This is a genomic window from Leptospiraceae bacterium, from assembly GCA_015075105.1.
Lineage (GTDB): Bacteria > Spirochaetota > Leptospiria > Leptospirales > Leptospiraceae > JABWCC01.
This window is the reverse complement of the sequence record JABTUZ010000001.1, coordinates 791,028-848,698: the sequence shown is the minus strand read 5'-3', so window position 1 is coordinate 848,698 and position 57,671 is coordinate 791,028. Positions and strand designations below refer to the sequence as shown.

At 34.3% G+C, this 57,671-nt stretch carries 64 protein-coding genes (2 of these 64 cut by a window edge); 31 read left to right on the top strand and 33 right to left on the bottom strand.

Annotated features, from left to right (window positions below):
• The 5 genes in view from HS129_04165 to nadD are tightly spaced (at most 20 nt apart) and all read left to right on the top strand, a layout consistent with a single transcriptional unit that may run on beyond the window.
• Nucleotides 1–266, top strand: the final stretch of a protein-coding gene (locus HS129_04165; protein ID MBE7411248.1) for a bifunctional ADP-dependent NAD(P)H-hydrate dehydratase/NAD(P)H-hydrate epimerase. 1,219 nt of this gene lie to the left of the window's left edge; the window shows 266 of its 1,485 coding nt (coding positions 1,220–1,485); its start codon lies beyond the left edge, outside the window; it ends in the stop codon at nt 264–266.
• Nucleotides 259–870: a hypothetical protein gene (locus tag HS129_04160; GenBank protein ID MBE7411247.1), complete on the top strand. Its 612-nt coding sequence runs from the start codon at nt 259–261 to the stop codon at nt 868–870. The genes HS129_04165 and HS129_04160 overlap by 8 nt, the downstream gene beginning before the upstream one ends.
• A 20-nt stretch (nt 871–890) precedes the next feature.
• On the top strand, nt 891–1,757 hold the full coding sequence (proB, locus tag HS129_04155) for a glutamate 5-kinase (GenBank protein ID MBE7411246.1): 867 nt from the start codon (nt 891–893) through the stop codon (nt 1,755–1,757).
• Nucleotides 1,750–3,003 carry a glutamate-5-semialdehyde dehydrogenase gene (locus tag HS129_04150; protein ID MBE7411245.1) on the top strand — a complete coding sequence of 418 codons (1,254 nt, stop codon included), beginning with the start codon at nt 1,750–1,752 and terminating at the stop codon, nt 3,001–3,003. Before proB ends, HS129_04150 begins: the two co-directional genes overlap by 8 nt.
• A 1-nt stretch (nt 3,004) precedes the next feature.
• A complete protein-coding gene (gene nadD / locus HS129_04145) occupies nt 3,005–3,637 on the top strand; it encodes a nicotinate (nicotinamide) nucleotide adenylyltransferase (GenBank protein MBE7411244.1) in 633 nt (210 codons plus the stop codon).
• A 21-nt stretch (nt 3,638–3,658) separates the two neighbouring features.
• Here nadD and HS129_04140 read toward each other — a convergent pair whose 3' ends face one another.
• Together HS129_04140 and HS129_04135 are read right to left on the bottom strand one after the other, a co-directional pair.
• Nucleotides 3,659–4,906 (bottom strand): response regulator, encoded by a 1,248-nt coding sequence (locus HS129_04140; protein ID MBE7411243.1) that lies wholly within the window; start codon nt 4,904–4,906, stop codon nt 3,659–3,661.
• 28 nt (nt 4,907–4,934) lie between these two features.
• Nucleotides 4,935–5,282, bottom strand: a complete 348-nt coding sequence (locus HS129_04135) for an Hpt domain-containing protein (protein ID MBE7411242.1) — start codon at nt 5,280–5,282, stop codon at nt 4,935–4,937.
• Nucleotides 5,283–5,630: 348 nt separating this feature from the next.
• Here HS129_04135 and HS129_04130 point away from each other — a divergent pair, with 348 nt between their 5' ends.
• From HS129_04130 to HS129_04105, 6 genes are read left to right on the top strand one after another with little or no spacing between them, the layout of a single operon-like run.
• Nucleotides 5,631–6,224: an HD domain-containing protein gene (locus HS129_04130; GenBank protein MBE7411241.1), complete on the top strand. Its 594-nt coding sequence runs from the start codon at nt 5,631–5,633 to the stop codon at nt 6,222–6,224.
• A 41-nt stretch (nt 6,225–6,265) separates the two neighbouring features.
• The gene (locus tag HS129_04125; GenBank protein ID MBE7411240.1) at nt 6,266–7,399 is read left to right on the top strand and encodes an LCP family protein; all 1,134 of its coding nucleotides are present in this window, start codon (nt 6,266–6,268) and stop codon (nt 7,397–7,399) included.
• Nucleotides 7,400–7,409: 10 nt separating this feature from the next.
• Nucleotides 7,410–7,784 carry a ribosome silencing factor gene (gene rsfS / locus HS129_04120; GenBank protein ID MBE7411239.1) on the top strand — a complete coding sequence of 125 codons (375 nt, stop codon included), beginning with the start codon at nt 7,410–7,412 and terminating at the stop codon, nt 7,782–7,784.
• Between the two features lie 6 nt (nt 7,785–7,790).
• Nucleotides 7,791–8,897: a thiolase family protein gene (locus tag HS129_04115; protein ID MBE7411238.1), complete on the top strand. Its 1,107-nt coding sequence runs from the start codon at nt 7,791–7,793 to the stop codon at nt 8,895–8,897.
• A complete protein-coding gene (gene waaF, locus HS129_04110) occupies nt 8,894–9,922 on the top strand; it encodes a lipopolysaccharide heptosyltransferase II (GenBank protein ID MBE7411237.1) in 1,029 nt (342 codons plus the stop codon). The genes HS129_04115 and waaF overlap by 4 nt, the downstream gene beginning before the upstream one ends.
• A gap of 4 nt (nt 9,923–9,926) precedes the next feature.
• Nucleotides 9,927–11,219, top strand: coding sequence for an aminopeptidase P N-terminal domain-containing protein (locus tag HS129_04105; protein ID MBE7411236.1), 1,293 nt, complete (start codon nt 9,927–9,929; stop codon nt 11,217–11,219).
• On the opposite strand, the gene HS129_04100 is transcribed toward HS129_04105, so the two are convergent.
• Both HS129_04100 and HS129_04095 read right to left on the bottom strand, forming a co-directional pair.
• Entirely contained in the window at nt 11,205–12,407 is a 1,203-nt protein-coding gene (locus tag HS129_04100; protein ID MBE7411235.1) for an amidohydrolase, read from the bottom strand. The genes HS129_04105 and HS129_04100 overlap by 15 nt on opposite strands.
• A gap of 74 nt (nt 12,408–12,481) precedes the next feature.
• Nucleotides 12,482–13,738 carry a lipoprotein LipL46 gene (locus tag HS129_04095; GenBank protein MBE7411234.1) on the bottom strand — a complete coding sequence of 419 codons (1,257 nt, stop codon included), beginning with the start codon at nt 13,736–13,738 and terminating at the stop codon, nt 12,482–12,484.
• Between the two features lie 44 nt (nt 13,739–13,782).
• Between HS129_04095 and HS129_04090 the strand changes: the two genes are divergently transcribed.
• Nucleotides 13,783–15,042, top strand: coding sequence for a DUF1343 domain-containing protein (locus tag HS129_04090; protein MBE7411233.1), 1,260 nt, complete (start codon nt 13,783–13,785; stop codon nt 15,040–15,042).
• A 125-nt stretch (nt 15,043–15,167) separates the two neighbouring features.
• Here the strand turns inward: HS129_04090 and HS129_04085 are convergent, their stop codons facing one another.
• Complete coding sequence (locus HS129_04085; protein ID MBE7411232.1) at nt 15,168–16,418, bottom strand: 1-acyl-sn-glycerol-3-phosphate acyltransferase; 1,251 nt, start codon at nt 16,416–16,418, stop codon at nt 15,168–15,170.
• Nucleotides 16,419–16,479: 61 nt separating this feature from the next.
• On the opposite strand from HS129_04085, the gene lmtA reads away from it, so the two are divergent.
• From lmtA to HS129_04070, 3 genes are all read left to right on the top strand, one after another.
• Complete coding sequence (lmtA, locus tag HS129_04080; protein MBE7411231.1) at nt 16,480–17,241, top strand: lipid A Kdo2 1-phosphate O-methyltransferase; 762 nt, start codon at nt 16,480–16,482, stop codon at nt 17,239–17,241.
• A 275-nt stretch (nt 17,242–17,516) separates the two neighbouring features.
• Nucleotides 17,517–17,687: a hypothetical protein gene (locus HS129_04075; GenBank protein MBE7411230.1), complete on the top strand. Its 171-nt coding sequence runs from the start codon at nt 17,517–17,519 to the stop codon at nt 17,685–17,687.
• Nucleotides 17,688–17,732: 45 nt separating this feature from the next.
• Nucleotides 17,733–18,674, top strand: coding sequence for an NAD(+)/NADH kinase (locus HS129_04070; protein MBE7411229.1), 942 nt, complete (start codon nt 17,733–17,735; stop codon nt 18,672–18,674).
• 78 nt (nt 18,675–18,752) lie between these two features.
• On the opposite strand, the gene HS129_04065 is transcribed toward HS129_04070, so the two are convergent.
• The 11 genes from HS129_04065 to HS129_04015 all read right to left on the bottom strand — a co-directional run bounded on the left by HS129_04065 (nt 18,753) and on the right by HS129_04015 (nt 25,384).
• Nucleotides 18,753–18,917, bottom strand: coding sequence for a hypothetical protein (locus HS129_04065; protein ID MBE7411228.1), 165 nt, complete (start codon nt 18,915–18,917; stop codon nt 18,753–18,755).
• 1 nt (nt 18,918) lies between these two features.
• Nucleotides 18,919–19,500: a heme-copper oxidase subunit III gene (locus tag HS129_04060; GenBank protein ID MBE7411227.1), complete on the bottom strand. Its 582-nt coding sequence runs from the start codon at nt 19,498–19,500 to the stop codon at nt 18,919–18,921.
• A gap of 1 nt (nt 19,501) precedes the next feature.
• The gene (locus HS129_04055; protein MBE7411226.1) at nt 19,502–19,825 is read right to left on the bottom strand and encodes a cytochrome C oxidase subunit IV family protein; all 324 of its coding nucleotides are present in this window, start codon (nt 19,823–19,825) and stop codon (nt 19,502–19,504) included.
• An 11-nt stretch (nt 19,826–19,836) separates the two neighbouring features.
• Complete coding sequence (locus tag HS129_04050; protein ID MBE7411225.1) at nt 19,837–20,010, bottom strand: cytochrome c oxidase subunit 3; 174 nt, start codon at nt 20,008–20,010, stop codon at nt 19,837–19,839.
• A complete protein-coding gene (locus HS129_04045) occupies nt 20,007–20,438 on the bottom strand; it encodes a cytochrome c oxidase subunit 3 (GenBank protein MBE7411224.1) in 432 nt (143 codons plus the stop codon). The genes HS129_04050 and HS129_04045 overlap by 4 nt, the downstream gene beginning before the upstream one ends.
• A 9-nt stretch (nt 20,439–20,447) precedes the next feature.
• Nucleotides 20,448–22,118, bottom strand: coding sequence for a cbb3-type cytochrome c oxidase subunit I (locus HS129_04040; GenBank protein MBE7411223.1), 1,671 nt, complete (start codon nt 22,116–22,118; stop codon nt 20,448–20,450).
• Nucleotides 22,118–22,849, bottom strand: coding sequence for a cupredoxin domain-containing protein (locus HS129_04035; GenBank protein ID MBE7411222.1), 732 nt, complete (start codon nt 22,847–22,849; stop codon nt 22,118–22,120). Before HS129_04035 ends, HS129_04040 begins: the two co-directional genes overlap by 1 nt.
• A 132-nt stretch (nt 22,850–22,981) precedes the next feature.
• A complete protein-coding gene (locus HS129_04030; GenBank protein ID MBE7411221.1) occupies nt 22,982–23,407 on the bottom strand; it encodes a DUF420 domain-containing protein in 426 nt (141 codons plus the stop codon).
• A 4-nt stretch (nt 23,408–23,411) separates the two neighbouring features.
• Nucleotides 23,412–24,191 (bottom strand): SCO family protein, encoded by a 780-nt coding sequence (locus tag HS129_04025; GenBank protein ID MBE7411220.1) that lies wholly within the window; start codon nt 24,189–24,191, stop codon nt 23,412–23,414.
• Between the two features lie 66 nt (nt 24,192–24,257).
• Nucleotides 24,258–25,028, bottom strand: a complete 771-nt coding sequence (gene xth, locus HS129_04020; protein ID MBE7411219.1) for an exodeoxyribonuclease III — start codon at nt 25,026–25,028, stop codon at nt 24,258–24,260.
• Nucleotides 25,029–25,054: 26 nt separating this feature from the next.
• A complete protein-coding gene (locus HS129_04015) occupies nt 25,055–25,384 on the bottom strand; it encodes a hypothetical protein (GenBank protein MBE7411218.1) in 330 nt (109 codons plus the stop codon).
• 160 nt (nt 25,385–25,544) lie between these two features.
• Here HS129_04015 and HS129_04010 point away from each other — a divergent pair, with 160 nt between their 5' ends.
• Nucleotides 25,545–26,723 carry a hypothetical protein gene (locus HS129_04010; protein MBE7411217.1) on the top strand — a complete coding sequence of 393 codons (1,179 nt, stop codon included), beginning with the start codon at nt 25,545–25,547 and terminating at the stop codon, nt 26,721–26,723.
• 298 nt (nt 26,724–27,021) lie between these two features.
• Here the strand turns inward: HS129_04010 and HS129_04005 are convergent, their stop codons facing one another.
• A complete protein-coding gene (locus HS129_04005; GenBank protein ID MBE7411216.1) occupies nt 27,022–27,606 on the bottom strand; it encodes a peroxiredoxin in 585 nt (194 codons plus the stop codon).
• Between the two features lie 175 nt (nt 27,607–27,781).
• Between HS129_04005 and HS129_04000 the strand changes: the two genes are divergently transcribed.
• From HS129_04000 to HS129_03985, 4 genes are all read left to right on the top strand, one after another.
• Nucleotides 27,782–28,435, top strand: coding sequence for a lysoplasmalogenase (locus HS129_04000; GenBank protein ID MBE7411215.1), 654 nt, complete (start codon nt 27,782–27,784; stop codon nt 28,433–28,435).
• Nucleotides 28,436–28,522: 87 nt separating this feature from the next.
• Nucleotides 28,523–28,903 (top strand): hypothetical protein, encoded by a 381-nt coding sequence (locus HS129_03995; GenBank protein ID MBE7411214.1) that lies wholly within the window; start codon nt 28,523–28,525, stop codon nt 28,901–28,903.
• On the top strand, nt 28,900–30,606 hold the full coding sequence (locus HS129_03990; protein ID MBE7411213.1) for a VWA domain-containing protein: 1,707 nt from the start codon (nt 28,900–28,902) through the stop codon (nt 30,604–30,606). Before HS129_03995 ends, HS129_03990 begins: the two co-directional genes overlap by 4 nt.
• Nucleotides 30,606–31,904, top strand: coding sequence for an alkaline phosphatase family protein (locus tag HS129_03985; GenBank protein MBE7411212.1), 1,299 nt, complete (start codon nt 30,606–30,608; stop codon nt 31,902–31,904). Before HS129_03990 ends, HS129_03985 begins: the two co-directional genes overlap by 1 nt.
• A 33-nt stretch (nt 31,905–31,937) precedes the next feature.
• Here HS129_03985 and HS129_03980 read toward each other — a convergent pair whose 3' ends face one another.
• The 12 genes from HS129_03980 to HS129_03925 form a co-directional block, all read right to left on the bottom strand.
• Nucleotides 31,938–32,156, bottom strand: coding sequence for a ferredoxin (locus tag HS129_03980; GenBank protein MBE7411211.1), 219 nt, complete (start codon nt 32,154–32,156; stop codon nt 31,938–31,940).
• A 102-nt stretch (nt 32,157–32,258) separates the two neighbouring features.
• Nucleotides 32,259–32,981 (bottom strand): UDP-galactose-lipid carrier transferase, encoded by a 723-nt coding sequence (locus HS129_03975; protein ID MBE7411210.1) that lies wholly within the window; start codon nt 32,979–32,981, stop codon nt 32,259–32,261.
• Nucleotides 32,978–33,742 (bottom strand): hypothetical protein, encoded by a 765-nt coding sequence (locus HS129_03970; GenBank protein ID MBE7411209.1) that lies wholly within the window; start codon nt 33,740–33,742, stop codon nt 32,978–32,980. Before HS129_03970 ends, HS129_03975 begins: the two co-directional genes overlap by 4 nt.
• A 47-nt stretch (nt 33,743–33,789) precedes the next feature.
• Nucleotides 33,790–34,788 carry a GTPase ObgE gene (obgE, locus tag HS129_03965; GenBank protein MBE7411208.1) on the bottom strand — a complete coding sequence of 333 codons (999 nt, stop codon included), beginning with the start codon at nt 34,786–34,788 and terminating at the stop codon, nt 33,790–33,792.
• The gene (gene fliM, locus HS129_03960) at nt 34,789–35,814 is read right to left on the bottom strand and encodes a flagellar motor switch protein FliM (GenBank protein ID MBE7411207.1); all 1,026 of its coding nucleotides are present in this window, start codon (nt 35,812–35,814) and stop codon (nt 34,789–34,791) included.
• Entirely contained in the window at nt 35,811–36,779 is a 969-nt protein-coding gene (locus tag HS129_03955; GenBank protein ID MBE7411206.1) for a hypothetical protein, read from the bottom strand. The genes fliM and HS129_03955 overlap by 4 nt, the downstream gene beginning before the upstream one ends.
• A gap of 44 nt (nt 36,780–36,823) precedes the next feature.
• Nucleotides 36,824–37,453 carry a hypothetical protein gene (locus tag HS129_03950; GenBank protein ID MBE7411205.1) on the bottom strand — a complete coding sequence of 210 codons (630 nt, stop codon included), beginning with the start codon at nt 37,451–37,453 and terminating at the stop codon, nt 36,824–36,826.
• An 8-nt stretch (nt 37,454–37,461) separates the two neighbouring features.
• Complete coding sequence (locus HS129_03945) at nt 37,462–38,220, bottom strand: peptidylprolyl isomerase (protein MBE7411204.1); 759 nt, start codon at nt 38,218–38,220, stop codon at nt 37,462–37,464.
• A 101-nt stretch (nt 38,221–38,321) separates the two neighbouring features.
• Entirely contained in the window at nt 38,322–39,767 is a 1,446-nt protein-coding gene (argH, locus tag HS129_03940; GenBank protein ID MBE7411203.1) for an argininosuccinate lyase, read from the bottom strand.
• Nucleotides 39,767–40,216, bottom strand: a complete 450-nt coding sequence (locus HS129_03935) for a heme-binding domain-containing protein (GenBank protein MBE7411202.1) — start codon at nt 40,214–40,216, stop codon at nt 39,767–39,769. The genes argH and HS129_03935 overlap by 1 nt, the downstream gene beginning before the upstream one ends.
• Nucleotides 40,217–40,329: 113 nt before the next feature.
• Nucleotides 40,330–41,736 carry a CZB domain-containing protein gene (locus HS129_03930; GenBank protein MBE7411201.1) on the bottom strand — a complete coding sequence of 469 codons (1,407 nt, stop codon included), beginning with the start codon at nt 41,734–41,736 and terminating at the stop codon, nt 40,330–40,332.
• Between the two features lie 36 nt (nt 41,737–41,772).
• On the bottom strand, nt 41,773–42,636 hold the full coding sequence (locus HS129_03925) for a flagellar hook-basal body protein (GenBank protein MBE7411200.1): 864 nt from the start codon (nt 42,634–42,636) through the stop codon (nt 41,773–41,775).
• A gap of 150 nt (nt 42,637–42,786) precedes the next feature.
• On the opposite strand from HS129_03925, the gene HS129_03920 reads away from it, so the two are divergent.
• From HS129_03920 to HS129_03895, 6 genes are read left to right on the top strand one after another with little or no spacing between them, the layout of a single operon-like run.
• Nucleotides 42,787–44,001, top strand: coding sequence for an ATP-grasp domain-containing protein (locus HS129_03920; protein MBE7411199.1), 1,215 nt, complete (start codon nt 42,787–42,789; stop codon nt 43,999–44,001).
• Complete coding sequence (locus HS129_03915; GenBank protein ID MBE7411198.1) at nt 43,991–44,614, top strand: class I SAM-dependent methyltransferase; 624 nt, start codon at nt 43,991–43,993, stop codon at nt 44,612–44,614. Before HS129_03920 ends, HS129_03915 begins: the two co-directional genes overlap by 11 nt.
• The gene (locus HS129_03910; GenBank protein ID MBE7411197.1) at nt 44,584–45,471 is read left to right on the top strand and encodes a class I SAM-dependent methyltransferase; all 888 of its coding nucleotides are present in this window, start codon (nt 44,584–44,586) and stop codon (nt 45,469–45,471) included. Before HS129_03915 ends, HS129_03910 begins: the two co-directional genes overlap by 31 nt.
• Nucleotides 45,472–45,489: 18 nt before the next feature.
• Entirely contained in the window at nt 45,490–47,805 is a 2,316-nt protein-coding gene (locus HS129_03905) for a YihY/virulence factor BrkB family protein (protein ID MBE7411196.1), read from the top strand.
• 6 nt (nt 47,806–47,811) lie between these two features.
• On the top strand, nt 47,812–48,708 hold the full coding sequence (locus HS129_03900) for a 50S ribosomal protein L11 methyltransferase (protein ID MBE7411195.1): 897 nt from the start codon (nt 47,812–47,814) through the stop codon (nt 48,706–48,708).
• Nucleotides 48,696–49,199: a thermonuclease family protein gene (locus tag HS129_03895; GenBank protein MBE7411194.1), complete on the top strand. Its 504-nt coding sequence runs from the start codon at nt 48,696–48,698 to the stop codon at nt 49,197–49,199. The genes HS129_03900 and HS129_03895 overlap by 13 nt, the downstream gene beginning before the upstream one ends.
• Here HS129_03895 and HS129_03890 read toward each other — a convergent pair.
• Nucleotides 49,196–50,689, bottom strand: a complete 1,494-nt coding sequence (locus HS129_03890; GenBank protein MBE7411193.1) for a hypothetical protein — start codon at nt 50,687–50,689, stop codon at nt 49,196–49,198. The genes HS129_03895 and HS129_03890 overlap by 4 nt on opposite strands.
• A 463-nt stretch (nt 50,690–51,152) precedes the next feature.
• Here HS129_03890 and HS129_03885 point away from each other — a divergent pair, with 463 nt between their 5' ends.
• Genes HS129_03885 through HS129_03870 form a run of 4 tightly spaced genes read left to right on the top strand, consistent with a single transcriptional unit; the run spans nt 51,153 to nt 54,683 of the window.
• A complete protein-coding gene (locus HS129_03885; GenBank protein ID MBE7411192.1) occupies nt 51,153–53,006 on the top strand; it encodes a 2-oxoacid:acceptor oxidoreductase subunit alpha in 1,854 nt (617 codons plus the stop codon).
• Between the two features lie 2 nt (nt 53,007–53,008).
• The gene (locus tag HS129_03880; protein ID MBE7411191.1) at nt 53,009–54,022 is read left to right on the top strand and encodes a 2-oxoacid:ferredoxin oxidoreductase subunit beta; all 1,014 of its coding nucleotides are present in this window, start codon (nt 53,009–53,011) and stop codon (nt 54,020–54,022) included.
• 33 nt (nt 54,023–54,055) lie between these two features.
• Nucleotides 54,056–54,334 (top strand): pyrimidine/purine nucleoside phosphorylase, encoded by a 279-nt coding sequence (locus HS129_03875; GenBank protein ID MBE7411190.1) that lies wholly within the window; start codon nt 54,056–54,058, stop codon nt 54,332–54,334.
• Nucleotides 54,294–54,683 (top strand): hypothetical protein, encoded by a 390-nt coding sequence (locus tag HS129_03870; protein ID MBE7411189.1) that lies wholly within the window; start codon nt 54,294–54,296, stop codon nt 54,681–54,683. Before HS129_03875 ends, HS129_03870 begins: the two co-directional genes overlap by 41 nt.
• Before the next feature lie 6 nt (nt 54,684–54,689).
• Here HS129_03870 and HS129_03865 read toward each other — a convergent pair whose 3' ends face one another.
• Nucleotides 54,690–54,869 carry a hypothetical protein gene (locus HS129_03865; GenBank protein MBE7411188.1) on the bottom strand — a complete coding sequence of 60 codons (180 nt, stop codon included), beginning with the start codon at nt 54,867–54,869 and terminating at the stop codon, nt 54,690–54,692.
• A gap of 190 nt (nt 54,870–55,059) precedes the next feature.
• Between HS129_03865 and HS129_03860 the strand changes: the two genes are divergently transcribed.
• Entirely contained in the window at nt 55,060–55,992 is a 933-nt protein-coding gene (locus HS129_03860) for an ornithine carbamoyltransferase (protein ID MBE7411187.1), read from the top strand.
• 10 nt (nt 55,993–56,002) lie between these two features.
• On the opposite strand, the gene fliG is transcribed toward HS129_03860, so the two are convergent.
• Both fliG and HS129_03850 read right to left on the bottom strand, forming a co-directional pair.
• A complete protein-coding gene (fliG, locus tag HS129_03855; GenBank protein ID MBE7411186.1) occupies nt 56,003–57,025 on the bottom strand; it encodes a flagellar motor switch protein FliG in 1,023 nt (340 codons plus the stop codon).
• 65 nt (nt 57,026–57,090) lie between these two features.
• Nucleotides 57,091–57,671 carry the 3' portion of a DEAD/DEAH box helicase gene (locus HS129_03850; protein MBE7411185.1) on the bottom strand. Its footprint extends 1,408 nt past the window's final position, so 581 of the gene's 1,989 nt are visible here — the last part of the coding sequence; its start codon lies beyond the right edge, outside the window; the stop codon is at nt 57,091–57,093.

Genomic DNA, 57,671 nt, shown 5'->3' with positions numbered 1-57,671 from the left:
TTCTATTGAAAGACAGTCTCTCCATCTTCTCTGATTTTTTAGGAAATTTGTATTTTTGGAAATATCCGAATCCAAAACTCAGTGTCATGGGAAGTGGGGATTTATTGGCAGGGTTTTTATTGGGGGTTTTAGCGAGAGGATATAACTTGACAGACTCAGTTCAAATTGCACTATCTATTTTGCAAAATTCAGCTCCAATAAAAAAAGAATTTCCAACTGCGTCACAAATCAGAAAATATATTGAAAAGAGATTTTTTTATGGCTAAGGGTTATCATTCAAGAAGTCCTGAAGAGCTTAAAGATTTTCTGAAGAAAGTCAATCAACCTGTTAAAAAAAGAAGATGGGTTCAGATCATTCTATATATAGATATTTTTGTATTGATGATTGTTTTTTATTTTGTGGCAAAAAACATAAACCCATCCTTAGACTATTTAGGACAAAAAACAGAAAAAATCAAAGAAGGAGATTTTCAAATCTATTTAGAAAAATCAAAGGAAACCGAAAAAGAATCTGCCAACTACTTTTTGTTTGTAAAAAACACAGGCAATCAAATTGAAAACTTCCCACCAAAAGATTATATTTTTGATTATAGAATTAAATCTTCTAAGGGGATCACTTGTTTATCCATAAAACCAAAATTCGATATAAAAAAAATACGTCCAAACGAAACAGAGTTTTTTTCATTTTCGGTTTCCATAAAAAATTTCCACGAACTGCCTAAAGAATGTATCGATTCACTAACGTCCCAACAAAGGGGAATTAAAAAATTTTTTCATAGAGAAAAAGGCACAGGAATATTCTCTATTTCCAAAGAGAGTCACTCTACTGAAATTATTTTAAGAAATGATACTTTAAAAAAAGAAGAATAACAAACCAAAGAAGGAAGAACTTGGATAGAAAAGATTTTAATAGTTTTATTAAGGAAGCGAAAACCATCGTTGTGAAAATCGGTTCAGCGAGGGTATCTGGAAACACAAACGAAATTCATGATTTTTTATTTTCTCTTATCAGTGATGTCAGGACGTTAAGAGACAACGGGAAAAAAATCATACTTGTTTCCAGTGGAGCTATCGCTCAAGGAAGAAATAAAATTTCTGAAATGCATGACATTTCCAAAGAAAAATACGAATCTCTTCAGGAGAAACAAGCACTCGCAGCAATGGGTCAAAACAGGCTTATGAATCTTTATGAAAGTTTTTTTTCCAAAGCAAACATTACTATTGCTCAAATTCTTTTCGGTATAGGAGATATTCAAAAAAAAGAAGGACTGAAAAATCTAAAAAGTACATTTGAGCAACTTCTAAAATGGAATGTTCTTCCGATTGTAAACGAAAATGATTCTATTGCTACAGAAGAATTAAAATTAGGTGATAACGATTTTTTAAGCGCTATTGTTTCTGCACTCATCGGAGCTGACTTACTTGTAGTATTAACCGGGGTGGATGGGTTTATCAAAAACAATGAAACCGTGGGTTTATTAAAAAATGTAAGTCAAGAAGACTTGCGGTTTGCTAAAGGGCCGGAAGGGCCGGGGAGTGGTGGAATGAATACGAAACTCAGAGCCGCTGCTTTTTTAAGTGAGTATGGAATTCCTACAGCGATAATTAATGGAAAAATGAAAAACTCACTTTTTCATTTTGTAGATAAAAATGAATCCGGTACATTTATTTCCTCTTCTCATCTAAAAAAAGAATTTAACGAAATCAACTTTTCAGAAATTTTAAAATCAAATTTTCATGGAGTCCTCAATGGATAAAATAACAAAATACACCGAAAATATTTCTAATTTAGCTTTCAAAGAAAAAAAATCTGTACGAAAACTTTCTACAGAAATAAAAAATAAAATTCTTTTTGAATTGTCTGAAGAATTGATAATAGAAAAAGAAAGAATTATCGCTTCCAACAAAATAGATATAGAAGAAGGAAAAAAGAAAAACCTATCCCTTGCTTTAATTGACAGACTGATTCTTGACGAAAAAAGAATCCTTGCGCTTTCCAATTCAGTAAAAGAAATTGTATCATTACCCGATCCAATAGGAGAAGTCGTACGGGGAGCAACACTTCCAAATGGATTGAAGCTAATCACAAAACGAGTTCCCCTTGGCGTAATTCTAGTAATTTATGAGTCAAGACCAAACGTAACTATAGATGTGGGGGCTCTGTCTTTCAAATCAGGGAATGTATGTATATTGCGAGGTGGGAGCGAGGCAGTTCATACAAATTCAGTTCTTGTAAATATTTTTTCCAATGTATTAGAAAGAAATAATGCGCCTAAAAATTCGGTAGTTTTTATTGATAACACAGATCGAGAAATTTTAATTCCTTTACTTAAATTGAAAAATAAAATCGACATTGTAGTTCCAAGGGGTGGGGAAGGACTGATTCGTTTTGTAAGCGAAAATTCACAAATCCCGATTGTTATGCACGACAAAGGAGTCTGCAATCTTTATGTAGATAAATCCGCAGACCCAAAAAAATTACTTCCTATTGTTTTGAATTCGAAAACGCAAAGACCTGGTGTGTGCAATGCTTTGGAAAATTTAATCTTTCACAAGAGTTACCCTGAAATAAAAGAAGTTTTAGAAAAATTAAATGAATCTGGAGTGGAGCTTTACTTGGACAAGGAACTAACATCCCTCTTTCCAAATTCCAAAATTGCAACAGAGGAAGAATTTAAGACAGAATTCTTGGACATGAGATTGTCCGTAAAACTTGTGAACACTATGGATGAAGCGATTGAATTTATTGAAGCCTATTCATCCGGGCACACTGAGGCAATCGTATCCGAAGACTATTCAAACATCCAAAAATTTTTACAATTGGTTGATTCGGCGGCAGTTTTCGTAAATACATCCACTAGATTCCATGATGGTGGAGAGTTGGGGCTTGGAGCCGAGGTAGGAATTTCTACAGGGAAATTGCATGTACGAGGTCCAATGGGACTCCCACACCTGACAACCACAACTACGTATTTATTTGGAGAGGGTCAGGTCAGAAGATAAAATGATTGGGATGTTTGGCGGAAGTTTTGATCCTCCACACAAAGGACATAAAAAAATTATTCTGGAATTTTGGAAAAATTTTCCTAATGCGAAAAAACTTCTAATTGTACCAAACTATATTTCTCCTTTCAAAAACTCCAAAAATACGACAGGGGCAGAAATATCAGAAATGCTAAAGATTTTTCTTGAAGCAATTCCAGAACCCAGAAATGAAATTTGTTTGTATGAATTAAAGAGAAAAAGAAAAAGTTATACGATAGATACCCTTGCCTATTTAAAAAAAACATACCCTATGGATAAAATCCTACTTCTCATCGGTGAAGACAATTTAGAAAATTTCCATAAATGGAAAAATCATGAGGGTATCTTAAGTCTATCTACACTTGTAGTTTTTAGAAGAAAACCGGGAATTCATTTAAAAAAATTAACATCTATAAAAAAAGATTTTCAGAATAAAAAAACAAATATTATTTTCATAAACAACAGTAGGATACAATCCAGCTCTACAGAAATTAAAAATCTACTCTACAATAGAAACGAAAATTCTACTTTGACTACAAAAAAAGTGAAATCTATCCTTGGAAGTTCTCTTTATCGCTATATTTTACATCAAAATCTATACCAAAAAAATTAATGATATGGATCTATTCCATGGTCAGGCTTGCTTCAATGGAATAGAAATAGAAAATTCCACTTTGATTTCAGGCTCATTTTCACTATGATCAATTAAATTTGTAACATTTACGTTGCCGTTATGCTTCTCTGCAATTTTTTCTACAAATGTAAGTCCCAAGCCATAGTCCAAAGTATCGTATCCTTCAAAAATATGATCCCACAACCTAAAAAATGGCTCAAAAATAATATTCTGATATTCTTGAGGATTGACTATGATCCCTCGTTTATGGGTATTTGACTGATTAATAATTGAAAAATTTACACGACTGTCTCGAACTTCTAAAATAGAAATAATATTGGAATTTTTTGTAGAAAATTTCATTGCATTTTTATATAATTCTACAATAGCTTTTTGCAAAAACTCACGATTGATCTCTAAGATTTGTTTTTCAAAATTCAGTTTCAAATCGCTTAAAATTAGTTTTTGTTGTTTCAATTCTGCGTATTTTGACACATCCGATTTTATCTGAGATACAAATTCATAGAATTCTTTTACAGTAACAGTTTCCATTGGAATAGAATTTGAAATAATATAATCTATTTCTGAAAAAATGGATAGTGCTCTCTCTGTTACTTTAATATTGTTTAAAAATAATTCAATAATTTCCCCACTAATCAAATATTCATTTTTTTCATTTTTGGGAGAAATAGAAATCATCTCTGCGAGAGATACCATCATTCCAAAACCTGCGCCTTGAGAAAAATTTGTTTTCAAGCTGTCAAAAAGCGATCTATGAAATTTTAGCTTATCTTTTGAGTCGACACCCCCTGACGCTTTTTCTTTATACTTATACCAGCTCATCTGGTTTTCTAATCTTAGGATTTTTTCTTTTTCTCGAATCTGTTTTAAAACTCTTAATTCTGCCGCCTCAGTTGCCCTTTTTACTTTCAAAATAAAGTCTTGAACGTTTAGAGGTTTTATAAAATAATCGTAAACTCCTTTTTTCATCACATCAATAATTGTAGGAATTTCTTCGTGAGCACTTTGAACGATGATGACCGTATCCTCTCGAATAGTAAGGATATTTTCAATTAATGTCCGTCCGTCCATAACAGGCATTTCTAAATCAGTAACCACAACTTGGAATGGCTCTTCTTTAAAAGTTTGCAGTGCTAAAAGTCCATTTTCCCGGTGGGTTACGTCGTACCCTGAACTTGTTAAAATTTCTTTCAAAGCTAAAGCAATTGTAGGATCGTCTTCTACAATTAAAATTCTACTATCTGACATTTCGCTCTCTTAATATTATTCATTTTTTCTAACTTAGGGTTGCAAAATACTCTCTTACAAAAATGAGTTTTTCCTGTAGTTCTTGAAGCATAGACTCAAAATTCTCAAAATTATTTTGTTTTATCTGAGTTTCCAATTCGACTAAAATTTCAGACATCTGCAACAACCCCATTGTGAGAGAAGAGCCTTTTAAATTATGAATAATATGGTATAAAGTTTTGTGATCCTTTTCTGAAAAAGAAATCTTTGCCTTTGAAATATAATCTTCTGCTGTACTAATATATTTCTCTAAGAGTCGGATGAGTAGCTCGTTTGTCCCACCTTTTAACTCCCTATATTCATTAGCCTTATTTGAATCAATAACTACATCTTTCAAGAATTCGTAATACTCCTCAATTGTCTTTCTACCAAGCTACATGTTCCTGAAGTAGAAATTCTAAATTGTAATTAATAGAAATTGTAAAATCCACCCTACTATGTCAACGAATAAAAATATAGATACACAATAAATAATATTTTATAAAAAAGTTTTACCATTAATCAATTCAAGTAAACAAGCGAAATTTTTATCTCTTCTATTTTTTGAATAAAAAAAAATAGAATTGTGCTTCACAAATCGGAATTTTAAAATAGTTTATAATCTTGAGATTAGAATTGTTCTATTCAATGTACGATTCTTCATCTTGAGCCAATTGCTAAAAAGATTTATTAAGGCACTTTCTAAATGAAAAAAGATTCAGAAATTAAAAAATTTTCTAAAATCATTAAAAATGAATTATCCCTGTCTCGTTACAAACATTCTCTAAAAGTAGCTGAAATAGCAGAACTACTTTCTAAACAGTTTCGATATTCTGATCCTGAAAAAGCCTATCTTGCCGGTCTTTTGCACGATATTACAAAACAAAAAGGAAATGAATTTCATATTTCTTTGTTCAAAAAAAATAAATTCAAGAAATATTTTGAAATTCCAGAGTCTTCTTACCATTCTTATTCCGCAAGATTTTATATTCAGGAGGTTTATAGATTTACCAATGAAGAAATTTTTTCTGCAATAGACTCACATACGCTTGGCGAAAAGTCGATGAGTCTTTTACAAAAGATTATTTATTGCTCCGATTTTTTAGGCTCAGAATACGCTCAAAATCATAAAGAGTATAAATTTTGGTTAGAAAAAACAAAAAAAATTTTAGAATACGGGACTTATTTAAAATCGAGTAGGACTATAGAGAAACTTCTTCAAAAAAAGTATGACATCCATGAAAATACGATTGCAGTGTACAAATACTCAATTTTAGCTTTAAAAAAAGTAAACCTTTGATATTTTGGTTTTCAAATTAAATAGATAAGTGTAATCACCATTTGAAAGACCTAAAGAAAAAACAGAAAATTTTTGTACTCGTTCTCTCCGGTTTCGTATTAATTTTTTCTATAGGTCTATTCGTCTATAAGCAAGCAACTAAGACGAAATTAGACAAAAGGCTATCTCAAAATAAACCCATTACAATTTTTCTGTCTTCTGTTGGTTCAGATGATAAAATTTCTCTTTCCGTTTTTGCGATCCTTTTACCAAAAGAAAAAAAATGTGGGCTTTACTTTATAAACCCGCTATCTTCTTTTGACGACAAAAACGATATTGTAGAATCCAGAGGAAGCTCGAAAATCCATTCTCTCTCCAAAGAGTTTACGCACTTCTCCAATCTCCCTGTTCACTACTTTTTGCAGGTAAAAGAAAAAGACTTAGAAGACTTCGTTGATATAATGGGTGGGATTTCTTTTTATTTTGATGATAAACCCATTCCATCTACTCTATTTCTTTGGGAAAAAGGTGAGGAGAATCTTAGCGGAGAAGCAGTGTCTGAATACCTAAAATTAAAAGATCAATCTCCTCTCCACTATGTAGATAGAATGAACAAGCAATTGAGCATGATGCTTACAGTCTATGATAGGTTGAGTAAATCTAAAGATTTGCCCAAAGAATGGATTAAATCTTTTTTTTTACGAGTAAAAACAGATTTAAGCCCGTTAGAACTATTTTCTTTGTATGATTTTTTTGTTTCAAGCCATATTATTTTTTCAACTTCTGAACTTCCAGGAGAACTTATGACCGATAAAAAAACAAAAGAACCGTTTCTATTTGTAAAAGAGGACACTGCAAAAATCTCTTTTACTAATTTTGAAAAAAATATGCGAAGTGATTACTTTTTAGATGGAGAAAAGGCAAGAACTGAAGTATTGAATGCTACAGATGTGCCCGGGCTTGCAAGAAGAGTAAAATCCATACTAAACGATAAAAGATTGAAAGTACTGTCTGTGGAAAATGCTTGGATAACCAATCAAAAAAAAACTATCGTAATTGACAGGTCGGGGAATACTGAGTATTCATATAAAATTGCAGAAACTTTAAATTCCAAAAAAGTAGTTCACCTGATTCGCAAAGAACTCGGTTTAGATACAACTGTAATCGTAGGAGAAGATTTTGAAATCAAACCTTGAAGGTAAAAATATTCCTCAAAAAAAAGAAAAATATAGCGATACCAAGAAAATTCTATTACAGATTCAAACAATTCTTGCTTCAAAAAAATGCGAAGAAATTTCTATCTTAAATCTTGAGAATGTAAATTCCTACTTATCCTATTTTGTGATATGTACAGTGATGACAAGCATTCAAGCGCAGGCAACCGCTCGTGAATTAGAAAAAAGCCTCAAACACTTAAAGCTCGGCAAGGGAAATCAATCCAATGGTCAGGGTAGTTTAGACTCTGGCTGGATACTCCTCGATTTCGGAGAAATCTTAGTACACATAATGACTAAAGAAAAGAGGAATTTTTATGATCTCGAAAGACTGTGGGGTGATGCGAAACCCGTAAAGCTATCTTAGAAAAATATGAGCCATGTTTATCTTCACTCCCCTGTATTAAGCCAATTCGGAAAAACAAATAAAAGCTATCTCGAGTTATCTGTAGATGTAGCTAAAAAATCAATTCAGAATTTTGATAAAGAGAGAATCGAATTTTTGATTTTTTCTGCATTTGCTCCGGAGAGATATACCCAAGAGTTTAACTTACCTGCCAAGATAGGCGATGCACTTGGTCTTGAGTCTATTTTTTGTATCAGATCAGAAACTGCGTCGTCTAGTGGTGCATCTGCCATTCACCTTGCAAAAATTCTTTTGGATTCAGGGAAATTCAAAACAGGGTTAGTCATAGGAACAGAAGTTATGTCGAGGCTAAACCGAGAAGAAAATAATATTTTACTCGGCTCAGTCTTATCACAAAAACAAATTTCTCTATCCATGTCCATGGCACAAGGAGCAGCACTAATTACCAATCGTTACTTAAATGACTTTGGGTATTCTAAAAATGATTTATTTCCTATTTCAAAGAAGCTGCACGACAATGGGTTAAAAAATCCAATTTCTCACATAAAAAAAAATTTGAGCTTTGATGAATACATTCAATCTCCTGTTTTTTCTTCTCCACTTTGTTTATATGATATTAGCCCGCTCTCAGATGGCTCTTGCTCTATTGTAGTATCAAGCGAAGTAAAATCAGAATTTTCCATCATCGGAACAGGGCATGGAACAGGAAGTTTTCAATCTGTGGATTTTGGATATAGCTTTACTGCGTCCAAGGATGCCTTCCGAAAGGCTTATAATGAAGGGAATATTTCTCCATCTGAGGTGGATGTAGCCGAATTGCACGACGCATTTACTACATTTGAGCTAATAGGGGCAGAGGATGCAGGAATTTTTCCAAAAGGAGAGGCACTAAAAAATGTAATAGGTGGGGTAACTCACCCAAACGGAAAAATCCCAATCAATCCATCCGGTGGTCTAAAGACCAGAGGTCATCCAGTGGGAGCTTCAGGGCTTGCCCAAATTGCAGAGATTATTGAGTTTATGAAAAATGCACCCAATGCAGAGATAGGGTTAACCCATTCTATAGGTGGGCTGGCTACGAATAACTTTGCGACCCTCATTAAAAAAGCATGAAAAATATTTTAATCATACAGACTGCGTTTCTCGGAGACCTAATCCTTACTACTCCTTTTATAAGAGAAGTATATGCGTTATACGACAGACCTTCTATCACAATCGTAGTGAATAAAGGAACAGAAGAAATCCTAAGCGGAAATCCATTTTTAAAAGAGGTTTTAGAATTTGATAAGAAAAAAGCAAAAAAAAACTTACTCTATTTTTTCTGGTTCGCATCACAGCTACGAAAAAGAAAATTTGACCTTTGTTTATCTCCCCACTTCTCCCACAGGTCTTCCATACTTTCTTTTTTATCAAGGGCAAAAGAAAGAATCGGTTACAAAGAGGCAGGTTTTTCCAATCTACTTACAAAAAAAATCCACAGACCCATTCTTGGAGTTCACGAAGTAGATAAACTATTTTCTTTAATTTACCCAAGTATAGGTCAATACCCAAAAAGAAGAAGACCCGAAATTTATTTGGAAGATTCAAAAACTATAAATATAAAAAACATAATGAAAAAAGAAAATCTAAAACAAAAAAAATATATTGTTATTGCTCCTTCATCGGTATGGGAGACTAAAAAAATGCCAAAAGAAAAATTCATTGAGCTAATTCAGCTTATCTTACAAAATTTCAAATATCAAATTGTACTAATCGGATCGAAATCAGATATTAATCTTTCTGAATCAATTCAAAAAAATTTCAACAAAAACGTAATAAACTTATCAGGGAAAACAAACCTTACAGAGCTTGCGTATATAATCAGCGAATCCTCGGCGGTAGTTTCCAACGATTCTTCTCCAATACATTTTGCCTCAGCTTTCAATATCCCTACTATTGCTATTTTCGGTGCAACTATTCCTGACTTCGGCTACACTCCCTTATCCGATGCTATGTATATTTCTGAAATACAAGGCTTAGACTGTCGCCCGTGCGGAATCCATGGAGGAAACACCTGCCCCAAAAAACACTTTCGTTGCATGATGGATCAAAACCCAAAACAAATATATAAAAATTTACGTTCTATATTAAAAGAATAATTTTATGAAAGAAAAATTTCACAAGGATAGAATACAAAAAGCAATGAGTCTTTTAAAAAAAGGAGAAGTTCTCATTCTTTTTGCGGCACAAAATAAAATAAGAAACAAAGATGTAGAATACAAGTTCAGACAAGATTCAGACTTTTACTATCTTACCGGAATCGAAGAACCAGATGCAATTCTCATTTTAAAAAATAATTACTCTGCAATTTTCGCACTTCCCAAAAATAAAGAAAAAGAAATCTGGACTGGGATTCGTCTTGGTAAAGAAAAAATAAAACAATTCCTACAGCTTACAGAAAGTTTTGACTTACAAGACTGGGGCAGTCAAAAAGAAAGACTGTTCACGAACGAAGAAAAAATTTTTTATTTTTTTGGGAAAGATAAAGAAAGAGACAATGAAATACTTACGTTATGCGATACACTTAACAAAAAACTAAGAGACGGGAATTATGGACCGGAAAAAATAGAGTTCCCATCGTTTCTTCATGAGATGAGGCTCATCAAATCCAAAGAAGAAATTGATTGTATCAGAGAGTCGATTCGGATTACAAAACTTGGTCACCTTGAACTGATGAAAAAAGCCAAATACGGGATGATTGAATTTGAATTAGAAGCGATACTCGAAAGTGAATATATTCGCCAAGGTGCTTGGGGTGGAGGTTATGGGCATATAGTTGCATCAGGAAAAAATGCGACTATACTTCACTACACAAAAAATAACTCGGTGATTCAAAAAAATGACCTGATTTTAGTAGATAGTGGAGCAGAAAAAAATTACTACACTGCGGATGTAACAAGAGTATTTCCAGCCGGGAAAAAATTTACGACTCCACAAAAAGAAATCTACTCATTGGTATTAATCGCACAAAAAGAGGCAATCTCTTTGGTTACAAAAAACAGACGATTTTCTGAAATACACGAAAAAACTGTTTATGCTTTGTGTGAAGGGCTAAAAGATTTGAATTTACTGAAAGGAAGTATTTCTCAAATTATTGAAACAGAGAGCTACAAAAAATTCTTTATGCATAAAACCGGTCATTGGTTGGGTCTTGATGTACACGATGTAGGAAAATACTACATAGACGGGAAATCCAGAAGGTTGGAAGACGGACAAGTTACTACAATCGAGCCCGGGCTATATTTCGATGCGAGTGACAACTCTATCCCAAAACATTTCAGAGGAATTGGTATAAGAATCGAAGACGATATACTAGTAAACGGAAAAAATCCAATCAATCTAACAAAAGAAATTCCAAAAGAAATCGAAGAAATTGAAGACTTACGTGAAGTGTGATTTTTCTTGCAACATATAAGTTTTTACTGTTTCCTTCATTACACAAAGACCGATACTCAAGGCATCTTCATCAAAGTCAAATTTTGAACTGTGGTGTGGATACGTAAAACCTTTTTCAGAATTTCTTGAACCTATAAAAAAATAACAACCCGGTACTTTGTCTAAAAATGCAGAGAAATCCTCCCCACCCATAGTCCGAACATTTTCTTCAGTAACTGAATCTTCACCTAAAATATTTTTAGCCGCAATTTTCACAATCTCAGCCATTTTAGGATGATTGACTGTAGGCTTATCAATTTTCCTATATTCAATTTCAACAGTTGCGCCAAAAGATTGAGCAATTCCTTTTACTAAAATTTCTAACTTACCCGGAAATTGATCGTGCAAACTTTTAGAGTAGGTTCTCACAGTACCTGTCAGCTCCACTGTTTCTGGAATTACGTTAAACGCATTGCCCCCGTGAAAACTACCGATAGTCACAACACAAGAGTCTAAAGGATCTACATTTCTGGACACAATAGATTGGATCGCTGTAACTATATGAGAGCCAACAAGAATAGGATCAATCGCATGTTGTGGCATTGCACCGTGTCCACTAACGCCCCGAATCAGAATTTTGAACTCATCTACAGAAGCCATCATTGCCCCTTTCACTACTCCCACTTTTCCAACCTCTATATGATTCCAAACGTGCAGAGCAAAGGCTCCGTCCACTTTGTATTTTTCTAAAATCCCCTCTTCTACCATCAAGTCTGCACCTGCCCCACCTTCTTCCGCAGGTTGAAACACCAAGAGTACTTTCCCCAAGGGGAGAATGTTGGAAATATTTTCCTTTAATTCAGAGGCAAACCCAAGTAGAATTGCAATATGTGCGTCATGCCCACAGGCGTGCATCAAACCTTCGTATTTAGATTTATATTCTACTGAATTTTCTTCCGTAATAGGAAGCGCATCCATATCTCCTCGAACAATAACTGTTGGACCCGGAATTTTAGAATCAATAAGAGCCACGACTCCTGTTTTAGCAATATTATCCTGAAATCCAAAGCCTAATTTATTTAAATGATCCTTGATAAAATTTGCAGTTTTCATCTCTTCAAATTTAAGTTCAGGGTGTTTGTGAATTTCTCTTCTGTGAGAAATCAACTCATTTCTTCTTTCTTCTGAAATTTGTAGTTTAGCTTTCATAGTATTTTAAAAAAAAATAAAACCCCGTCTGTAGTTACAAAACGGGGTTTACCGAACTCGATGTAATTAGAAATTTACTTTATTGGGGTAAACTCTATTTCCACAACTCCTCTCTTGGAGCCTTTGATTGTAAGAACTTTCTTACTTAGATAATTGAATCCTCTATCTTTTTTGTATGTCAATTCATCTGTGAATGCAGATTCTTTACCCGGGTAGGTTAATTCCCATTCTGAACCGCTTTCGGCAGTTGATTTTTGATTTACGTCTTTTACTGCCGTAAACTCTTTTAGATCATCAGAAAATTTTGTAGCTTCTTCTGCGTTCAAACCTGTGAATTTCAAAATAATATGATTTCCTTCGGCTAATTGAAACCACTCATCTTTCAATTGTTTGTTTACTTTCTTGGCTACTTTTTCACCCCATTTTTTTACTGCATTGTCTCTTGCTACCTTAGGCGTAATATCCGGCCCTCTTTCGTTTTCAGCACCTGTTCCTACAATTTTGCCATCTCCCCAAAGAAGAACAATTTTGTAAGTTCCATCTGCTGAAGAATTATAAATCGGTTTGTCCAAGGCTTTTCCGTTCATCTGTGTAATTGGAGGTTGATCTGTAGTCTTTACTTCACCGATGATCAAAACTTCGGCACCTGCTTCTTGAGCAATTGAAATGATCGGAGATCCTTCTTGAATCGAGTCCGGGTCTGCACCTGCTTGTGCTTTTGGATTTTTAGCAAGTTGCTTTCTTGCAACACTGGCATCAATTACTCTAGAACCATTTTTTTTCAGTGCTTCGATAATCATAGCCTCAGCCATGTTCCCGTTTGCTCCAGCGTTTACAATTGTTCCACCCAAATCTGCTTTCACAAGAACCATTGTTCTCGGATTACCAATATCAGCCATGAGTGCATCTACAGCAGTATTCAACTTGGATTCTTCAACCACACATTTTACCGTGAGTTTAATCATATCTTGAGTATCTAATTTATAGAAATTCCTATCTATGATTTCATAATTTTTTACGAATCCATCTGATTTTGCCAATAGACTGGACCCGAGACTTTCTCCGTCAGAAACCCCACTTTTTGATGAAATCTGCTCACCAAGTAGCTTACGAACTGCAACAGTTTTTGCATCCTTGATTGCTTTTTGCTCTGCTAACTGCTTATCCCCTTGGTAAATTGACGCTTCTCCAAATACAGTGATTGTATTTCCATCTCTTCCAACTACGTCTGCATCTTTTTTCCCTTTTGAACTACCGGTTGCGCAGTACTGAAAAAGCGCTATAAATAAAATACTCCAAAAAAATCGAGATTGTGTGATTTTCTTATTCATTCTAATTATTCTCCTTGATGATTTTCTTAGCATAATTTTCCTGAATGTATATGTTCAAGAAAAATTTATTTCCAATTTTAATTTTATTATTGTTTATATCCTTTTGCTCGCTCCAACCCGATACAAAAATCCGAGTTCATCCACAGGAATCAGACGTAAAACCGTCCTATTTTAAGTTCTATGAGGCAGTTTTACCAACTCTAAACGGGAAAAAAATCCTACTTGTAACAAACCCTTCAGGGATTGGAAATAACCCTGAATTTTTAAAGTCGGAATTTAAAAAAAATGGAGCAAAAATTACTCATCTGATCGGTTTAGAGCACGGATTTTTAGGATTAGAAGAAGATTTCAGCCAAACCCCGGTAACTATTGATACTCTTTTCAATGCGCCAATTTACCATATTTACAGACTTAAAAAAAATGAATTGGCCAACTTGATTTCAGAGGTTGACTCTATCGTATTTGACGTTCAAGACATGGGGATGAGGTGTTATACTTACTTGACCGTGTTAAAAAGGCTCATGGAACAGATGACATCTGGAACAAAAAAAATGATCATCTTAGATCACATAAACCCGGCACTGCACATTAAGCCCACAGGAGATACAATAAAACCCGAATACGAAAACTTTGCAGGTGAATTTCCGTCTCTATTTTTTACAGGACTTACACTCGGAGAGAGTGCAAACTACTATAACGAGATATTTTTATCCAATAAAGTTCAACTACAAGTAATCCCAGTAGAAAAATTCAAAAGAGGACAAACTTTTGAAGAAACCGGTTTAGAATGGCACACTCCTTCACCTAATTTGCCCAATTTAGAGTCTGCAAGAAATTATTTTGCTTTGGTGTTTTTAGAAGGAATCAATGTATCTGTAGGAAGGGGAACAGGAGCGCCTTTTATTTATTTTGGAGCGCCCTGGATGAAAAATCCTGAAAAGTTGGCTGATTATGTTATTTCACAAACTAAATCAAAAGACTATTTTTTCTCCAATGTTTTCTTTAAACCTGCGTTTGGCCCGTACAAGGATCAAATATGTAGAGGGTTAAGATTGAACTTAGTCAATAGAAATTACAATCCGATAGAATTAGGCTATGTTTTGATTCAGGCTTTTAAAGAAATCTATAAACAAAATGTGAGCTGGAATTCTTACGGTAAGATTCCTCATATAGATTATCTTTGGGGTAGTGATTCATTTAGAAAGTCGATCAACTCTAAAATCCCATTTCATACTTTCCATGAATCATACGCTCAAAAAGAAAATGAGTACTCTGAAAAAATTAAAAAATACTTTTTATATTAATCACTAAGTTTTCAATCTACAAAGATTTTTTTCATACGGTTTCGTATAACGTCCCTACCATAGATTTTGCACACTGTGTGCAAAATTAGACTTTTTTTTCTAAACAATCAGCTAAATAATTTTAATTAAAACAAAAAATCACTTTCATACAACTCTTTACTTAAAGATTTTTCTTTTTCTAATAATTTTTCTATATCACTGCGAAGCCTAAGAGTCATTTTCTCTACTGTCTTTTTCTTATCTTTTTTGTATTCTTCCAAATATTCACTCAATTTAAAAGGAGTAGCGTAATGCACATAAGCTATATTTGCTCTTGGATTGGTCCTGCCGAATAACTCATTTTCAAAGCGATAGATCCATTCATAAATCCTCTCTGCCGAAGGTAAAGAAGTCAAGTAATCCACCTTGATAGCAATAAAATCGTAAGCTCTCTGACAAGCAAGCCTTGCCCATCTCGCAGCGTCAATTGTAGGCAATTCATTTTTAGGATCAGGGATACCCACATTGGTCAATTCTATTGTAGTTAAAATTTTTCTAAGTTTATCAATTGCGTGATCTTTTTCATCCCATTTTCGGATGTCTATTTTTTCGGCAATATCGTTTAGAATTGCATGGCGTAAATGCCCTATTCTATAATCAAACGACTCGCTTTCTTTTGGAGTAATCCCAAATTCTTTTTCAGCTCTTTCTACAAGTTTTTTCCCGACAGACAACAATCTGTGAGTTATATTTTTACCAGTTTTAGAAATCCCGAGTGTATTTTCCATTACTTCAATAGAATGGTCTATATCCCTTTTTATACTATCTATACTACCCTTCATCCTGTATTTTACATAAGAAGGTAACACTACAATATCCGCATCATCGCTAACTTTTTTAGCGTCTTCAAGTGCCCAAAACCCCAATTGAGATACCCCCGGCTGAAAAGGCAATAGATTGTCATTTTCTGCCCCGGTTGGCTCCCCTTCAGGGAATAATACCAATTTCCCGGCAGGACTTGCCAAAATAGACCTAGCTGTTTTTAGAGAATCCCTGTCAGTAGTCCCTGCTAAAACAGAAAATGCACCAATACTTTGAATAAAATCTCCTACAAACCCCATTCCCCAATCGAAAACTTCCCTGGCCGCCATATAAAAAAATCGAGTATTCATCAAGTTGGCAACATGATAGGCAACAGGAGGCTCTTTCGTGGTTGGATGATTTGATGCGTAAATCAATCTTTCGTCTTTTAAAGACCTAAGCATAAGAATATCCTCTGCTCTGACTACAATATCATCTAAATTGTGAATAGTTTTAATTAATATCGGTAAAGAAAGGTCTGTAAACCATAAAGTAGGGAAGTTTTGTTTTGGCGGAATAAATGATTCAATTGACATAAACTGAAATCTAAAATTTTCATCTATGTATAGCAAGCAGTTTTCTAAATAAGGAGAAAAAATGGCACTAATTGAAGAATTTGAAAAACAAGGAAGTTTTCTGTTTCGTTGGAGATCGTATATACCGGTTTTCATCTTGCTTCTTTCAGCATTTTATATTCCGGGTTATAAATACCTAAATTTCAGATACGAAGATAATTTAATTTGGGTAGGATTTTGTATTTTAGTTAGTCTTTTTGGTTTACTCATTCGATCTATAGTAGTTGGCTTCGCCCCGGCAAGGACATCTGGAAGAAATACGAAAGTCCAAATTGCAGATGTAGTCAACCAAACAGGGATATATTCTACAGTTCGCCATCCATTATACGTCGGAAATTTTTTTATGTTCTTTGGTCTTGTTCTGTTTTTTAGAGACTTTTCTTTTGTGTTAATTTTTATCTTGTTCTATTGGTTCTATTACGAAAGAATTATGTTTACAGAAGAACAATTTCTTCGCGGTAAATTTGGTGACGACTATCTGAAATGGGCGAACTCCACACCTGCGATTATTCCTTGTTTTAAAAACTTCCGTAAACCGGATATGAGTTTTTCGTTTAAAAATGTTTTAAAAAGAGAATATCCTGGATTTTTTGGCTTAGTTTTTTTCTTTACTCTGTACGATGTCTTAATCATGTTTTTTAACGAGCTTGGATTTAGTTTTGATGGATTTTGGAATATGCTAAAACCTACTCAAATAGTATTTTTTGGAGTTGGGGCGAGTATTTATATTATAATAAGAATTCTTGTAAAAATGACGAAGCTATTGGACGTAGAAGGAAGATAGTTTCATGGCTCAAATTGTCTCCAAGCTAAAGAAAGAAAATTTGTATGACTTTGATCTTTTCTTATCTTTGTTCAATTGGGATATTTATGACGCTACTGCAAAAACCCCTTTCAGGGCTTTTTACAACGCTATAAAATGGCACTTTTATTTGCTTTTTGAACAATTGCTTTTTCAAAAAACGACTTTTTGCAGGTATACCATTTATAATAAAATTTTAGTAAGGAACCTTTGTAATTGTTACAATACTCTTATCTATGGGAATTATTGAGCAAGGAATGAACAAACTTCGAGAAAAGACAAATAAAGAAAAAACCAATGATTTTGAAGGAGTGATCAATTCACCCTATAGCTTTTTTAAATACACTCTGTCCGTTTCAATTCAAAAATTAGGTTTAGCTGCATACAAAAAGATCAAAATAAAAAATGCAAAAAAAAAATATTCATGAAACATTAGATTTTATATTAGATGATAATACAAGATAGAGGGATCCTTGGAAATAGATAAAATTATTATTGTTACAAGACTCACCCGCCTTGAAGATAATATTAAAAGATTTAACACCAAAGGGCAAGCCAAATTTTACATTGAAAAGCGTGGGCAGTCTTTTGCAGACTATGAATTAGAATACGAAAACTACCACAGGGCAAAAGACCTTGTAGTGAAGTCTATTCCCTCTTCCATAAGATTTCAGATCATAGATAGAAACTTTTTGCCAAATTTTGTGTTTGGGAAAAAAGATTTAATCTTAACTCTCGGTCAAGATGGGCTTGTAATCAATGTAGCCAAATATTTAAACTCACAAAACATTTTAGCCGTAAACCCAGACCCGGAAAGGTTTGACGGAGTTCTTCTCCCATTTAGAGAAAATGAAGTAACCCAAACTATTCAAAAAATAGAAAAAAATGAATTCCAAACTAAAAAGATTACAATGGCGAGAGTAGATTTAACGGATGGACAATTCTTGTACGCTTGCAATGATTTTTTTATAGGTGCAAATTCTCATATTAGTGCGAGATACTCTTTGCAATTTGGAGAAAAAACAGAAAGGCACTCTTCCAGTGGAATTATTGTGTCCACTCCTATTGGAGCTACCGGTTGGTTAAGTTCTCTATTTAACATGACTGAAGGAATAAATAAGTTTAAAAAAAATTCGCAATCGAATTCGAAAAAATCATCGAATAAAAAAACTCCAAACTGGGAAGCCAAAAAACTCACATTTATAGTTAGAGAGCCATTTGTCAGCAAGTGGAGTGGTGCAGATCTTGTTGCAGGGGAAATCACTTCCCAAAGTGAACTCGTAATAGAAAGTTTAATGCCTGAAAAAGGAGTAATATTTTCAGATGGAATGGAGTCAGATTTTTTAGAATTCAATTCAGGCTCCACTGCCAAAGTATCTATTGCAGAAAAGGTGGCATCACTTATAAATAAATAGCCTCAAGAGAAATTACTAACAAAAATTTATTCTACATAAAAATTAGGACAACGATATAAAATTTTAAAAAAATATAGCTCACTTAGACTCATCTTTGATTCTTCTTTTTACAAGAAAAAAAAATATACCGATTAAGATAACTGGTAAACTTGTCATTAAAATTGTGATGAACAAATAAGCGTCTAAGGCATTCTTACTTACCGGTCCCCCACATACGCTACAAGAAAAAAATAAGTCTATCATATCAGTATAAATATAAAAGATAGTATAAAAACGGCCAAAGGTAAACTACAAAGAACCAATAGATCCCCACAGCCTGTAATGAAACCCTAGACTCACTTAAGTCATTACTTTGATTGAATCTATATAGAGAGTAGGAAAGAGCTACAACTCCTATCACTACGTGCAGACCGTGAGCACCCACAATAGTGTAAAAAAATCCTGCAAATAAATTGGATGTAGTAGTCATTCCAAAACCAATCAAACGCACCCATTCATACCCTTGAATCAACAGAAAAGTTGTTCCAAGTAGAATTGTAGCTAAAAGAAGTTTTTGGATTTTTTGTTTTTCATTGGATCGAAAAATAAAATACATTGTAAAAGAGCTGAAAATTAATATTAGTGTGTTGAAAAATGTAATCTCTACAGGGAGTCTCGGTTGATTTTCCGGTGGCCATGGAACCATGGATCCTGCCTTCCCGACTATATAAGCACTGATAAGAGCAGAAAAAAACATGACTTCAGTAAACAAATACATTATCATCCCAAGATAAGCACTTGGGATGATTTCACTTTTCATTGCTATTTCTTTATTTGTTGCACTCATTTCAAAAAGGTTTTTTCACTACTTCCAAAGGTACAATCACGGTATCCGGGTACACTCCGAAAAAGAAAAATAAACCGACACAAACCCCAAACCCAAAAAGGACGATAAGAGCGTAAGGCTCGTATTTTAAGTGCATAAAGTTTGCGATCACTAAATAGGCTTTTATAATTGCAGTTACAAAAATCAAATAGACAGCTATTTTATGATTAGGAATCCAATCTGCAACCAAACTTATCAATAAAAATCCTACAAGAACTGTATATATTAGAAAATAATTAGGGTGCCCGTGGTACTCAATTTCTTCGGTAGTTTCATTTTTTTGCATAGAATTCTCCTCTATTTTGCAATGTACAGCATTGGAAATATAAAAATCCAAATAATATCCACCATGTGCCAGTAAAGACCCACTAACTCTACCCTGTGTAGGTTTTTTCCTTTTTTCACTTGAAACATAACGATAGAAATAATCGTCATCCCGACTAATACGTGGATTGCGTGTAATCCAGTCATAGTATAGTAAAATGTCCAGAAGATCCGATCCCTTTACCGGATGCTACAAGCCCGGGTGAAGTAAGAGTCAATCTGAGTGAAATTTCATGGGAATATTCTATTGTCTTTACCCCAAGAAAAATAAAACCACAAAATACCGTAAAAAGCATAAGGTAAAACGCTTTCTGAAAATCTTTTTTTGCAGCGTAAGAATGAGCCAAAACAATTGTATAACTACTGGAAAGTAACACAAAGGTATTCAACGCCCCAAGTGGTGTAGAAGTGAGTGCGGTTTGTTCTGCCCACTCAGGGTATCTCAATCTAAGTAAAATGTATGTTGCGATAAGGCCTCCAAAGATCGCAATCTCTCCGGTAATCAAAACCCAAAATGCGAGTCTTCCCTTAGGCACGATAGATACGTTATTTGGCATTGTATTTGCAGTAGTCATAAACCCTCTCTAATTTTTTTCATTTTGTGGCCAATAGTCTGAGTTCCTGTTTGGCACACTGTATTCATAAGCCCCTCTATACACTTGTATCTCTGAATGAAAATTGCCGTGAGGTGGCGGAGAGTCAGCGACCCACTCTAATGTATTCGATTTCCAAGGATTTTTTTCTGCTTTTTCTCCTTTAAAAAGACTTACAATAAAATTGAATAGAAACACAGCTTGGGATAAAATGAGACCAATTGTTGCAATAGTTGCAATCACTCGAATTCCCTCATTGGACTTTAGAGACTCAAACGCAGTGTAGCTAAAAATTCTTCTATGCTCTCCTTTCATGCCCGAAAAAAACAAAGGCATAAATATCATATTAAAGAAAATAGCGGTAAGCCAAAAATGAATTTGCCCCAAAGTCTCGTTCATCTTTCTTCCGATAATTTTAGGGTACCAATAATACGTACCTGCAAGTCCTCCAAAGAACACTATTGGAATTAGTGTATAATGAAAGTGGGCAATTACAAAGTAAGTATCGTGCGCATAAATATCGAATGCACTAGAACCTAAATAAATTCCTGTCACCCCACCTACTAAAAATTCTGCAAGCATTCCGATTGCAAATAGATTTGGAACCTTGAATTCTATAGAGCCTCTAAAAAATGTAGCAATATAAGAAAATACTATTACCGCGAAAGGAATGGAAATAATGATCGTAGTAATACTAAAAAAATTCGCCATCCTTGGGTCTATCCCTGCAATAAACTGGTGGTGTGCCCAAACAATTATACTAAGAAAACCGGACAGAACGGATGCTATTACGATTGTTTTGTATCCAAAAAGAGGTTTTCTGGAAAAGTTTGTAATAATTTCACCTACCATTCCAAGGCTTGGCCAAAGTAAAACATACACTTCAGGGTGGCCAAAAAACCAGAAGAAATGCTGGAATAAAACTGGGTCCCCACCCCTTGCAGGATCGTAAAAACCAGTTCCAATCGTTCGATCTAAAAGTAGCATGATTGCCCCTGCGATTAAAGGTCCCACAGAGAGCATAAAAATAATGGAAGCTAAATTCAACATCCAGATCATTATAGGCATGTCCATAAAACCCATACCTTTAGCTCTTTTGTTGACTGTGGTGACGATGAAATTAATCCCACCCATGAGCATGGAAACAAATTCGAGTGCAACTGCAATTACCCAAAGAGTTCCCCCTGAATAAAGTGGAGGAGGAGTTTTTGGGTATCCATCGGCAGATAAAGGAGGATAGGCTGTCCAACCGCCACCAAAGGCACCACCGGGAACAAAAAATGAAGCGAGTAGAATAACCATGCTAATAAAAAATACCCAAAACGATAGCATGTTTAATTTTGGAAAAACCATATCGTCTGTGCCGAGCATGAGTGGAATCAGTATATTTCCTGCAGCACTTAGAAGCAAAGGCATTGCCACCCAGAAAATCATTACAGTCCCGTGCATAGTAACCATTGAGTTGTAACCGATAGGAGTTAATTTTCCGTACAATGGAATGCTCTGCCCGGGGTAGGCAAGCTGCATCCTAAAAACATACGCTAAAAATCCTCCAACAAAAGCCATAAATAGCCCTGCAATAAAATACTGTTTACCAATCATTTTGTGATCGGTTGAAAATATATATTTACGAATAAAACTTTCTTCATGAGTCAAGGTCATTATTTTCCCTCCTTATTTTTTATTTTGTTTTCCATAGGAGTACCGGTGATTGAAGCCGGTTTCTGCTCTGCAATCCCATACAATTGGTTTGTAAATTTACGATAATCATCCAAAGAATCTACGATTAGAGTGCCCTTCATCATAGAATGGTTCAGTCCACAAATTTCTGCACACATGATTTCATACTTGCCTATTTTAGTTGTTTCAAACCAACCCTTGATTGTCCTGCCAGGAACTGCATCTTGTTTTAGCCTAAGCTCCTTCACCCAAAAACTATGCACTACATCTCTGGAAGTTAGATCAAACACTACCTTCTTGCCAATTGGAACATGAAGCTCATAAGCCTCTTTGTCATCTTCCGTATTTAACTTTCCGTCAGGCCCCGGGTATGTATAAGACCAGCTCCACTGAAAAGCATTGATCTTTACGACTTCCTCGGATTGAGGGATATAGGTTTTGATATGATTCCAAACACCTGTATTCAATATGTCTATATATAAATCGCTTAATACTACCAAAAATACAAAAAACGCTAAGATCTTAGCTTCCTTCCAAGTGTTTCCGGTGATATAGTGTGCTTTTACGCCATTTCTTCTTCTATACAATATTAAAAAACTCATAAGAGTCCCAAAGGCTACAAAAAACCAAATTACCGCAAAATAAGTTATAGTTGTAGTCAGGGAATCTATTTGAGTACCGAAAGTGCTGATATTTTCGGGTAATAAGTTCATTGGTAAGAACCTCACTTGTAGAGGTCAAAATTTAAGAATATTGACCACAGATTTGAACAATTTAAGATAGTTCTAAAAATTTGCAAGTTTTTTTAGAATCATTTTAGTTTAAAATATATTATTTTGCGATTTTTATGACAGATGGTTCAAAAAAATGTATATCAATACCCCTGTCACAGATACATACAACCACACCGGTAAAGCCAATTTTACGATTTTTTTGTGGTTAGAAATCCTTTTTGTTAGTGCGAAATACAATGCAGTGAAAACAACCGGAGCCATTGGAATAGCGAGCACAATATGGGAAATCAAAACTGTGAGATATACCGGTCTTAGTGGATTTTCTTTAGGAAATTTCTTCTCCACAGGTATATTAAAATGATAAACCAAGTAAGATACAATAAATAAAACTGATGCTGTTAATGCAAAACCCATAAATAATTTATGGAGATGAATCTTTTTTTTCTTAACGTAAATAAACGCCAAGAGAATACAAATTGTTGCGAATAGATTTAGGCTTGCATTGAGTAAAGGAAGGTCTGTAATTTTAAAATTCATTTTTCTATCCTGTATAATTTTTTTTGCGTTTTAAAGTCTTGTAAAGTTTAAAGAAAATAAAAGCTCCACTGAAAAGTAAAAACAAAGGAATCAAAACATGCTCTATTCGATCAGTGTGAAGTTTGTAATCGCCTGCCATCATATCATATCTCAAAAAATACAAATGAACTTTTTTAGAAAAACTATTCATGATACTCGGATCTATCTCTGCTAAAGTATAGTACAGAGTCTCAGGTTGAAATATCGTTCCTCCGATTTTTCTAAAAAAGCGACCTTCACTTGTGTAAATATAAGCACCTACAGGATGAACCCACTGTTTTTCATTTTTATCAAAATAAAAAGTAAACCGTAAAGAATCGGTGATTTGTTGGATGCTTTCTTTGTCTCCTGTTAAAAATCGAAAGTCTGCCTTCTTGCCGGATTTTTCAAATTCTTCCATGTAAGCATTTTTTTTCTTTAAAGCAAGCTCTGGAGTTTCATGATGATCAAAAGACAAAACAGTGAGATGAAATTCTTTCCCCGGTGTAAGATTCAATTCCTTAACAGCTTTAAAAAATGAATTCAACTGAGTATTGCAAACTGTTGGACATTTATAGTAGATTAGGAAAAACACCAAAGGTTTCCCTGTTAAGAAAACATCATTAAATCCAATAACATTTTCCCCGTCACGGTATTTCGCATTGGCAGGGCTTGTAAAATCTAAAAGGGTTTTCTTTTTAATATCAAAGCCATGTATGTCTAAAACAAAAATCAATACAAAAAAAATAAAAATTTTTTGTTTCATAAGAATCTCCTTTTCCCTAAACTATTACAGGTCTTTGTCGATAAAACCATTCTTAAAAAAAACTATTTAAGGTAAATTCATTTCTAAAATTAAAGGAGCGTGATCAGACAAAACTACACTCTGAACAATTTTAGAATTTTTCAAATTACTCTTTATATTTTCCGTGATGAAAAAATAATCTATTCTCCAACCTTTGTTATTGGCTCTTGCGTTGAATCTATAAGTCCACCAAGAATACTCATCCTTGGAATTCGGGTAAAGACTACGGAATGTATCTATTAAACCATTATCTAAAAACTGAGTCAACCATTGCCTTTCTTCAGGCAAAAACCCGCTATTTTTTTCGTTGCCTTTCGGATTATGAATATCAATTTCTTTGTGTGCAATGTTTACGTCTCCGCATAGAATGATTTTTTTGTATTTCTTTTTCCATTGAATAAACTTTTTATTGTAATAGTCCAAAAATTCCATTTTCAATTTTTGCCTATCTTCTCCTGAAGTACCGGAAGGAAAATAAGTATTTACAAATGCAAAATCCTTGAACTCTAGAAGAATCACCCTACCCTCTTTATCAAAAAAATCATGCCCAAGCCCGTAAGAAAAACTTTTGGGTTTTAGTTTAGAGAATACGGCTGTACCGCTATACCCTTTTTTTTCTGCACTAAAAATAAATGGAAAGTATCCGAGTCTTTCCCAAAACTCCAAACCTATATCTTTTTCGGTTGCCTTGATTTCTTGAAGTGCTACAATGTCTGCATTTTCTTTTTGGATAAATTCCATTAAGCCCTTTGAAGTTGCAGAGCGAATTCCATTACAATTAAAACAAATATATTTCATATATAATCCACTATTTCTATTTTTCACTAAACAGGTTTACAGTAATTCCAAATTCTATTTCCATACTCATCTAAAAAAGCAATATAGTCGGGGCTTTCTTTCTCTATTGTAAAAAATTTTGAAAGATACTCCTTTTCTAATCTCTCGGATGAAAAAGTAATTGTGCCTGAGTTTACGGGACAATCCTCACTTTTATTGGAAAAAATAATCCGTAACCCTTCTTTAGATATAAGCTCCGAATGACCGGGCTGAAATCCAATAATTTGAAAGCCAAACACTTCAGAGAATATTTTTGCAGATCTTTCGCAATCTTTTGAAAATAAATTTACTGAATATAGCCTGAATACTGTGTTCATTTCGATTCTTCCATCAAAGCCAATATAAGATTACGCTAAAAAATAGATAGGACTTCCTTATTAAAAACGTATTTTAATTTTTTGGCTTAGGTATTAAAAAATATTACTCTAAAATAATTTCTTAGTTGAATACTTTTGACTTATTTTTAATAAATTCATTATGCTAAATTTAGAAGGGAAAAAAGACCCATACATAAACCTTCCGGTTAGCCTTGTTCTGACCGGAGACGGGTTATTACTGTTTGCCAACAACCCAAGCGTAATTAAAAAATTCAAAAACAGAGAAGGTAGCCTAAAACAAGGTATGCAGTCAGAGGCTTACAACTCGGTTTCTGTCCAGAAATTAGTTATGAATTCTTATTTAGAAGAAATTTTTATTAGCCTCCCTGATTTCTTGAGAAAAAGAATGGAAATCATTGATACGAATAATTTGGTCCTTTACGGAATTCTTTACAAAAAGCTCAGCCCTTCTCTTGCAACCATGCTTTTTGAATCCAATGTATTAAAAGACTACAACCGTAAAAATCCAAAATCCTTAATTACCAGTTTGAACCACGTTGACAGAGCTAAATTGGACGCTCTTCGATCTGCAAAAAAAGATTTCTTTGATATGATGGAAACAGAAATAAAAAATGAAGTAATTCAAAGAATTACCTCTAATAAAGAAATAGAAGAAGAGGATAAACTCGTACGAATGAGAAGTTTGGAAAAGTTTATCAATTATATAGACAAAAGAATTTGGTACTTGTATTTTGTGATTTATCAAACTCCACTCAAAGACGAAATTAAAAAGCACTTCGCAGATATGATCGCACTCTACTTAGACAGAACAAAACTCGCAACTCACCTAAGTAATCTACTTATGGAATTTATACAAAACGCAGAAAAAGCCCACTTTGAAAGAATTATAGTTCACCAGAATATGGCTAAAAAATCAGAAATTGATAAATTCTTAAAAAACTCCGAAAACAGAAAGTGGGTGATTGATGAAGCGAAAAAAAGAAATCAGATGTTGGAATTGTCCTGGAATATGAATTCAGAAAGATCAAGTACCGGAAATAATTTCAAGGTACAAATCTCTCTTTCTAATTTCGGTTTGATTGATGAAAGAACTAGAGCTTCGCTTGCAAGTAAAATGAAAAGTGATACCTCTGAAATTTCTGTTGCCAGCTTCTACCAAGATAGTGGAGATACAGACAAACTCGGAGCGGGTCTTGGACTATTGTATATTTCCTATCTTGAAGATATATGCAAAAAAGAAGGAATTAAATTTTTTTGTAATATTTTCCCTGAACCTTCAAAAGAAAAAACTACAGTGAAAATAGAAATTACTTTATGATAGTTTTTATAATCCATTATTTTTAATAATAATTATCAATCATAGCATGGTTTTTGTCTTATTGCTTCTTCCCTTTTTTGTATATCCTAAAGCGCGTTTAAATAGCTGACAGTTTTCTTTTGAGGTGAAATTATTTGTTTTCGTTTACAGTTTACTAATCAATGCCGCTACCACCATTCACAGAATTTTTTACCGAACCAATTGACTCAAAATTATCAGAAAAATTCAAAACAAGAAATATATTTACACAAAAGAAAAAAACAAAAAAGCCGAATTTCTTCGGCTTTGTCGAATTCGCTTACTTATTCACTGCAGTAAAATACTCTTTAGATTTTTCTACATCCGGCTTCATTGTCTTTCCACCTTCTTGCCAGTTTGCCGGACAAACTTCTCCGTGTTTTTCTACAAACTGGAAGGCTTTTACGATTCTTATAAACTCGTCTATGTTTCTTCCCACAGAATTGTCGTTTACTGTCGCCTGACGTATCACTCCATTTGGGTCGATTACAAAAGTCCCTCTAAGAGCCACCCCTGCGTCGAGTAAAACCCCATAGTCTCTTGAAATCTGTTTGGTTATATCCGCAACTAAAGGATAGCGAATATCACCGATTCCACCTTCTTTTCTTGAAGTTCTTTTCCAAGCTAAATGACTGTATTTACTGTCAACGGATACTCCGATCACCTCGGCTCCGATTTTTTTGAACTCATCTAACTTCGTGTCGTATTCGATGATCTCTGTCGGGCACACAAAGGTGAAGTCGAGTGGATAGAAAAACAAAACCACCCATTTTCCTTTATAATCCGATAAAGATATTTCTTTAAATTCATTCCCTACGACTGCATCTGCTTTAAACTCTGGTGCTTTTGATGTAACTTGTGGCATATATTCCCCTCTAATCTTATTTTAATGACCATTATATAAAAAGGGATTAGATTGTAAACTAAAAATTTAGAATGATTCTAAAAATTTATCACTTTTCCTATCAATTTCCTCATTTAGATAAAAAATAGGTTGAATTAAAGCAAAAATTTAAGATTATTGAATAAATCGTCGAATTATGTTTCTTATTTTCTTCTCTATCAGTTTAATTATAAGCTCAAGTTTCTCTATGTATTGCAGATACAAGAAGGAAAACTGGTATTTCATAGCAAAGCCTATTCCTCTTTCCCTTATGATCCTATTCTTACTCTATTTTTTGATACAAACCGATGGGTTTACTACATTCAATAACTGGATTTTAATCGGACTGATTTTTGGACTACTTGGAGATATTTTTCTATTGAAAGAAAGACTATTCCTTTTCGGGTTAATTTCTTTTTTAATTGGTCATATAGGTTACACAATCGGATTTTTACAAAATTCTAAAACTTACAACGAAACTGTATTTATTGTAGCAATACTTTTAGCTCTTTTGTATTCAGGTTTTTTAATAACTAAAATTTTCCGAACAAATAAACAAAAATACTTCCCTGCAATAATTCTATACGCAATCGGAATTTCCATTATGGCTGCGAGCGGAATCAGTATGAATAATGAATTGCAAACGAATTTTCCGTACTTCGGCTTTGGAGTTCTACTTTTTACATTTTCTGATTCTATATGGGGTTATAACAAATTCGTAAAACCTTTTTATTTTGCTCAGATTTTTATTTTATCTACATACTATTCTGCTCAGATGTTGTTCTGTATCGGAATTTTTACACTAATTTAAAATAATTTCTCTATATTAAAAAAATCTTTACTCATTTTCCTAAATCGAAAACTCTATCAATATACTATTTAAGTGAGTCTAATAAATATGAAGATAATTCTTATTTTGCTTTTTCTTTCTACTTCTATTTTTTCTAAAGATCACCCGATTCATTTTGAAATACGAAAAATCCAAGGAAATGAATACAGACTTTCAATAAATACACCTAAGCAATACGGAATCCAAAGAGATGTGCCGAATCGGATTTTACTGAGTGGGGAAGATGGACTAAGCGTACAAAAAGCAGACTTAAACTTTCGCGGCGGTATTCACTCTGAGAAAAAAGAATATTTTAATAAAGTAGAAGACATGAAAATTACTCTAAAAGGGAAGGGAAAGCTAAACATAAATGCAAAAATTTTCTATTGTGATTTCCAGAAAAATATCTGTATCCCTGCCAATATTCAAAAAACTGAAATCATACAATGATTGTTTACAAGTATTCTCCTTATAACCCAGAGGAGGAAAACAGCGCATCCGTTGATTCACTCATGTCTATAATTTCTGACTTGATGATGCACTATCAAATTTCTCTTGACGAGGCGATTCAAGAATTGCTCAACCGCGGGCTGCCGGTGAATATTTTTTTGAAAGAAGGGAAAATGGATAGTTTGGTCTCTGACTTAGAAAAAAAAATTCAAGATAAAATCCAAAACATTTTAGAAACCTATAATTTTTCTACACAAGAAGAACTTAAGAATATGGAGATTCAAAAATTTCTAAACCTTTACGAGAAAAATCCAATTAGGAAAACTTCTGAATTTCAAGAAATTCTAAAAATCCAAGATAGAAAAGGTGCCGACTTTCTATTTCAATTAAAATGGTCGAAGCCTCAAAAAGAAAATCCAGAGCTGGCAAAAATTATTGATACGTTATCCTCCATTCATCAGTCTTATTATGAAATTATTGGGGGTGCTTCTAAATATATATTTCTCGGTAATGAATTTCCCTCAAAAAAAGAAGCCGTTGATATAATTCAAAGTCTGGATCATTTAACTGAATTACTTTCCACTTTAAAAAATATGATCCAAACAGGAGATATATTCAATATCAATTTGGAGAATATTGCAAATTATCTTGGTGCGGAAAGCTACCAAGAGTTTATAGAAAAAAGAAATGAGATACTTGAAAATCTAAAAAAACTTTTAAAAAATGAAGGCAAAATTATTGAAGACGAAAATGGGGAAGTTAGCCTTTCACCCGGCTCTATTCAAAAAATTGGAAGAAATATACTCAAAGAAATTTTTCTGGAATTAAAAAGTGATGAAAGCGGGAATAATCCAATTCAGAGTCTTGGGGAGTCAGAAGAAGAAATTTCTTTAACCAAAAAATATGAATTTGGAGATAGCGTAACTAAAATTGATTATATTGGAAGTATAACCAATAGTATCGCAAGAGGGAATGGTAAAAATATAAGCCTATCAGATTTAGATATATTTTATTCGAGAGGGTTTTCTAAGTCTTCCACTGTTATTCTTATTGATATGTCCGGGTCGATGGAAAGATCTGGGAGATTTTACAACGCAAAAAAAATCACCCTTGCTCTCGATTCGCTAATTCGACAAGAGTATAAAGAAGACAAACTTACCGTAATCGGATTCGGCAGCACAGCAAAAATCATCTCTATCCCAAAGTTGGCATTTTTACAACCCTATCCTGTTACAATTTATAACCCTCTTATCCGACTCAAATTCAATTTTTCTAATTTGAGTAAATTGCAAATAGAAACTTTGGTTCCAATGTATTTTACAAATTTACAAAGAGGGTTGTCTCTTGCCAGAATGACTCTTTCTTCTAAAGAAACAAACAATAAAAATATAATATTGATTACAGACGGTGCGCCTACCGCCCACTTCAAAGGCTCTACCTTGCATATAAATTATCCTCCGAGCATAGAAGACTTTGAAGAGACACTCTCTGAAGTAAAAAAGTGTGTAGCCGAAAACATATCAATTAATACATTTCTATTGACCTCTGACTGGGATTATAATTATTTTGGTGAAGAAAGTTTTATCAAACAATTTTCCAAAATTGCACAAGGAAGAGTTTTTTATTCCAACCCAAATGAATTGAGTCAGATCATACTTTATGATTTTATAAATAATAAAAAGAAGTCTTTTAGTTATCTTTGATGTCAAAATTGTTTTTTTTGCTGATTGTAGTTCTTGCATCAACTAATTCATTGTATCCAAAAGAATCCAAGAAAAAATTAATTGTATTGTCTATAGACGGATTTCCCGGGTACTATGCAAATACGGATTCAAAATTTTATCAATATACACCCAACTTAAATAAACTGAGAAGGATGTCCAATTTTTCTAATTTGGTTACCTCAGTATATCCGACTATGACCTACCCTGCACACACTTCCATGATTACAGGGGTGGATCCTGAAGTTCATGGAATTCGCTCAAATACCCCTTTCGATCCGTACAATAAAAACCTTGGAGGGTGGATGTGGTATTATGAGGAAATCAATGCCAAAACAATTTTTGAGTTTCTTAAAGAAAGTCACAAAAAATCTGCTTCAGTGTACTGGCCTGTTAGCGCAGGTGCAGAAATTGATTACAATATTCCACAATACTGGAGAGCAAAAAATTCAGAAGATGAAAAACTAATCCGAATTCTTTCAACAAAAGGGCTATACGAGGAGCTAAAAGAAGAAGGTATTACGGTAAGTGAAATCACACCCGACAGAGAAAAGGTGCGTGCAGGTCTATCTATATGGAAAAAGAAAAAACCAGACGCATTATTTATATACACCACTGATTTGGACTCAGCTCACCACACCTATGGAGTCTATTCCAAAGAGGCAAAAGAAAAATTAATCGAGATTGACTCTTTGATAAAAGAAATCATCGAAAAGACTTCACTCTATTCAAAAAAAAATCTTTCCTTAATCATTGTGTCCGACCATGGATTTAAGGATGTTTCCAGAATTTGTTACCCGAATACAGAGTTAAAACAAAGAGGGTATTTGAACTTAGAAAAAAATAACTGGAAAGGGATATTTAGAACGATGGGAGGGATTTCACTTCTTTTACAAAACGATGATTTGCAATTTCGGTTTACGAAAGATGAACTAAGCTCCCTAAAACAAACAATTGAATCAAAATGTGAAGGCACAAAATTTATCTATGAAGGAAAAAGTTTTGAAAAATTAAAAAGAAAGTTTCACAGTGGTGCAATCGCTTTTTTATATTCGGAAAACAACACAGGGTTTGGTGAAAAAACTGATGGTGATTTACTAAAACTACTTGGACAAACTTTTTCCAATCATGGATTTCTACCGGGGGATACTTCTATGAAAACTATACTTCTATCTTACCCCAAAAACTCAAATTATAAGTTAAAGTCTATTAAAAATGTTTTGCCTCTAAGTTGCAATTGGTTAAAAATTCCGTGCAATAAGGATGAAAAAAAGAAATAAGCCTCTTAGTCTATAAGAGGCGTTATCTTATATCTACTTTTTCCAGTGAATGCACTCACCCGGACACTCATCCATTTCCTTTTGGACTGCTTTCCAATCTTGTTCAGGAATCTCTGCGTTGTTGATATTTCCACCGTTTATATGGGTTTCAGATGTATCGTTATCATCCATTTGAAAATATTTCGGTAAGTTATCAACACACTGATTGCAGGAAGTGCAGTCGTCCTTATTTACATATGCAATTCTACCCATTACTTTTTCTCCTTGGGGTCTTCTTAACTATTAGACAAAGTTTTTTAACTTACATGGTGGTCAAGTCTCAAATATTTTTTTTACACCTGCTTTAAGTGTAAACTATAGCTTGTGTATATCCATTGATTTTTTTAAATTCTCACAAAATGTTCTGAGTACACTCACCCTTGCGTTGTATTTATCGTTTGCAGAAATAATCGCCCATGGAGATTCTATCTTGGAGGTTTTTGCAAACATTTCATTTGCAGCTTCCTCATACTTGCCCCATTTTTCTCTATTTCTCCAATCTTCATCGGTTAATTTCCACCTTTTTAGAGGGTCATTTTTTCGAGCATTGAATCGCTTGAACTGCTCTTCAAAACTAATATGCAGCCAATACTTGATCAAAATAGCACCATTGTCTGTTAAGTCTTTTTCAAATCCATTGATTTCTTCGTAGCTTCTTGACCATTCTTCTTCTGTAGCAAAATTCTCCACTCTCTCAACCAATACCCTTCCGTACCAAGATCTATCATAAATACCTACATGTCCGATTTCAGGCAGAGTAGTCCAAAATCTCCAAAGATAGTGATGCTTCTTTTCTACTTCATTTGGGGCTGCAATAGACTTAACAGTGTATAGCCTCGGATCGAATGTAGAAGTTAGTCTTCGGATAGAGCCACCTTTTCCTGCTGCATCCCAACCTTCAAAAACAAGTATTATTGTTCGCTTCTTTTTAAATGCGTAGTGAGTCAAGAGTCTTGCCTTCTCCTGCAAGTCCTTGATTTCCGTTTTATACTCAGTGTATCCTAAAGATAAATTCAAGTCAACTTCTGATAGTTTCATGAAACACCCGCTTCTTCCAATAACAGTGATAGTATTTTATTGCTATCGATGTTTAATTTTTTTTCTAAACTAGCGATAATGCTGTTCATCACCTGATACTTGGCAAAATTCTTATTTTTCGCAGAGACAATACACCAAGGGCAATTTTCAGTATTGGTGGTATTTAATGCGTATTCAAACTCATTTCGGTACTCTTCATAATTTTCATACTCTTCCCAATCTGTTTCAGAAATCATCCACTTCTTTTCAGTTTCCTTGGCTTTTTTTAATCTATTTTTTTGTTCTTTTGCAGATATATTTAAAAAATATTTTAAAATAATATAGTGGTCATCCTGTATTAATTTTTCAAAATTCAAGATAGATTGAAACGCATTCTTGCAATCTTTTTTAGTGAGCAATTTATTTATTTTATCGTAAGTTACTCTCGAATACCAAGAGCCGTCTAAGATAGCCGTGTTTCCATATTCAGGTAAACCTTTCCAATACCTATGTAAAAATGGGTAATTATCGGAAGAACCAGAATTCATTGAATAGACTCGGAATTTTCTAGGGTCCAAACGCGTGGTGATTGTTTTTAATAAATCACCCTTTCCGCTTGCTCCCCATCCTTCTAATACAATCAAAGTCCCAATCTTTTGTTTAAACGCTTCTCCAAAAAGAATGTAAAGCCTCTCTTGTAAATTCTTTTCAATAGCTTCGTATTTGAATTTCTCGATTTGCCCACCGTATTCAAATTCATTCAATCGGATCATAGTTAGCATAGTTTGAAAAAGAAAAAAATTTTGGAAAGTGAATTTTTGAAAAATTACTAGTTTTTATGAAAAAAAACTTCATCCATAGCGTCTAACAGTTGGTCTAAATGAATGGATTTTTCTGCAGAAATTGGTATAATTCTCCCAAGGTGCTTTAGATTGTGGAGCAGTTCCTCTGTAAATGTTTCGTCTTCCCATAGATCGATCTTATTCAAAACCAAAATAGAAGGCTTATCCAATAAAGATTTATTGTAAAATTGCAATTCATTTTTTAACATCTTCAGATCGGATTCTATGTCAATTGAGCCAGCATCAATAAGATAGATAATTCCTTTTACCCTTTCGATATGCTTTAAAAAAGAAAGCCCAAGTCCGTGTCCCTTGCTTGCACCATCTATAATACCCGGAATATCAGCTATTGTGTAACGAAAAGTAGAGTTTTCCCTTTCTACTACGCCTAAATTTGGAATCAAAGTTGTAAAAGCATAACTTGCAATTTTTGGGTGGGCTTCAGTAATCTTACTAAGTAGTGTGGATTTACCGGCATTTGGAAGTCCGACAATTCCTATATCGGCGAGTAATTTTAAAGAAAGTTTTAAATCTCTAATTTCCCCTTCTTCTCCTGTTTGTGCAAATCTCGGAGTTTGGAATGTAGAAGATTTAAAAAATGCGTTGCCCTTTCCGCCACGCCCTCCACGAACAGGAATAAAAGTTTGGTCTTCATCTAAAAAATCAAATATTAACTCATTCGTGTTTACGTCGTAAATTTGAGTACCAACCGGAACACCAAGTTCCAGATCATCTCCTTTGGCTCCAGACTTATTTCTACCTTCTCCATTATTTCCGGGTCTTGCAGAATACACTTTTAGCGGGATGAATTTATCAAGGGTCTGAATAGAGAGCTTAGAGCGAAAGATAACGTCTCCACCTCTACCCCCGTCTCCACCGTCCGGTCCACCAAATTCTACAAATTTTTCTTTTCGCATAGAAACAGCGCCGGGACCACCGTGTCCGGCTTTTACGGTAATCAGTACTTCATCTATAAATTTTGACAATTAGTATTCTTGTTCCGATCTTGTAGAGCCGAGTAATTCATCCGGAATATCTTCTATCATATCACCGATTTGAACAGCTTGCCTGTTTCCAACTTTTCCGGGAGTGCATTTGAATTTACTTCTATCTCCCACTTTAATAATCATATCTGTTTTGATAGAAGTGTTTTCCATTTTGATTACATCCCCGACTTGAACATTCATCAAATCGAGTAGAGAAATATCCACAGTACCCACCTCGGCTACGAGCGGGATTGTAACTTGGTCCAATCTTTCTTGGATCACTGCCTTATTCTCATCCGTTCCACCTCGACGAATAGAAGAATACCAGTATTGAGCCGAAAGTTTATTGATGATAGGCTCGATTGTAATATAAGGAATACAAAAATTTGTCATTCCCTCTACCTCACCTACCTTAGTCTCTAAAGTGATAAGTACCACCATGTCATTGGGAGGAACTACTTGAGCAAACTGCGGGTTTGTTTCTATATTCCCAAGTCTCGGTCTTAGATCGATCACAGTTGCCCAAGACTCTCTTAAATGTCCTAAAATTCTGACTATGATTCCTTCTATTACGGACAACTCAATATCAGAAAGCTCTCTATTGATTTTTGTTGACTCACCCTTTCCTCCAAAAAGCCTATCTATAATAGTAAATGTTATCGAAGGATCCATCTCCAAAATAGCAGAGCCTTTCAGCGGATCCATATTCACAACCGCAAGTGTAGTCGGATTTGGTATAGAGCGAATAAACTCCTCATAAGTCAACTGATCTACAGAGGTAACGTGCACTACTACAAGCGCACGAAGCTGAGCGGAAAGACCTGTTGTAGCAAGACGAGCAAAAGTTTCGTGCATCATTTGTAAAGTTCGAATCTGATCTTTTGAAAATTTATCCGGTCTTTTAAAATCGTAAATTTTTACCTTCTTTTGCTCTCCGACAGAGGAATAATCTTCTTCGCTTACCTCTCCACTCGAAATAGCATTTAAGAGAGCGTCGATTTCATCTTGAGAAAGAATTTCAGTCATTTTCTTACCTTTACAATTAGATTAGATATTTTCCAAAATGGTGTCGGCTCTTCTTCACTTTTTTTCAAAGTATATTGATACTCAAATCTGGAAGGGATTCTCTCTTGCTCTCTTTCCACATATACATTCACTCTTGAAACAGTCGGGTTAATCCTATTCACAGAAAGCACCTTATAGTATTTTAGAATTCCTGATTTTGTTTCAGTTAAATGTCTTTTAAAAGATTCCAGTACTACTTGCTTTGATTCTGGATCGCTTTCCGTAAAATCTCTTGAAAATCTATCATAGGATAAAATATATTCACTAAAATCAATATATTTAAAATAATTTTCCCAGTTTTTTTTCATTTCTGCACCAAGAAACAGAAAAATTGTTTCTTCGGGGGAGATTCCTTCATTTCTCAAATCTCCCGTAGGTAGCTTTGGAACAAACTCTTCATCTTTTTTATTCTCGATATAAAAAAAAGCAGTATTTTTTGATTTTAAAAATACATTTTCTTCTAAAAAATTAGGATAAAAATACCCTTGTACATAGTACTTTTTTCCTGGTTTCAAATCAAAATTACGGGTTAAATTCAATTTCCTTGAATAAGTTTCGTTTGCATTCAATAAAATTTCTTTTACTTCATCTCCTGCCAAATTTACAATAGAAGTTTTTTTAGTTCTAATTTCTTCGGAGAAGTCACCCTCCTCGCTTCTTTTGACTTTTTCGTTATTTTCATCTAAAATTACAACCTGAAAAGTGGTAAATTTTTTTTCTACTGGAAAAATCCTGAGAATTTCATTTCCTGAGTTTGTAACTGAAAAATTCAGAAAAATATTGTCTCCATAATTATAGTGTATCTTGGAAAGACTAATTTGAATCTTTCCTTGAAGGTGAAGATAGTTTTGGGTGTGGTTTCCTCGTGCATCTCTATCCGGAATAGAAAAAATATACACAGGCAGGAAACATAATGCAATAATCAAGAACCTCATGGTAATAAAATCGACAAAACTATAAAAAAAGACAATTAAATTTTTGCTAATTTCTCTGCGTCTTCAATGATATAATTTGAGATTTTAATAAGCCTCTGAAGTATTCCTATGTATTTTTTATAATCAAAAAAAATAAGAATCAGTTTCTCCATCAAAGGTACAATGATTGACATAGATTTTGAAGATACCTTTAAATTCAAAAATTCTTTTCCTGAACTGCCGAATAAATTAGACTCCGCCATATATTTATTCAACTCTCTTACGATTCCTTCGTCATGGGTATCATTGGCTTCAAAGAAAGATTCAATTTTAATGATAAAATCTGTTAGAGTTTTTTTGATTTTTGCTTCATCATCGGTTGATTTTCTTTTTGAAGTCAATTGGTTGATCTTATTGTACTTTTCAATAGATTCTTCATACAAGCCATTGATTGCCAATCTTTCAGTTTGAATAAATTTCAGAAAAGTAATAATTCGGCTTAAAGAGTCAGGATACACTTTGGTCTTGTCCATTTCAGTCAGGATGGCTTCTCTAAATTTTACGTCTTCATCAATTTGGCTTATTTTTTGAAATATGGGAGCTAAGGAATCCTTTACTCCGAGCGATAATATTGAATGAAGACAATCGGTATAAGCTTCTTCTTTGGACAATGCTTCTAAGCTCATCGAATAGTTTATTCTCTATTGTCAATAATCGCTATATGCTGTATTTGGGTTTTCCCATTTCCACCGGTAATTATAGAATCCAAAACTTTTTCTCCTGATACAAGATGGCCAAATACAGTATGAACTCCATTCAAGTGAGGAGTATCTACTTGATTGATAAAAAACTGTGATCCGTTTGTAGAAGGACCTGCGTTCGCCATAGCGAGAGAACCTTTTACAGCAGGATGGCTTGTCACTACCTCGTTGTATTTATAGCCGACTCTTGATAGTATTTCTAATACAGATAGCTCAGAGGCTTCTATGAAACTTTTTTCTATCAGTTCTCTTTTCTCTTCAAATTCAGCTTGAGATTTAATATTTAGTCCCATGATCACCGCTCTTTGTAAATAGTTTTGATAGTAGGGCGCATCTTTTATTTTCATTTTGTCCAAACCAAGTGACTTCCCATTAATCTCATCATCGAACTGGTAACCCGGCCCCCCTGTTCCATCTCCTCTTGGACATCCACCTTGGATCATAAAGTCAGGAATCACTCTATGAAAAGTTAAACCGTCATAAAAAGGTTTCTTCTTTTTATTACCGTCTGGAAGAGTAAATTCTTTTTCTCCCTGGGACAAGTCAATAAAATTCTGAACAGTTGCCGGTGCATCTTTATCGAATAGTTCGACAATTAAACTCCCTTTATTTGTTGCTACGACTGCATAGATTGCTTTTTTATCAGGGAGAGATTCTGTAGTAGTTTCTTTTTTGTTTACTGTAACTTTCATAGGTTTGTACGCCACCGGAGAATATTGATTTTTTTTAAATTCACTTTCTTTACAAAATACCAATTGAGAAAGAAATACACAACAAATAAACACTTTTTTTTTCATATTACAAAAACCTTATTTGACTTTATTTTTATTTCTTGCAGTTTATTTTTACAAAATTCAATCTGCTCGATTTGTCGATTTTTTGCCGTTCCACCATACACATCTTTTTTATCACAAGAATTGTAAAGTGATATAGCTTCAAAATATTCCTCTCCTATAAAAAAATCAGACAAGTTTTTTCTTTTTTCTTCGGGGAGATCAAATAAATTTGAGCGTTCCTTTACACAAATTTCTACAAGTTTGCCGACCAATTCATGGGCTTCTCTGAATGGAATATTTTTTTCCCTTACAAGAAAGTCAGCCAAATCGGTAGCAGTTGCAAAACCTTTCTTTAATGCACTTTCCATATTTTCAGGGATGAACTTCATAGACTTTACAATCTCTGTTATTCCTTCCAAAGAAATCTTTAACTGGTCAACCGAGTCAAATAAAGAAATTTTATCTTCCTGTAAATCACGGTTGTAAGTCATAGGCAGACCCTTTAAAAGAATGAAAAGCGAATTTAGATTACTTATGACTCTGGCAGTTTTTCCCCGGATCAATTCTGCAATATCCGGGTTTTTTTTCTGAGGCATTATCGATGAGCCTGTGGTAAGCGAATCAGACAATTGTATGTATGAATAATCTTGCGAAGTGTATATAATTGTATCTTCAGAGAATCTGGACAAATGAACCATGCACTGGGAAGCAAAAAATAAAAACTGAAGTATATGATCTCTACTGGATACTGCATCCATAGAATTTAAGCTGATAGAATTTAGTTGTAGTTCATTTTTTAAAAAATCTCTATCTGTTGGGTAATTCACCCCTGCCATAGCACCAGAGCCAAGCACTAGTATGCTTGTAGTTTTCTCTACATTGTCTAACTCTTCATAATCCCTAAGAAACATGGAAAAGTAAGACAGAAAATAGTGAGAAGCACGAATCGGTTGAGCGACTTGCAGATGGGTAAAACCGGGCATAATTGTGTTCACTGATTCTTCAGCACGCAAAAGCAAGGTTTCCAATAATTGAAAAATCAGTTTACGAATTTCCTGAATCTCTTTCAATATATACAACCTGACATCTTGGCTAACTTGATCGTTTCTTGACCTTGCAGTGTGCAATTTCTTTCCAGTGTTTCCGATGAGATCGGTTAATCTGGATTCAATGTGCATGTGAATATCTTCCAAAGCAGAATGAAATTCAAACTCACCACTTTCTATTTCATGCAATATCTGCGACAAGCCTTTTTGAATATTTTTCAACTCATCCCTTGACAATATTCCAATTTTTTCTAATCCTTTGGCGTGAGCTAAGCTGCCTGTAATATCTTCACGGTAAAGCCTTTTATCGAATGAGATAGATTCTCCGATTCTCTCCATTATCGAGGACATTTTTTCTTGAAACCTTCCACCCCACATTTTTTTATTTGTTTGGGTTTTGTTAGTTTTACTTTTCATTATTTTTTTTCTTTTTCAAAATCTTTTTCAATCTTTAACGCCCAGTTTTTTAATACCTGAATATCAGATTGGTTTAGTTTAGAATTGGAATGAAAAATTTTGTAATATGGTGGAGGCATATCTCCAGACTCGATTTCTTCAATTACCTCTGAGGCTTTTTTATTTTTTTTCTTTGCAGTAAAGGCTTCCCACTCTGAAAAATTCAATTCTTCTCTACCATTTTTTACGTGCTTCGATATTGCAAATGAAATCGGAAATATTTTTGAATACGCCGGCCAAATCGTTTTATTGGAATGGCAATCGTAGCAAGCTCTTTTTAAAATTAATTTTACTTCTTTTTCTACTACGATTTCACTATTTGAAGGAGGGTTTGTTTTATCTACAGGGATCAATTGAGAGAGGGCAAAAACACCAAATACTATACCTAGGATTTTCTTTTTATTCATCATTTCTTTCCTTAAAAATACAATTCAAAAATAATTATTTTCGTAAAGTGAATTTCCTTTTTGTATTTTTTTAAATTAAGTTTTCTCACTTCAAGTAAAAGAAAATTTTAGTATAATCAATTCGATAAGATCTTTTTTTCTAGGTAGGATAGGTATTCATCGAAAATGACCGCTATCTCTTTATAGTGGTTTTCTAAATTTCCTCTTTCTATTTTTATTTCATCAGAGTTCGCAGACTGAATTGCTTCAGCTATTTTTATGCAAGACTCGTGTAAGTTACGGTGAGGCTCTTCTAATTTATCGTGGATCTCTTTTTGTTTAAGATCATCAACATAAGAGTTGTAAAACCATAACCCCATTTTACACTTTCTGGGGTTTTTTTCCGGTAGCTTATCAGAATTTTTTTCTGCTATCGCTTTATCAACATTTTTTACCCAATTAATATGATCTACACGTCTCGCCATAATAAACTCTAAAAGCCATACCGGGTTTTGGTTAGTAATTGTTTTCACTACAGAAGATACACTATCCTCAATTTCTGCAAGTCTTAGGGCGCTTTCCTTTCCTATTTCCACTAAATGCTCTTCCTTGTCACTAGCCGAAACAGATAAATTAGAGAGATGTTGAGAAGCCTCCTTAATCTGAGCCAATTGCTCTTCTATCTGAATATATAAATCTTTCGTATTTCTCATAGAATTTTCTGTCATCATCGCACGCATTTCATTATCACTGAAAAAATCTTGAATAGAATTGATGTAACTGATTATAGTGTTTACTTTTTGTATATGCTTATTGGAATTTTCTGAAAGGTCTTCATAACCTTTTTTCATTTGCTGGACTGACGAATTGATTTTTTTTACAATAGACTGACTTTGTTCTGCAAGCTTAGAGACACCCTCCGCAACAACGGAAAACCCTCTTCCTTGCTCCCCTGCTCTTGCAGCCTCAATGGATGCATTTAGTGCGAGTAAATTGGTCTGATCCGCAATTTCTTTTACGGAAGCAATATTTTTAGATACGTCTTTAATTAAATTTTTTAATATGTCTATTTCAGAAATAAATTTTTCGTTATCACTTTTAATTATATCTGCTTCAGTAACAATATCTATCATTGTAGATTCTGATTCTTTAATCGAATTCACAGTGGTAATCGAATAATCTAAATTCAAACTGTTTATATCGTTACCTTCTGAAAGTTTGCCTTTAATGCTCTGCACAACAGCATCCAACTCTTCAGACGCACTCGCAAGCTCTCTCAATATATCCGACTGCCCTTGGATGGCTTCTATAAATTCATTATTTGTACTTGTGATTTGGTGTATTTTTTCCGGAAATTTAAACAAAGACACAGCTAAGGCATCCGCACTCTCCACAACAGAGCTTCTATATAAATTTATTTTTTGAAATAACTCCCCAACAATACCTTTCAAAGAAGTTTCTTTGTATGATAATAGTTGTTTTTTCAATTCCTTTTGATTTGAATTAAACCATTTCAAAAAATTTTTATAAAAAATAAAATTCATCTTTTCCACCCCAAACTATTCAATCATTTATTCTGTTTATCGACTAACTTCGTTAATCAATTTTCCAAGCATTTGATCGTGAGTTTGAACTGCCTTTTGATTTGCCTCATAAGCACGATTGACTTCGATCATTTCCACCATTTCTGTAACTACCTGAACATTGGAAGCCTCCAAATACCCTTGTAAAACAGAAGGAGAAAATTCCTCCTGAAACCCCACAGGCTCTCCGGACTCAGGTGTATCGTTATAAAAAGAATCTCCCTCTTTATCCAAATGGCGTGGATTCTCCACAGTCCTGATTTTTAACCGATCCAATAATATGGGTGAATCAAAACGATTTTTATCAATACTCGTTCCATTTCTGGGGTCATTCCCAATTGTAGAATTTATATAGACTTCACCATTCTCTTTAATCAAAAAATTTCCACCTGCAACCTGAATCGGTCCTTTTTCTCCCATCAGTGGAAATCCTTGTGGTGTGACTAAATTCCCCTTCCTATCCAAGATAAATGAACCGCTTCTTGTCAATCTTTCTCCTCTGTTTGTCATTACAACAAAAAAGGCGGGCTTTTCCACTCCGGGTTTATCTTGTATCATTATATCCGAGTGGTTGTCTGTTTTTTTTACTGCACCTTGCTCAAATCTAGTGTAAATTTCATTCACTTCACCACCCAAACCAATTTTTCCGACTACAGGAGCGGTATCAAAAGACCCCATCGGAACCTTTCCTACACCGTCTTCTTCAAATCTGTGAATCAGTAATTCCGGGAAGGTTTTAAATATCGTAGTATCCTTTTTATACGCTGTTTTATCAACATTTGCAAGATTGTTTGCGATTGTGTCCATCCTTGTCTGTTGAATTGTCATTCCGTTCGATCCGGTATAAATCCCTCTGAGCATATAGCCTTCCTTATTTTCATTATCGTTTTACTTCCAAAACTCTTTAGAAAATAAACATTTTTGCGAATATGATATTTCTCTAAAATTCATAAAAAAAGAATTTTGCAAATGAATTAGTTTAAAAATAGTGACGATACAAAAAGATAGACAATGCGAAAAGACGGCTACTTTATTTCACTTGGTGCAGGGAAAAATCAAATCCCTCTAATTCATAAGGCGAATGCCCTTGGATTAAAAGTAATTTCTGTCGATAAGAACGATAAGGCACCCGGTTTTCATTTTACTTCAATCAAAATTATAGAATCTGTGCATGAATATCGAAAGCTATATAAAAGCATCGGTGAAATTCCGCTTATTTACCCAATATACGGAGTAGGAACAAGGTCTTTCGGGAAAACAGTATATTCTGCCTCCTATTTAGCAGAAAAATTGAAACTGCCCGGAGTAAAACCCAATTCATTAAAAATTTTTGATAATAAAAGAAAGCTAAAAGAATTTTTAGAAAAAAAAGGGATCAAGGTTCCTAATTACTACAATTGGCGTTCCAATTCACTTATGGCAAAAACTATTGCCATCATCTCCTACCCTTGTATATTGAAGCCCTCTTTCTCAGAATCAAAAAAAGGAATAGAATTATTCTACAACAAAGATGAGTTAAAAGAAAAATTAAATAAAATTTCTCCCGACGATTCTTCTTATCTATTGGAAGAGTTCATCGAAGGAAAAGAAATCACGGTCCTTGGTCTTGTTCAAAATCAAACATTTCACTTGGTTTCCATTTCAGACAAAATCACAACTACTTATCCACCTTTTATAGAGATTTCCCACAGACTTCCCTCCGATTTTGAAGACCATTCAGGGGAAATAAAAATAATATGCCAATCTATCGTAAATTTAACCGGAATAGACAACTGCCCTTTTGTAGCAGAATTTAAAATTACAAATAGCGATGAAATCTATTTAATGGAAGTGAAACCTGAGGTAGGGGGAGAATATTTGGCAGATTACCTAATCCCTCAATTCTACGGATACGATTATTTTCAAAACTTAATAAAAGTATTTATAGGCGAGCCTATAGAAACAAAAGCTCAAAAATCTGATAGAAATTTAAAAAAATCCCATATCGTATTTTTTGCTCCACCTGAAAATAAGTCTAAACTAAAACAAATTTCTCCATTTGAAGTAGAACCATCAGAAAATTTATTTTTTCGTGAAAATTTAAAGCAAGAAGGAGATACCCTTCTCACTTCTCAAGGGAATCACTCCAGAGTTTTAGTTCTGGGAATTGAAACAAAAAAAAATATTAGCCATGAAGAATTTGATAAAAGCATTCGAGAAAGAATCTCTGTCAAGTTTGAATCCTGAAATGAAAACAAAAATTTTATGGGACAATCACTACAAAAAAGAAAAATCAAAATTAAAATACCCTGATGAAAATTTAGTTAGAATTCTTTCCAGCCTTCCCAATAGAGGAAAGGCTTTGGATTTTGGCGCAGGCTCCGGAAGGCATTCTGTACTTTTAAAAGATTTTGGATTTGAAGTTTATGCAGCAGATTATTCTGAAAAATCAATAGAGCAAATTCAATTATTGAATTTGGATATTCATACTTCTATAGTCGGCTCGCCTCCTTTTAGATTGCAAAGCGAAGAATTTGATCTAATCGTAAATTGGGGGGTATTGCACTACAATACATTGGAAGAATCAATAAAGATTCTTAAAGAATTCTATAGAATTTTAAAACCGGGAGGAATTCTTGCAGGAACTATTCGCTCAAAAAACGACACCTATCTCAAAGTAAAAAATACAGAAATCCAAATAGAAGACTTAAAAGGAGGACAAATTTTTTTATATAGTTTTGACGAATTGAAAGATTTATTAAAAGATTTTTCGTATTCTGAATTTGGCTATTCAGAAAGATCTCCTATCGGAAAATTGGAAGAAAGAATTTGCCATTGGATATTCAAAGCAAGAAAATAACAAACTGCCCTCTCGATGAAAATTGCAATTGGGAGTTTCTTTACAATTCTACTTTCCATAATTACAATCTACCTATTTATAAATGCAAAAACTGCGGGCTCCAAACAATCCACCCTAAGCCCAAATCGCTTAAAGCAATTTACGACGAGAACTATTACTCAGGGAGTTCAAATTATTCCTATAAAGACGAAAGGAAAACAGAAAAGTTTGATTCTTTCGTTTGGGATGCACGTCTGAAAAATATTCAGAAATTCGTAAAATCCGGAAATTTCTTAGACGTAGGCTCTTCCTTTGGAGGATTTTTGGAAAGAGCAAAAAAGTTCGGGTTTACGCCTTACGGAATTGAAATTTCCCCTTACTCTGCAAAATATTGCCAAGATAGAAATATAGAAACCTTTCAAGGTGAGTTTTTGGACTCTAAGTTTCCGAATCATTTTTTTGATGTAATTACTTTGATTGAGGTAATAGAGCATTTAGACAAGCCAAAAGAAGTGTTTCAAAAATTGTTTGATCTATTAAAGAAAGACGGACTACTTGTGATACAAACCGCTAATTTTGAAGGGTGGCAAGCCATTTCAGCAGGGGCATCTTACCACTACTATTTACCCGGACATCTGTTTTATTATTCTGAATCTAATTTAAAAAAAATTTTGACGAAAAATGGTTTTTCTAAATTCTATTCTTTCTTTGGAGTGGATTTTCCGTTATTAGCAAAACTACAAAAATCAAGAGGGAGTTTTTCTAAACTTACCGACTATTTGACGTGGTTTCGTATTTCATTTTACCATTTTAAAAGTAAAATCAGATTGAATAACAAAAGTCTCACTTCCAGCCTTGTCCTATACGCAGTGAAATAAAAAATCGGAGTAATAAATATGCAAACCAAAAAAAATGAATTTCTAATTAAGCTATTTGATCTAAATCGAGAGAATAAATTTTTGCGATCTGTAATAGTTGCACTTAGAGTAATCTCTGTATCTATCTTCCGATTTCTAAAAGATGATTGCCTAACCAAAGCCTCAGGAATTGCATACACTGCTATCGTATCCCTAGTCCCCATGCTAACAGTCGCATTGGCACTAATCACGATTACATCAGGGTTCAACGAGAAAAAAGATGTTCTATTTGATGAGATCAATTCCTTCTTATTAAAAAATAATATTTTAATAGATATAAACCCATACCTTGAAACCCTAAACAGTATAATCAGTGCCGCTACACAAATCGGAGCGATTGGTTTTGTAGTTTTAATATTTTCGGCAACTGCAGTTCTTAGAACTTTTGAAACTTCCTTCAACCAAATCTGGAGGATTCAATCCGATCGATCCTTTTTTAATAAGTTGATCTTTTACTTTTTCATTCTCACTATCGGACCTCTTCTTTTTATGACGATAGGCGGAATCAGTGAAAAAGTTTCAGGAATCATTCGCTCACCTCATTATTTTTCCATTGCAAGGTCATCAGACAATTATTTATGGATATCAGGTGAAAAAGGAACAATCCTTAAAGTGAACGAAAACGGAAAAAGGCTCGCTATCTTAAAAGACTTAAAAATTGATTTTGAAAATATGAAATGCTTAAATTCGTTTGGAGAAGATATAGGGGTATGCAATAAACCAAAAATTCAAAGTGAAAATTTTGTAAAAATCAGAAACAAAGGTAAGACTCTTTTTGCAATCTCTGAAAATGGAGTTCTATTGGATTCTACAAATCTTGGTGCTGAATGGAACGTAACGTATTTTAACGGAACAAAATTTAAAGACTTCTCTATTGTTACAGAAGACCAATTGTTCCTTGTAATGGAAAATGGAGAACTACTTCGATACAATCGAAACGGAATTTCCTATAAGCCCGTATTCACCGGTGTATTAAAAATGTCTGCAAATAAAATCACATTTTTCAATGAAACTATCGGTTTTATATTGGATACGAATGGAACCCTATGGAAAACAAAAGATGGTGGAGATAGTTTTGTACCACAAAAAATTTCCACAAACAGCATCAACGATATTGAAGCACTAAACCCAATGACTCTATTTGTGGTAGGAGATCGCGGAACTATATTAAAATCTGAAGATGGCGGGAACAATTGGCTCAATATATCGCACAAGAGAAATTCTTATAAAAAACTATGGATTCTATCAGATTCCAACGGGCCGGTTATTTTAGTTTTAAACGACATAGGAGAAATTTTACAATCTTTTGATAGTGGGGTAAAATGGGTTTCTTATCAAGATATTTCAAAAGCCAAACCGACTGCAATGATTACAATCAATCCTAAAGTTGTCTTTACTTCATTTAAAGAAGAAAAGCAAAAAGAAGCTCCAAACTCAGAGGTAAGTACCAAAACTGTTAGTGGAGATATTCTTTCTGTAGGAGAATTTAGAAAAATTTCAATCGGAGATATTCAAGATAAAACAATTGTATGGGAAAACATACAAGGTGGAGGGAGTGTATTTTCTCTATATTCTATTTTTGGATTTATAGTACCTCTCTTTGGAGTTTGGATTTTTTTTCTTAGTTTATTTTTACTTATACCCAACGACCGAGTTCCATTTTTATCTGCTGCAATCGGAGCCTGTGTAACAGGTGTGATTTTTCTAATGTTTTCTATTTTTTTCAAATTCTACGTTACGTCCTTTAGCGAAACTACAATGATAATCTACAGAGCACTTGCTGTAATTCCAATTTCTTTACTCGGGGTTTATAGCTTGTCACTCATCGTATTGTTTGGAGCCGAAATTACCGCCACCTTGCACCATAAAGAAAGGTATCTTTTACCTGAGCACCCATTTGTGGAAATTGATGAAAGTTTACAGAATGGTTTTTATAAAGGAGTGAGCTTTCTTCAAGAAATTTATAGATCTCAAAGAGACAAAGGAACTCTCCTATCCAATAGAGAGTTACAAAAAAAATTGAATTTTGGAATCACTGACTATGAGAATTTAGAAAGGAAACTCCAAGAATCAAATCTAATAACGGTTAGCACGCAAGGCGAAGTATGTCCGGTGAAAAGATCCGAAGATTTGTCTTTATATTCAGTCTATGAAATACTCGTAGGAGAATCATTTCACTGTCCTTTGAACGAAGAAAATTTAGAAAATACAAAAAAGCTCACCGCTCATTTTCAACTGTTAGGAAATACAGTAAAGAGCCAATTTTCATCTATCCATTTTAGTGATTTGATTTAAATTTTTATGAAGTACAGAGAATGCAAGATACAAATTCCTAAAAAAATTTATGACGAATTTGAAGAATTTGTTTTACAACTTCCTATAGAAGGGTATTACGAGATTCTTTTTGATCCGGAAAATCCAAAATCTCATAAAGAAGGAATTATATCAGACAACACCAGACTGAGCGTCTATTTAAAAGAGGATGATCTACATACCGAATTAAAAATTTTCGTATTCTTAAAAATACACTCTTTGGATGATTTTTTTCTTGAATCAAAGATCATTGAAACCAAAGATTACGAGGAATCTTACAAAGAATTCTATACTCCTTTTGAAATCGGTAGATATTTCATAATCCCAACTTGGGAAAAGTCAAAAAACGCAAATACTCCAAGCTCTTCGATTCCTCTTTTTCTAAACCCTGGAATGGCGTTTGGAACAGGACACCACGAAACAACAAAGTTGATGTTAAATAGGATGAGCTCTTTAAACTTCACAGAAAAATCTATTCTCGATATTGGTACAGGATCAGGAATCCTATCTATCGGGGCAGCACTCCTCGGTGCAAAATTTGTCACAGCATTGGATATTGATCCCAATTCGATACGAGCTGCCGAATACAATTGGAATGAAAACGCAATTCCGCCTAACGTACGATTTGAATTGTATGAAGGTGGATTCGATCACAAAATGGCTCAAGAAAAAAAGTATGATTTTCTTTTAACCAATATAACATATTCAGTTATATCAAATAATATTGATTTCATTTCTTCGATACAGACAGATCATTTTCTTTTTAGTGGGGTAATTACAGAAAAAAGGGACTTAGCAATTGAGCTATTTTCCAAGAATTTGGGCGGCAAATTATTGTATGAAGATAAATTGAATGATTGGGTGATAATAGAATGGTCAAAATAATTCTTCCACTATTCCTTATATCTTTTTTGAGTCTGTTCTCCGAAGAAATCCTTACAGGGAAGGTAGTGGGCGTAAGTGATGGAGATACGATTCGTCTATATAGTAAAGAGGATAACACCCAATATAAGATTCGTTTATCAGGAATTGATGCACCGGAAAAAAACCAAACGCATGGAAGAAAATCCAAACAAGCTCTATCGGATTTTATTTTTGGAAAAATTGTAGAAGTTAGTGTACAAGGAGAAGATAAATACAAAAGAATTTTAGGCTATATCAAATCAGAAAACCAAAATATAAATTTAGAAATGGTAAAAACAGGAAATGCTTGGGTGTATAGAAAGTACAACCGCTCTAAAGAATATATTGAAGCAGAGAGAATAGCAAAAGACAAAAAAATCGGTCTTTGGAATTTAGAAGATCCAATTCCTCCTTGGGAGTTTCGTAAAGAAAAGAAAAAATCAAAAAAGAAAAAGTGGATTTTTCATTTCTAAAATTTTGTTCCACCGGAAAATAAAATCATTTTTTCATCTTTAGCTACAAACTTTCCTGTTTCTTCATCGGCCACCCATCTTCTTCTATCCTGCAACTTGATTTGAATTGGACCTAATTTAATCGCAAGCTCAATGGCTCCCATCGCCTTATCATCTAATTTATAAGCGTCTTTCTTCTTATCAAACCCTTTCTTCATATAGTAACCAGAAATTCTAAACATTTCTCCAATAGGCAAATACAGTCCAGTAAACACCCTAGAGTTGTCGGGTCCGTCATAGTCTTCATAGCTTGCTTCAACTGCAATTCTATAAAAATTGAATAAAAATGTTTGGTATGAGCCTTTAATGTTGCCGGCATTTGGATCCAAACTATTTGCGTATTTCCATTTAGAAGTCGGAAGAGAAGTAACCGAATTTGTGCTAAACCTTTCTAATTCATAAAAACTATCAAAATACATAGGAATGTAGTTTGCAGACATATTTCTATATTCTGGTTTTAATGTAATGTTTACATCCTTCCCGCCAAATTTAGCAATTATACCATAGTGGGTTCCGTGAGAATTCTCTAACCCTCTGATTTTATTTACGTCATAGTAAGGGGTAATCTCAACATATTGAGTGCTCACTACTTTAATTTCTGCGTCGTACCCGTCTATTCTCACTTTTTTTTCAGAGAGAGCTTGTGGGTTATGAGATGAATCGAGGATCAAATTTCCTGTAGTGTCAAACTTTAAATCATAAGGAGCATCTCTATCGTAAGCTGAAGTATAACCAATCGCAAAACGATTCCACCAAGCATCCGGTCTAAAAAGTTGCCCGGGTTTTATATTTTCATTTTTCTTTTTTTCTTCTTCTTTTTTCTTGTCGTCCGACTTTTCTTCATCTAACTTCATAGATCGATCATTTTTTGTATTGAGACCGGCCTCCTCTTTCACACTTTTTCTTCCGGCTTCATCCAATACATTTCCATAAGCAGGCATCATCCCCACAAGATCAGCCTTCCCTCTTACTATATCTATAGCTTTAGTAACAATCGCAGCCGGGCGAATAAATACCCTACCCGCATTTACATCCCTATCGTAGATAGAATTTGTAAATACTTGAACTCCACCGTAATCTCCGTTTAAATCCGCCCAAAGCCCGGCTTTATAAACGTCTATTCTTTGATTGTTCACGTACCTGTTCAATATAGAACCATGACCAATATAAGCATCAAAAGTCTTACCGATATAAACAGAATACGTCAACTCTCCGGGTTTATACTCCCCAAAAGTTCCATACCACAAATAATTGATCAAACGTAGATAGTCCGATTTCTGATCGTAGTCCATAGGTCGAAGTTTACCTACCCTGCTACCTTCCATCTTAGGCTCTTTATCATAAATAAGAAAGTTCATCGGAAGAGTAAAAGATGCACCCATTACCCCAAGTAAGTTAAAATTGAAAGATGGGGCAAAATACAAGTAATAATCGTTGTCGTATTTATTGATACCTGTATCGTAAGAGAAAAAATCTTGGTTGGGTCTGGTATTGTATCCTGGAGGTGCCCAAACTTGAGCTTGAACATCGTACGAATAACATAGTGCCAAGACTAATATACAAAAAAGTCTCATTTGCTTCAATTCAGTCAGGAAATTCAAAAAATAAATGACAAACAACTCGTAATTTTTCTTCAAAACTCCCTCTTTTTCGCTAAAATATACTTATTATAGGGTCAATTAATAAAAAACTGAGGTTAGTTATGTATTTTCAATAAATCCACAATTATCAATAATACATAATCTAAACCAAGACAATTAAAATACTTGCTACCCTTATAATTCATTATATACCATTTTTATAAAAAAAAGGACAAACTTTTTTAGAATAATTGGACTCCAATCATCAGTTACTTGCTAAAAATTTGACAATGTAAAGTTTGGTATTAGTTATTAGGAAGGATTTATCCATTTTATGCAAAAATCAAAAGAAACAAAAACCTCAGCAATAATCAGATTTTGTGGTGACTCAGGGGATGGAATGCAACTTACAGGTAGCCAGTTTACAGCTACTACTGCCATATTCGGAAATGACCTTGCTACTTTTCCAGACTACCCCGCAGAGATTCGTGCCCCTGCCGGTACGCTTGCGGGGGTTTCCGGGTTTCAGTTAAATTTTTCCTCTGAAGACATTCACACACCCGGAGACTCACCGGATGTGTTAATCGCAATGAACCCGGCTGCCTTAAAGACCAATATCAAAGATTTGAAGATTGGCGGAATCCTTATCACAAACAGCGACGCATTCACTGAAAAAGATTTAGAAAAAGCCGGTTACAAAGAAACTCCGATTACAGATGAATTGAAGAAAAAATACCAAGTATTTGAAGTGCAAATCAACAAACTGACTTCCTTGGCTCTCGAAAAATTAAATATGTCAGAAAAAGAAGTAGATAGAACAAAAAATCTTTTTGCTCTCGGAATGACTTATTGGATGTTTTCCAGACCGATGCTAAACACAGAAAAATGGTTGGAAGAAAAATTCAAAGGTCAAGACCAAGTTATTCAAGCCAACTTATTAGCCTTACGAGCAGGATACAATTATGCAGATACAGCCGAAGTATTTGTATCTCAATTTGAAGTACCGAAAGCAAAACTCGCAAAAGGAACTTACAGGAATATTACAGGCAACTCGGCAACCGCTATCGGTCTTGTAACTGCAGCACACAAAGCAAACCTTCCTCTATTCCTTGGGAGTTATCCGATTACCCCTGCCTCTGATATTTTACACGAATTGTCGAAATTCAAAAACTATGATGTGAAGACACTACAGTGTGAAGATGAAATTGCAGGTGTTGCAAGTGCAATTGGTGCATCTTTTGCAGGAAATCTTGCGGTTACAACCACCTCCGGCCCCGGGCTTTGTTTGAAATCAGAAGCAATCAACCTCGCTATAATGACAGAGCTTCCTTTGGTGATTGTGAATGTTCAAAGAGGTGGGCCTTCTACAGGACTTCCTACAAAAACAGAGCAATCCGATTTACTCCAATCTATCTACGGAAGAAACGGGGAAAGCCCAATTCCAGTTCTTGCAGCAGACACTCCGGCTGATTGTTTTGAAACTGCTTATGAAGCTGTAAGAGTCGCCTTACAATTTATGACCCCAATCATTCTATTGACAGATGGTTATCTCGCAAATGGATCCGAGCCGTGGAAACTGCCCAATTTAGAAAATCTACCTGAAATAAAATCTAACCTAATTCAATCCCCAAACCACCCTTCAGGGAAATACATGAGTTACCAAAGACACGAAGATACTCTTGCCAGAGATTGGGCAGTGCCTGGTGTTCCTGGACTTGAACATAGAATCGGAGGCTTAGAAAAAGACTCTCTTTCCGGTGCAGTTAGCTACGATCCGGACAACCACGAAAAAATGGTTTGGATGAGAGCAAAAAAAATAAAGAATATTGAAAATTTTATTCCTGAACAAGAAATCTTCGGAGAAAAATCCGGGGATATTTTAATCATCGGTTGGGGCTCTACCCAAGGCTCAATCCGTAGCGCAGTAGAAAAAAGCCAAAAAGAAGGAGTGAAGGTGTCTCACGCACAAATTCGCTGGTTAAACCCATTCCCAAAAAATTTAGAATCTATTATGAAAAATTTTCGCCATATACTCGTCCCTGAATTAAATACCGGTCAATTGGCGTTTTTATTACAGGGAACTTTTGGAGTGAGAGTAGAAAAATTAAACAAGATCAAGGGTAAGCCTTTTACTATAAACGAAATTCAAGAAAAAATAGAAGAGATTTTACGATCTTTAAAGGGATAGATATGTCGGATACGAAACAATTGCTAACAAAGAAAGATTTTACGGCTGATCAGGAAATACGATGGTGTCCGGGTTGTGGTGACTATGGTATTTTAAGTGCAGTCCAAAAGACACTACCGGAACTTGGAATACCAAAAGAAAAATTTGTATTTGTATCCGGAATCGGATGCTCGTCCAGATTTCCATACTATATGAATACTTACGGTTTTCATACTATCCATGGCCGTGCGCCTGCGATTGCAACCGGAGTCAAGGTAGCTAACCCGGATTTAAGCGTTTGGGTTATTACAGGAGATGGTGATGGATTGTCTATTGGAGGAAATCATTTAATTCATGCAGTCAGAAGGAATGTTGACATTAACATCATTCTTTTTAATAACCAAATCTACGGCTTAACCAAAGGACAATACTCACCAACCAGTGAGTTCGGAAAAGTAACTAAGTCCAGCCCTTACGGCTCCATTGATGCACCACTCGCTCCCTTATCTTTAGCTCTTGGCGCAGAAGCAAGTTTTGTAGCAAGAACCTACGATAAAAATCAAAAGCACATGTCGGAAGTTTTTGAAAGAGCAGCAAAACACAAAGGAACATCTTTTATTGAAGTATTTCAAAATTGCATTATATTTAACGACGGTGCACATGACTCATCTATCAGTAAGGAATCCCGCGATGATAAAACGATTCACATCGAGCATGGAAAACCTTTAGTGTTCGGAAAAGAAAATGAATTCGGAATACAAATTGATGAATTCAAACCAAAAGTTGTAGAAGTTGCAAAATCAGGAATGGATTCAATATCAGTCCATGACGAAAAAAGAATGAACCCTGACTATGCCTTTATGCTTTCCAGAATGAATCTGCCTGAGTTTCCGGTGCCTATGGGAGTATTAAGGGCTGTAGAGAAACCGGCGTATGAGGTGGAAGTCAAAAAACAAATTGATCTGGTTAAATCCAAAAAAGGCGAAGGGGACTTACACAAACTACTCTATTCCGGAGAAGTCTGGAATATAGAATAACCCCAAAATTGCAAAAAAATAAAGAGGCCCAATTTGCTGAAAGTAAACGAATATTTTAACGGAAACGTAAAATCAATTTCTTTTCAAACCGAAGATTCACCGGCCACTGTCGGGGTCATCTCATCCGGTAAATACGAATTTGATACTACAAAAAAAGAAATTCTGACTATTACCTCGGGCAGTCTAAAGGTACAACTACCCGAATCGGATTGGAAAGTTTTTACATCCGGTGAGAGTTTTACAATTGAAGCTGGAAAAATTTTTCATGTAAATGCAGAAAAAGAGGTTTCTTATATCTGTCGCTATTATTGACTTTCTAGGTTTTTGGAAAAATGAATCTGGTTGCAGACTAAAAATCAAATCTATTCAAGAAAAAATATTGGTAGATTTTTTAAATCAAAACAAATTTTTTCCAATCCAAAATTCTTTAGATAGTTCCAAACATATACCTACAGAAAATATGCCAGCAAAAATATTTAACGAAAAATTAATAGTTGAATTAGGAACAGTTGGACTTGGACCAACCATGATTCTGGAATTTCAACAAATTTTGAATTCCAAATATTTAATTCCTACAATTCAAATGGGTTTGTATGATGACTTTGATGAAGATTTTGGAGTTGAATGGATATTTCCAATTAGTAAATTTGAAAAAATCTAAATAACTTCAATCTTCTCTAATCACTCTTGCACGATTCGTAACGTCTTTCTCGATTTGTCTGGAAAATGGGGAATTTCTTTGTGAGTATTTTTCTTTTTCTTCCCTATTTGCATTTTCAAAAAGAAAATTCCTAATTACTTTCCATGAATAATAAAAAAAAACTAAAAATAGAAGAATTTTCATCATCTATCTTGTTGGTTTACAGAAACCCAATATTTGGTCAAGTGGAAATTTTGAATTTCTAAAATAACATGGAACAAGAAACTGTAAAACAATCACAAACATATTTCAAAAATCCTCTTAAAATAATCATGGTTGAATTGTGGTTTTCCAAATTCCCTCCTTTAGAATGAGTAATTTTTCTGCCGATAATTGAATTATGCAGAAAAAAGTAAAACACCTTATTTCTTTTGACGACTGGAGCGATTCTGAAATTCAAGAACTATTGGATTTTTCACTCTATGTAAAAAAAAATAGGGTGTATTTTTCCGGACACTTATCGGGAAGAACAATGGCTATGGTTTTCCAAAAAACTTCTACAAGAACAAGAGTATCTTTTGAAGCAGGGATGACCGAACTCGGAGGGCATGCGATCTATTTAGATTGGTTTTCCTCTAATTTTCAAATTTCGGAAATAGATTTTGAAGCAGAGTATCTCTCCAGAAATGTAGCTATTATCATGGCAAGGCTAAAAAAGCACGAAGACCTTCTTACACTGAAATCCGGCTCCAAAGTCCCTCTTATCAATGGTTGTTGCAATTTATACCACCCGTGCCAAGCTCTTGCCGATATGCTTACAATTGCTATGGACAGGGGAAATATGGAAGGAGTCAATCTTTGTTATGTTGGGGTTCACAACAATGTAGTAAATTCACTTATAGAAATTACCTCGTCTTTAGGTGTGAATTTAGTATTAGTAACTCCGATTGCAAAACCTGAATCAACAGTAGAAAATGCAATAGCTAAAGGAAAAAAAAGAAAGACCTTAACTTGGGAAAAAGATATTCGGTTTGCGGTAAAAAATTCAGATTATGTATATACAGATACTTGGGTAGATATGGAATTTTTCAATGACCCAGAATTTGAAAAAGAAAAACAAGAAAGAATCGAAATCATGATGCCCTATCAAATCAATTCCAATTTATTAAAAAACTCAAAAGCGAAAATTATGCACGATATGCCAATACACGCCGGTTATGAAATTACCAGAGAAATTGTAGAAAGTGAAAATTCTATTATATTTCAACAAGCAGAGAATAGACTTGACGCTCAAAAAGCAATTATTCTAAAACTTTTGGAATCTACTTAGTCTGTAATTTTTAAATATATTCTTCTTTGCCTTTTTTAATAATGATAAGATTCTCTTCTTCGAGATTCCTTGCAGTAAAAAGAATAGAATTTCTCGCTTCTTGAATTTCTCGTAAAGTGACTCGTCCCTTAGATTCCATTTCTTCTACAATATCATAAGCTCGATTTTGAGACATGGCTCCAAAAAAATGTTTTTTTAACTCATCTCCTGCCCCCCGGAGTGCAAGTGCAAACAATTCATTATTTCCGATCCTATTGATTAGGATTCTCATTTCTTTATTATCTAAGTTAAAAATATCTTCAAAGGAATACAATTTTTCTCGAACCTGACCTGCAAGCTCTGGTGAGTTTTCTGTAAGATCTCGAAGAATTTTATCTTCCAAATTTTTATCCATGTGATTTAGGATATTTGCAAGAGACTGGGCACCACCTGCCTCGCTCAATTCAGACTTATCTCTGGCTTCATATTTTTTCTTTAGGGTTTTGGCTATTTCAGAAATTGCATCCGGGTGGGTCTTGGAAGTTATTGCAAGTTTCATGGCGATTTTTGCTTGCAAGTCTTCTGGAAAATTTTTCAATACAAGAGCCGCAACTTTTGGTTGCAAAAAAGATAAAGTGACTGCGATTGTTTGAGGAGCTTCATGGGCAAGTAAACTACTCAAAACTATGTGATCTACACTATTGAAAAAATCAAAATCTTTCTCAATATCCTTTTTAGAAATTTTTCCGATAATTTCTTCTGCTTTTGATTCACCAAGTCTGGAATAGGTTAGAATTTCTCTTGCCTTTTCGATCCCACCGACCAACTCTCCAGAAATTCTGCTTATCTCAAATTGAAACTCGGCAAGAATACTCTCTTTTTCCACTTTAGAAACAGAGCGAATCTTTGACATTTCCACAACCACTTCTTCAATCATCTTATCATCTAAGTGAGATAATACTTTTGCAGCTTCTTCTTTTTTTAAGGATAATAACAACAACGCCGCTTTCTTTGAGCCGGAGAACAATCCTGATGAATTTTTCTTATTTTCCATTTTAGAGACATAATCCTAAAATTCTATATGTTGTGTCAATCGAATTTCAACAACAGTTTTATGTTTCATTTATACTGAGGTAGTTTTGAATAGGCAAACTTTAACTCTCCGAATGAATTGACAATTTTTGCAGGCGGGAGAGAATCCAAGATTAAAGAGCCATAGGATTTAGTACGGATCCTTGGGTCTAAAATAGAAACAACCCCGGTGTCTGTTTTACTTCGGATTAGTCTTCCAAACCCCTGTTTCATAGTTTGAATTGCCAAAGGCAGTTGCAATTCCATAAATGGATTCAAGCGAAGCTTTTTCAACTCATCGGTTTTTGCCTCAAGCACAGGGTCGTTGGGTGGTTGAAAGGGAAGTTTTACGATAATTACACTTTTCAATTTATCTCCCTTTATATCAATCCCTTGCCAAAAAGTGGATACCCCGAAGAGTACACTTTTTTCTGTTTTCAAATACCCTTCTTTGGCTCGATTGGGTCCCAATTCTCCTTGAGAGAAGATAGGGTATGTAGAATTTTTAGAGAGTGCATCGTAAACAGAATTCATGGATTTATTCGAAGTGAAAAGAACGAAGGTATCTCCCTGAGTAAGCTCGAGTAAGTATGGAATCAATTTAATTACATCCTCTTGAAAGTCATCAC

What these genes read in the sequence shown, in the direction of transcription:
- HS129_04160 (MBE7411247.1), top strand. Translation starts at nt 259, where the DNA reads ATGGCTAAGGGTTATCATTCAAGAAGTCCTGAAGAGCTTAAAGATTTT.
- HS129_04150 (MBE7411245.1), top strand. Translation starts at nt 1,750, where the DNA reads ATGGATAAAATAACAAAATACACCGAAAATATTTCTAATTTAGCTTTC.
- nadD (MBE7411244.1), top strand. Translation starts at nt 3,005, where the DNA reads ATGATTGGGATGTTTGGCGGAAGTTTTGATCCTCCACACAAAGGACAT.
- HS129_04140 (MBE7411243.1), bottom strand. Translation starts at nt 4,906, where the DNA reads ATGTCAGATAGTAGAATTTTAATTGTAGAAGACGATCCTACAATTGCT.
- HS129_04130 (MBE7411241.1), top strand. Translation starts at nt 5,631, where the DNA reads ATGAAAAAAGATTCAGAAATTAAAAAATTTTCTAAAATCATTAAAAAT.
- HS129_04115 (MBE7411238.1), top strand. Translation starts at nt 7,791, where the DNA reads ATGAGCCATGTTTATCTTCACTCCCCTGTATTAAGCCAATTCGGAAAA.
- waaF (MBE7411237.1), top strand. Translation starts at nt 8,894, where the DNA reads ATGAAAAATATTTTAATCATACAGACTGCGTTTCTCGGAGACCTAATC.
- HS129_04105 (MBE7411236.1), top strand. Translation starts at nt 9,927, where the DNA reads ATGAAAGAAAAATTTCACAAGGATAGAATACAAAAAGCAATGAGTCTT.
- HS129_04100 (MBE7411235.1), bottom strand. Translation starts at nt 12,407, where the DNA reads ATGAAAGCTAAACTACAAATTTCAGAAGAAAGAAGAAATGAGTTGATT.
- HS129_04095 (MBE7411234.1), bottom strand. Translation starts at nt 13,738, where the DNA reads ATGAATAAGAAAATCACACAATCTCGATTTTTTTGGAGTATTTTATTT.
- HS129_04090 (MBE7411233.1), top strand. Translation starts at nt 13,783, where the DNA reads ATGTATATGTTCAAGAAAAATTTATTTCCAATTTTAATTTTATTATTG.
- HS129_04085 (MBE7411232.1), bottom strand. Translation starts at nt 16,418, where the DNA reads ATGTCAATTGAATCATTTATTCCGCCAAAACAAAACTTCCCTACTTTA.
- lmtA (MBE7411231.1), top strand. Translation starts at nt 16,480, where the DNA reads ATGGCACTAATTGAAGAATTTGAAAAACAAGGAAGTTTTCTGTTTCGT.
- HS129_04075 (MBE7411230.1), top strand. Translation starts at nt 17,517, where the DNA reads ATGAACAAACTTCGAGAAAAGACAAATAAAGAAAAAACCAATGATTTT.
- HS129_04065 (MBE7411228.1), bottom strand. Translation starts at nt 18,917, where the DNA reads ATGATAGACTTATTTTTTTCTTGTAGCGTATGTGGGGGACCGGTAAGT.
- HS129_04060 (MBE7411227.1), bottom strand. Translation starts at nt 19,500, where the DNA reads ATGAGTGCAACAAATAAAGAAATAGCAATGAAAAGTGAAATCATCCCA.
- HS129_04055 (MBE7411226.1), bottom strand. Translation starts at nt 19,825, where the DNA reads ATGCAAAAAAATGAAACTACCGAAGAAATTGAGTACCACGGGCACCCT.
- HS129_04050 (MBE7411225.1), bottom strand. Translation starts at nt 20,010, where the DNA reads ATGACTGGATTACACGCAATCCACGTATTAGTCGGGATGACGATTATT.
- HS129_04045 (MBE7411224.1), bottom strand. Translation starts at nt 20,438, where the DNA reads ATGACTACTGCAAATACAATGCCAAATAACGTATCTATCGTGCCTAAG.
- HS129_04040 (MBE7411223.1), bottom strand. Translation starts at nt 22,118, where the DNA reads ATGACCTTGACTCATGAAGAAAGTTTTATTCGTAAATATATATTTTCA.
- HS129_04035 (MBE7411222.1), bottom strand. Translation starts at nt 22,849, where the DNA reads ATGAACTTATTACCCGAAAATATCAGCACTTTCGGTACTCAAATAGAT.
- HS129_04030 (MBE7411221.1), bottom strand. Translation starts at nt 23,407, where the DNA reads ATGAATTTTAAAATTACAGACCTTCCTTTACTCAATGCAAGCCTAAAT.
- HS129_04025 (MBE7411220.1), bottom strand. Translation starts at nt 24,191, where the DNA reads ATGAAACAAAAAATTTTTATTTTTTTTGTATTGATTTTTGTTTTAGAC.
- xth (MBE7411219.1), bottom strand. Translation starts at nt 25,028, where the DNA reads ATGAAATATATTTGTTTTAATTGTAATGGAATTCGCTCTGCAACTTCA.
- HS129_04015 (MBE7411218.1), bottom strand. Translation starts at nt 25,384, where the DNA reads ATGAACACAGTATTCAGGCTATATTCAGTAAATTTATTTTCAAAAGAT.
- HS129_04010 (MBE7411217.1), top strand. Translation starts at nt 25,545, where the DNA reads ATGCTAAATTTAGAAGGGAAAAAAGACCCATACATAAACCTTCCGGTT.
- HS129_04005 (MBE7411216.1), bottom strand. Translation starts at nt 27,606, where the DNA reads ATGCCACAAGTTACATCAAAAGCACCAGAGTTTAAAGCAGATGCAGTC.
- HS129_04000 (MBE7411215.1), top strand. Translation starts at nt 27,782, where the DNA reads ATGTTTCTTATTTTCTTCTCTATCAGTTTAATTATAAGCTCAAGTTTC.
- HS129_03995 (MBE7411214.1), top strand. Translation starts at nt 28,523, where the DNA reads ATGAAGATAATTCTTATTTTGCTTTTTCTTTCTACTTCTATTTTTTCT.
- HS129_03990 (MBE7411213.1), top strand. Translation starts at nt 28,900, where the DNA reads ATGATTGTTTACAAGTATTCTCCTTATAACCCAGAGGAGGAAAACAGC.
- HS129_03985 (MBE7411212.1), top strand. Translation starts at nt 30,606, where the DNA reads ATGTCAAAATTGTTTTTTTTGCTGATTGTAGTTCTTGCATCAACTAAT.
- HS129_03980 (MBE7411211.1), bottom strand. Translation starts at nt 32,156, where the DNA reads ATGGGTAGAATTGCATATGTAAATAAGGACGACTGCACTTCCTGCAAT.
- HS129_03975 (MBE7411210.1), bottom strand. Translation starts at nt 32,981, where the DNA reads ATGAAACTATCAGAAGTTGACTTGAATTTATCTTTAGGATACACTGAG.
- HS129_03970 (MBE7411209.1), bottom strand. Translation starts at nt 33,742, where the DNA reads ATGCTAACTATGATCCGATTGAATGAATTTGAATACGGTGGGCAAATC.
- fliM (MBE7411207.1), bottom strand. Translation starts at nt 35,814, where the DNA reads ATGACTGAAATTCTTTCTCAAGATGAAATCGACGCTCTCTTAAATGCT.
- HS129_03950 (MBE7411205.1), bottom strand. Translation starts at nt 37,453, where the DNA reads ATGAGCTTAGAAGCATTGTCCAAAGAAGAAGCTTATACCGATTGTCTT.
- HS129_03945 (MBE7411204.1), bottom strand. Translation starts at nt 38,220, where the DNA reads ATGAAAGTTACAGTAAACAAAAAAGAAACTACTACAGAATCTCTCCCT.
- argH (MBE7411203.1), bottom strand. Translation starts at nt 39,767, where the DNA reads ATGAAAAGTAAAACTAACAAAACCCAAACAAATAAAAAAATGTGGGGT.
- HS129_03935 (MBE7411202.1), bottom strand. Translation starts at nt 40,216, where the DNA reads ATGATGAATAAAAAGAAAATCCTAGGTATAGTATTTGGTGTTTTTGCC.
- HS129_03930 (MBE7411201.1), bottom strand. Translation starts at nt 41,736, where the DNA reads ATGAATTTTATTTTTTATAAAAATTTTTTGAAATGGTTTAATTCAAAT.
- HS129_03925 (MBE7411200.1), bottom strand. Translation starts at nt 42,636, where the DNA reads ATGCTCAGAGGGATTTATACCGGATCGAACGGAATGACAATTCAACAG.
- HS129_03920 (MBE7411199.1), top strand. Translation starts at nt 42,787, where the DNA reads ATGCGAAAAGACGGCTACTTTATTTCACTTGGTGCAGGGAAAAATCAA.
- HS129_03905 (MBE7411196.1), top strand. Translation starts at nt 45,490, where the DNA reads ATGCAAACCAAAAAAAATGAATTTCTAATTAAGCTATTTGATCTAAAT.
- HS129_03900 (MBE7411195.1), top strand. Translation starts at nt 47,812, where the DNA reads ATGAAGTACAGAGAATGCAAGATACAAATTCCTAAAAAAATTTATGAC.
- HS129_03895 (MBE7411194.1), top strand. Translation starts at nt 48,696, where the DNA reads ATGGTCAAAATAATTCTTCCACTATTCCTTATATCTTTTTTGAGTCTG.
- HS129_03885 (MBE7411192.1), top strand. Translation starts at nt 51,153, where the DNA reads ATGCAAAAATCAAAAGAAACAAAAACCTCAGCAATAATCAGATTTTGT.
- HS129_03880 (MBE7411191.1), top strand. Translation starts at nt 53,009, where the DNA reads ATGTCGGATACGAAACAATTGCTAACAAAGAAAGATTTTACGGCTGAT.
- HS129_03870 (MBE7411189.1), top strand. Translation starts at nt 54,294, where the DNA reads ATGCAGAAAAAGAGGTTTCTTATATCTGTCGCTATTATTGACTTTCTA.
- HS129_03865 (MBE7411188.1), bottom strand. Translation starts at nt 54,869, where the DNA reads ATGATGAAAATTCTTCTATTTTTAGTTTTTTTTTATTATTCATGGAAA.
- fliG (MBE7411186.1), bottom strand. Translation starts at nt 57,025, where the DNA reads ATGGAAAATAAGAAAAATTCATCAGGATTGTTCTCCGGCTCAAAGAAA.